This is a genomic window from Marinobacter sp. UBA2688 (assembly GCF_002352785.1).
GTDB lineage: Bacteria > Pseudomonadota > Gammaproteobacteria > Pseudomonadales > Oleiphilaceae > Marinobacter > Marinobacter salarius.
In genome coordinates this window covers 594-45878 of the sequence record NZ_DELU01000023.1, presented here as the reverse complement: position 1 = coordinate 45878, position 45285 = coordinate 594, and the positions used below count along the sequence as shown (strand labels likewise).

The window sequence follows — 45285 nt, the reverse complement described above, 5'->3', positions numbered from 1 at the left end:
CCCGCCACTGGCGGGAGCGTGCCGCAACCGAAGATTGATCATTATCAACCTGCCACAATACCCCCGCCCAGCAACGAGTTCTTCAGTTGCTTACGCCAACTTGGGCACCCTGCGGATGCCCTTACGGATCCCCTGATCAAGAGCGGAGCTGACCAGTTTGCCGGTGAACGGCACGATGTCGTCAAAGGAAATGGTGTACTGGACGCGAGTCCTGCCATTGGCGGCATCGTCGAAGCGGATGCGACCGATATGGTTGCGGATGGGGCTCATGCTGGAAATGGTGTACTCAATAAGCAACCCCGGCTCGAAGGTAATGACGGTCTCTTCAAGGCCGATGGGGCCGATGCCGATCTTGCGGATGGACCCAAGGCCGTTGGGGTCGGCCTGGTCGCTGTCGCGAATGCGCTTCACTGGTGCTCCCAACAGCTTCCCGAAGCGCTCATGATCCGCAAACAGTGCAAACACACGGTTGCGCGGCACATCAAAGGTTTCGTCAATTTCAATCTTGTAGTTCGCCATGTATGAACTCTTCAGAGACGGTTTTCATCAGGGTATCCGGTTATGTGTTACAACAAAAGTGACGTGGTGGCAATGACCGAGCGTTGGCCCAAAAGGGCTGAATGACAGCCGAGCGACAGGTACACTGAGCCTCGTGGTGCATCAGTTATCATACCCCCAATACAGCCCGACAAGGTGCATGGACCCGCATGAACAACGATAACGAACAACCCGCACGCTCAGATCTCGCGACACCACTGAATGGCATCTTTGCGCTCGGGATACTCTATACCCTCTACGTCGCCCACCAGATTGTCCTGCCAATTGTCCTGGCGGTCCTGACCAGCCTTTTGCTGTTTCCCCTTGTCAAAAAAGCCTATGACAAAGCCGGGATTCCAAGGGTGTTGAGCTCTCTGGTATTGATGATCGTGGTGATCGCTGGTCTGGCGGGTGTTGGGGCAGCCGTTGCAACGCCTGCGCTGGAGTGGGCACAGCAGGCACCACAGGGTATCTCTCGACTGCTCATGGGTGAGAGCGGCATAAAAAGCCAGATTGATAAGGTCAACGAATCGGCAAAGAAAGTGGAAGAGTCGATGGACGAACTATCCAAAGACGAGAAGACCACAACCAACACTGTCGTGCTTAAAACCGACTCGTGGCGCAACCAGCTATTAACCAAGGCGCGCAACGGTGCAGCCGGCCTCGCACTTGCGCTGGCCCTGACCTATTTCCTGCTCGTGGGTGGTGACCGCATCATCCTCAACTTTGTGCGACAACTCCCGAAGCGACAGCGCCGCAACGTGCTCCAGATTGCCCGCGATTCCCAGCAACAGATCGCCCAGTATCTGGCGGTACTCAGTCTCAGTAACCTGCTGGTTGGCATCACCACCGGGCTCATCTGCTGGGCAGTGGGTCTTCCGGACCCAGCCGTCTGGGGGCTCGTTGCCGGCTTGGCCAGATTCATCCCGTACCTTGGTGTCATTCTGACCATCATCCTGCTGGCAGTCGTGTCCGCCACCAGCCTCGACACGCTCTGGATGATGGCCATTGCCCCGCTCGGCTATTTGGCTCTTACCTCTACCGTCGGGTTTTTCATAGAGCCCTGGATCCACGGTTTCCGCATGGCGATCAATCCCGTCGTCATCTTCGTGTCCATCTTCTTCTGGGGCTGGTTGTGGGGCCCGGTTGGCGTGTTGCTGGCGGTCCCCCTGATGACCATCATTCAGGTGGTCCTCAAACAAATCCCGAAACTGCGGCCGATTTACAAGGTTATTGCCCGGTAAAAGCGGCCAGGGGGCCCTGACACTGCTGGGAATCTGGCCTATCCTGACCTGATATCCAGCAAAGCAGGAGCAGAACGCCCATGATCCAGAAGACCATGAAAGCCATGCTGCTCACCGGCCACGGTGGCGTCGAGAAACTGGAATACACCGAAGACGTGCCCATCCCCACCCCTGGTGCGGGAGAGGTGCTCGTCCAGGTCACCGCCACCGCCAAGAACAACACCGACCGCAAAGCCCGGGAGGGTCTTTACCCCACCAAGGATAAAGGCGACGTAACCTCCTTCCAGATGGGAGGCTCAGCCACGCTGACGTTCCCAAGAGTTCAAGGCGCGGACGTTGTTGGGCGTATCGTCGCCGTGGGGCAGGGTGTTGAGGATACGCGGATCGGCCAACGAGGCCTGCTGGACTTTAACCTCTACGCGGACGAGCGCCGGGATATCAACCTGACCCCGGACTACTACGGCCACGGCGCCGATGGTGGGTTCGCGGAATATATTGCTGTGCCTTCCGACCAGTTTCACCATGTCGAGAATGCCGGCCTGGCCGATGCCGAACTTGCCGCTATGGGCATGTGCTCCTATCAGACCGCCTTGCACATGCTCACATCCGCACGGGTAAAAGCGGGCGAGCACATCCTTGTGACCGGTGCCAGTGGTGGTGTTGGCACCGCCCTTATCCAGCTTTGCCGCATCATGGGGGCGATTCCCTATGCGCTGAGCCAGCGTGATAAGGCCGACCCTCTGCTCAAGCTGGGCGCCGAAGCCGTGCTGGACCGTTCCGACATGGACAACTTCACGGATCAGGTGCGGTCCGTCACTGGGGGGCGGCCGATAGACGCCGTGATGGACCTGGCCGGTGGCGAGATGACCGATCAGTTTATCGACACCATGATCTTCGACATGAACAGCCGCAATGATTACCCAAGGCTCAGCATCGCTGGCGCCAGCGCCGGAAACGTCAGTGAAATCATGTGGACACGGATTTACCTGTATCAGGTGCAGGTGTTCGGCGTGTCACACGGCACCCGGGAGGAAGCCGAACAACTGGTGGCCTGGATTCGCAGCGGCCAACTGAAGCCGGTGCTGCACGCCGCTTTCAGACTGTCAGAGTTGCACGAAGCCGAACGCTACTTCGTCAACCGCAACAGCAACTACCTGGGCAAAATCGTAATCGTCCCGGATGCCCAATGGGCCGAGCATGGCGCCCCGTTTGCCCTGGAGAAGTCCTAATGCGTCCCGAACTCAAACTGCAACTGATGGACACCCACGCCGGCGGGGATGTGAGCCGGATAGTAACTGGCGGGATCTGCCCGCTTCCGGGGGACACCGTGCGCGCCCAGATGGAATACCTGCGGGACAAGGCAGATGGCCTTCGCACTCTACTACTGGAAGAGCCCTACGGCATCCCGGAAATGTCCGTGGACCTGCTGGTGCCGCCCACAGACCCCGAGGCAGTCGCCGGTTATATCATCATGGAAGTGATGGGATATCCGATTTACTCCGGTTCCAACACCATCTGTACCGCCACGGCCGTTCTGGAGAGTGGCATTGTCGCCAAGCGGGAAGGGTGGCAGAGTTTCGCTCTGGAAGCGCCAGCGGGCCTGGTCCACATTGACGCCCTTGTTCGGGACGGTGTTGTAGAAGCCATTACCTGCGGCGGGCTGCCCAGTTACATCGACACCTACCAGGCCAGCATCCACGTGCCCTCGATCGGTGACGTATCCTACAGCGTGGCCTACAGTGGTGGTTTCTACGCCCTGGTGGACGCGACGAGCCTTGGGTTTTCCCTGACCCTGGATGAAGAACGCAAACTCAGCGAATGCGCCTATCAGATCGTAGAGGCCATCCAGGCAGAACGCGGCTTCTCCCACTACACGCTGGGTGATGTCGGACCCTTGCCCTTCCTCCATTTCATGGGGCCGGTTGAACAATTGTCGGATCATTCGTATCGCTCCCGGTCGGCCACTTATGTGCATCCCGGCGTCATCTGCCGCAGCACCACCGGCACGGGTACTTCAGCACGGCTTGCGTTAATGAACTACGAGGGCAAAATCAGCCCGGGCGACCGCCTGGAAACCGTCTCCCTGCGTGAAACCGGGTTTATCGGTGAGTTCACAGGTGTGCGCCAGGAAGGGAAGCACCAGGTGGTCGAGAATACCATCACCGGCAAGAGCTACGTTCTTAACCGGGCGGATATCATCGTGAACTGCGATGATCCGATGGTTGACTGTGGGGGGCTTACTCACATTCTTTTGTAGCCTGAGGTTTTGCGGGCGGATACGGGGGGTGGGGGTATTTTTTCTTCTGGAAAAAGAACTCGCTTCGCTCAGACATCTTTTTCCTTGCCAGAAAAAATACCCCCACCCCCCTATCGACGTGCAGCTCAGGAATATCCAGGTCGAGAAGGCCTTCGCAAGCCCGCCCCCAAAACCATCAGGCTACGAAAGAGAAAGCAACTCCCAAAGCGTCAGGCAGTCTGAACCCGAACCCCCGAAACCTGACCAAGGGCAACCTCCGCCACTGTATGCAACTTCTCCAATTGCGACTGGAGCATGGCAATCGGCCGGGTTCCCTCCAGGGTCAGGGTGATATCGAAATTCTCCCCGGCGGATTCCACCGCCATTGTTGCAATCCGGAAACCGCGAATACGGACCACCTGGCAAAGACGCTCCAGGGCGGCCGCTTCCTGCGACATGCGGCAGCTGATTTTATAGCTCGGCGTTGAGGACTGGCTTTGCGGTTTCATGCAACGTGTTCCTTTTTGTTGGTGCGTCGGGTTTCGTCGATCATTTCGCGGTTGCTGGCGCCGGGTTTGACGATGGGCCAGACGTTCTCCTCACGGCTGATGGCTACGTGCAAAAGCATCGGGCCGTTGTAGGCCAGGATGGTCTCAATGCCACGACGGATCTGGTCAGTGCGGCTGATGTGCAACGCCGGGATGTCGAAGGCGCGGGCCATGGCGACGAAGTCCGGGTTGTCGTCCAGGTTGATCTGGCTTTCACGATTGCCGTAGAACAGTTCCTGTTGCTGGCGCACCATGCCCAGGCACTGGTTGTCCATGACGATCAGTTTTACCGGCAGGTTATAGCGGCGGATAGTGGCCAGTTCCTGGGCGTTCATCATGAACGAGCCATCGCCCGTCACGTTGATCACCGTACTATTGCGGTCGGAAAACTGGGCACCGATGGCAGCGGGCAGGCCAAAGCCCATGGTGCCCAGGCCGCCACTGGTGAGGTGGTGGCGAGGGTGGTCAAAGTCGTAGTGCTGGGCTACCCACATCTGGTGCTGGCCGACGTCACAGGCGATAACGGTATCATCCGGGGCAATTCGGGAGAGCTGGCGAACAAAGGCCGGGCCGGTGATCGGCGCCAAAGGTTCTTCGTTGTCGGCGGCATGGAAGCCGCCGGTGGTGTACCAGGTTCGGCACTGTTTCTGCCAGTCGCCAATGTCCAGCGGCTTGTCCTGTAAGGCGTTGGTCAGTGTTTCGAGAATGTCATTCAGGTCCCCCCGAATAGCCAGCTCGGTCGGGCGCAGTTTGTTGATCTCGGCGGCGTCGGCGTCAATGTGAATCATCTTTGCATTGGGGGCGAAGCCATCCAGGCTGCCGGTGGCGCGGTCATCCAGGCGGGCACCGATAACCAGCAACAGGTCGCATTCATCCACGGCTTTATTGGCCGCCCGGGAGCCGTGCATGCCCAGCATGCCCAGGTTGTAAGGGTTGTGTTTTCCCGGGTTGCCGATACCTTTGAGCGTTACCACCGCTGGCAGAGCGGCGGATTCAGCAAACGTGCGAAAGCGATCTTCAGCGTGTGCCAGGCTGATGCCACCACCGCTGTAGAGTATGGGTTTGCGGGCCGCCCGCAGCATCGTGAGCGCTTCGGCCAGGTCTGGGAAGCTGATCTCCCGTGGCTCGGACCGGGGGAAGGGAGCATCGCTGACATCAGCCAGCAGCAGGTCCTTGGGTATATCAATCCACACCGGCCCCGGCCGCCCACTTTGAGCCAGTTCCATCGCCTCTTCCATGATCGCGGGCAGGCTGTCTGCGTCGTCAACCAGATAGCTGTGTTTAACGATGCCCAGCGTCATGCCCAATACGTCGGTTTCCTGGAAGGCGTCGGTACCGATCAATCCCGAGGGCACCTGGCCGGTGATGACCAGCATGGGGATGGAGTCCCGGTGAGCGTTGGCAACGCCGGTGATCAGGTTGGTGGCGCCGGGGCCTGAGGTGGCAATACATACACCGAGCTTACCGCTTGCGCGGGCGTAACCGTCGGCGGCCAGGGCGCAGGCCTGTTCGTGGCGGCACAGCACGTGTTCCACACCGACATCGTCCACCAGCGCATCGTATAGCGGCATGATGCAGCCGCCCGGATACCCGAAAACCGTGCTGATGCTGTGGCGGTGGAACGCGTCAAGAATGTGCTGTGCGCCGTTCATGGTTGTTATTCCTTTTTCCTGATGCAAAAAAAAGCCCCCGGGACCTTTCGGTGCCGGGGGCTTTCGTGTGTTTGTCGAGTCTGTTTCTATCTCACCCGCTTGTCCACGCAGAAGCCCCCGGACGGTACCACGACCACCAGGACTAGCTTCACAAGGACAACCACTGCGTTGAGATTCATAAAATCAGTATCTGCTCTGAATCTGAGAGAAGTTTATGTGTAGAATCTACCCCACGAAAACAACCGGATGCAACCGTTTTCTGACAGTTTCTAAAACGACTGCCTGGACTGTAAACCGACATCACCCGAATTTAACTGCGAGCGATCAATGACCAAAGCAAAACTGGGATCTATCGGATTGTCCTTTCTGGTACTGGCTTTATTGGTGGTATGGATGGCAACCGGTGACGTCAAGGAAGCGCGGGACGAGGCGCCAGAGGACACACCTGAGGAGTCGGTCAGCGCGCCCTCCGTCCAGGTGGATGTGTTGCGTACAAGGCTTTACGAGCCCGGGTTAATGCTGCAGGGGCAGTTGGAGCCCTGGCGAACCGTGTCAGTTGGCGCTCGGGTAGCCGGCACGGTAGAAGAGCTGATGGTGGAGCAGGGTGACCAGGTTGAGGCGGGGGATGTCCTGCTTCGACTCTCCGAGGATGGGCGACGTACCTCGGTAGAACAATGGCAGTCGCGCATTCGCAAATTGGAAGCCGATTTATCGGCTGCCCAGAAGCTCCGATCCCGGAATCTCACCTCCGAATCCGAAGTGTTGACCCTGCAAAGTGATCTGTCTGCGGCGGGAGCTGAGCTCACTCAGGCACGTCTTGCTGTTGACAACCTGGAGCCACGAGCGCCTTTTGATGGAACGGTGAATCGACGGGATGTCGACCTTGGTGATCTGGTCCAGGTCGGGTCACCACTGTTGGAGCTGGTGCGCGTTGATCGGCTGAAAGCGACGGGGCAAATCCCGCAGCAGTCAGTGAGCGCCGTCGAAGAAGGGCAGGCCGTAACCATTCGCACGTTGGATGGCGACAGCCTGGAAGGCGTGGTGAATTTCGTGGCCAGTGCCGCAGACCCGGACACCCGTAGCTTCCCGGTGGAGGTGTCCATAGACAACCCGGAACGTAAGCGGGTTGCCGGCGGTAGTGCCACGCTGCGCATTGCGCTGCCGGAAGTGGAGGCGATGTTCATTTCGCCGGCCTATCTCAGTCTTGGGGATGATGGCCGGCCCGGTGTTCGCTATGTGGGCGACAATAACGAAGTGGTGTTTACCACGGTCAAACTCCTGAACGTCACCACGGATGGCGCCTGGGTCACTGGCCTGCCGGATGAAATTCGGTTGATTACCCGGGGCGCGGGTTTTGTATCCATCGGGCAGCAGGTACGCCCGGTTGATCGTGATTCGGACCGGGGCTAACCGATATGCGAACCTTGATTTTCGCCGCTCTCGACCGCAGCCGGACCACACTGCTGACACTGGCTTTCCTGATCCTGGGTGGTGTTGCGGCTTTTCAGACCATCCCCAAAGAAGCGAACCCGGACATCACCATTCCCATGATCTATGTGTCAATGACACTGGAGGGAATCAGCCCGGAAGACGGTGAGCGCTTGCTTATCCGGCCCATGGAGCAGGAATTGCGTTCCCTCGAGGGCGTCAAGGAAATGCGTGGTACGGCTTCCGAGGGTCACGCCTCGGTGATGCTGGAATTCGACGCCGGGTTTGATCCGGACATCGCGCTTCAGGATGTGAGGGAAAAGGTTGATACCGCCCGCAGCAGGCTGCCTCAGGAAGCTGACGAACCAAGGGTCAATGAAATTAACGTGGCGCTGTTTCCGGTCATGTCGGTTGGCCTCTCCGGGCCTCTTTCCGAACGCGAGCTGGTCACTATTGCCCGGCGTTTGCAGGATGCCATCGAAGGCATTCCGGAAGTGCTGGAAGTGGACATTGGTGGTGACAGGGAAGACCTCCTGGAGATCGTTGTCGATCCCCAGGTGCTTGAAAGCTATGGCGTCGACTTTGATCAGTTGGCGACGTTGGTCACTCGCAACAATCAATTGGTTGCTGCCGGAAGCCTGGATACCGGTGCCGGTCGCATGACCATGAAGGTTCCGGGCGTTATTGAATCCGTGGAGGATGTTATGGCCATGCCGGTCAAGGTAGGCGGCGACACCGTAGTGACCTTTGGCGACGTGGCTATGCTTCAGCGAACCTTCAAAGACCCGCGAGGGTTCGCCAGGATCAACGGTGAGCCGGCGCTGGTGCTGGAAATCTCCAAGAGGACCGGTGCCAACATCATCGAAACCGTGGAAAAGGTGAAGGCGCTGATTGAACGTGCCGGGCCGCAACTGCCAGACGAGCTCGAGGTTCGCTACATCATGGACCAGTCTGGTGAAGTCCGGGACATCCTTAGTGATCTGCTCAACAATGTGCTGACGGCCATCGTGCTGGTGATCGTCCTGATCATTGCCGCCATGGGTCCCCGTTCTGCGCTTTTGGTGGGGCTTACCATTCCCGGTGCGTTCCTGACCGGTATCCTGGTGATCTGGGGAATGGGTTTTACCCTTAATATTGTGGTTCTGTTTAGCCTCATACTGGTGGCTGGCATGCTGGTGGATGGGGCCATCGTGGTATCGGAGCTTGCCGACAGGAACCTCTCCGAGGGCCAGAACGTAAAGTCTGCATGGGGCGAGGCGGCCAGCCGCATGGCCTGGCCCATCATCGCGTCAACCGCCACCACGCTGGCGGTATTCATCCCCCTGTTGTTCTGGCCGGGCGTGGTCGGCGAGTTCATGAGCTTTTTGCCCACCACCGTTATCATCTGTCTGACCGCCTCGTTGGCCATGGCTCTCGTATTTTTGCCGGTCCTTGGCAGCATCAGTGGCGGAAAACGCCTTCCCCAGTCAGCAATCAGTGGCCGCATGACGGACGTCTATCGTGGCGTTCTCGGGCGATTGTTGGCAAAGCCCGGTTTTACACTTCTTGGAGTGCTTGGCGTCGTTGTGGTCATCTATGCGGCTTATGGCAAGTTCAACCATGGTGTTGAATTTTTCCCAAGCGTGGAGCCGGATTCAGCGCAGGTACATGTCAGGGCCAGAGGCGATCTGTCTGTGCAGGAGCGCGATGCCATCGTTCGACAGGTCGAGCAACGTTTACAGGGAATGCCGGAGGTGAAAGCCCTCTATGCTCGCTCAATGGTCAGTCCCGGAAACCAGATGGCGCCGGACGTCATCGGTGTGCTGCAGTTTCAGTTCACGGACTGGTTTGAGCGCCGGCCAGCGACACAGATACTGGAAGATTTCCGTTCACTCACTGCGGACATTCCCGGCATTGAACTGGAGTTTCGTAAGCAGGAAGGCGGTCCAGCGGACGGCAAGCCCATTGAACTTATGGTCAGCAGTATGAATAGCGACCAACTGGAGCGGCACGTGGCTCTTATCCGGGAACGGATGTCTGGCATCGATGGCTTTGTGGATGTCGAAGACGACCGCAGCCTTCCGGGCATCGAATGGCGCCTGAACGTCGACCGCTCAGCCGCTGCCCGATTTGGCTCAGACGTGCTCAGTGTGGGCAGTGCGGTGCGACTGATTACCAACGGCCTGGTGCTTGCTACCTATCGGCCTGAGGACGTGCGGGACGAAGTCGATATCGCCGTGAGAGTGCCTAATAATTGGCGGGAGCTGGACCAGTTCCAGCGCCAGACGATTAACACCAGCCGCGGGCAGGTGCCGCTCTCAGAGTTTGTTGAGCTGGCTCCCGGAGACAAGACTGGCAGCATTACCCGTGTTGACGGACAGCGCACCATTACGATCAAGTCCGAGATAGAGCCGGGTCGCCGTGCGGACGAACTGCTGATGGAGTTGCAGCAGCAAATGCCTGAAACGCCCGAGGGTGTTTCCGTCCGATTTGCCGGCGAGAATGAGGACCAGGAACAAGCCTCGAATTTCCTGGCATCGGCGTTTCTGGTCGCGATTGCCCTGATGCTGTTGATCCTGGTGACCCAGTTCAATTCGCTCTACCAGACCATGCTCATTCTATCGGCCATTGTGCTTTCCACAGCGGGCGTATTGCTTGGCCTGCTGCTTAACGGGCAGTCGTTCGGAATCGTAATGGTGGGCATGGGCATCATTGCCCTGGCGGGCATCGTGGTGAACAACAACATCATTCTGATCGACACCTACAACCAGATGCGAAAAAGCGGTATGGCGGCATTCGAGGCCGCATTGGAGACCGGATGCCTGCGCCTGCGACCGGTATTGCTGACGGCCATCACCACCATACTCGGGCTGATGCCAATGGTGCTCGGGGTAAATGTGGATCTCCTGACCCCGTCTTTGGGCATCGGTGCTCCGTCCACGCAGTGGTGGACCCAGCTATCCAGTGCTATTGCCGGCGGGTTGGCGTTTGCAACGGTGCTCACGCTGTTGCTGACCCCGGCGCTGCTGGTTTTGGGTGACAAGACCGGCCAACGGGTACGTGGGTTTGTAAACCGATAGCGGTGTGGTTTACAAACCGCGTTGGCCGGGTGGGCCGGGTGGAGGGAGATTAGCGTCGAATGCGGCTTGATAAGTCCCGTGCCGCCTTCGCCATGCTTTCAAGCTTTGGAACCATGGTGAGGTTTTCCTCCGCAGCGCGGTTCATCGTTTCGGATATCTCTGCAACTTCGGTCACGTTACGATTAATTTCCTCGCTGACGCTGGTTTGCTCTTCGGCTGCCGTTGCCACTTGAGTGGTTGCGTCATTCACGCTGCCCATGCGGCGATTGATCTCGCCCAATGTCTGCCTGACCGCCTCCACCGACTGCCCGCTCTCCTGAGTGACAATCTCGCTTGCCTGCATATATTCAGAGGCGTCTCTGGACCCGGTGGCTATGGTGTCGATGATTCGGTCGATCTCCACGGTGGCTTCCTGGGTCTTGGCTGCCAGATTCCTGACTTCGTCCGCGACTACGGCGAACCCTCGGCCCGCCTCTCCAGCGCGGGCTGCCTCTATGGCGGCGTTTAGTGCCAGCAGGTTGGTCTGGTCCGCGATTTCGCGGATGACTTTCATTACGTCGCCAACCTTCTTGCCGTCGGAAGTGAGCTGATTGACGGTTCGCGACGAGGTCTGAATCTGGTCAGCGAGTCGATTCATGCTGTCCACTGCGGCGTGGATCTGCTTGTCAGCTTCGCCCGTCTGGCCGGATGTTTCCTGCACTTGGTTCGCAACTGCCGCGGCGTGTTGTGCGACATCCTGAGCGGTTGCCGACATCTCGTTCATGGCCGTTGCGATCTGGTCAATCCGTTGATGGGCAAGTTCGGATTGGGATGAGACTTTGCCGGCATTGTCCCGGATCATTGAGCCCGTGAGTTCGAGTTCGCGAGCATTTTCTTCCATCAATTCGCCGGTTTCTGAGAGAAAGCCGTGTAGCTTGCGGGCGCTATCAGCCAGTCGACCCAATTCATCCTGACGGATTAGAGTCGCGGGATCAGACAGGTCACCTTCCCCCAGTTTGTGCATTTGGCCAATCAGTGTTTGCGTCGGTCGGACGACGGAACGAACCAGGACAATGACGCAAGCGATCGTTCCCAGAAACACTGCGAGTAGCATCAGGCCACCGACGCGCCAGGTGCTCGTGGTGACGGAGTCGTTCAGGGCCGCGGCCTCGGCCACACCCTGTTTACGAATGAGTGCGGAAGCTTCTTCAATCAGCCTTGATGGTTCCCGATCGATGCCGCTGACGGCCCGATCGCCTTCGCCGTGCTGGTAGCCTGATGCCACAAAGTCGGCGAACCCGGTCCGGTAAGCTTCACCCATCTTCTGGTGGGAGCGCTGGAACTGACTCATCAGTGCGCGGGCCTGATCATCTTCCAGCCTTGGGATAAGACTATCCAGCTTTTTCTGGATGAGGGCTTCCTGTTCCTGGAACTGGGTCCAGTACTTTTTACGCTGACCGGCATCCGAGCCGCGAATCAATACGTTTTTCCATTCCTGGACCTGGGTCTTGAAATCACTGAGGATGTCCTGCGCCTCCAGTGCCCTGACCATTTGTTGGCTGGCCAGCCGGTGATAGTCGTTCTTAGCCTGGAGGGAGTAGTTGAAGTAGTAGCCGGCAACCAGTATGACGACCAAGTTTGCGGCAATGACAACGCTCAGCACACGATTGAGAATGCTTCGGGAATACCAATTCATAACGTAGGGGGCCTGTTTCTAGCTAGAGCTTTCGTTCAGGCGTAGTAAAGCGTGATTCTTTGTTATATGCACTAGGATACGGCGGGTGTCACAAAAGTTTCATATTATCGATCAGGAACAGCAACTGGTGATTTAGAAGGGAGTGAAATACTGTTCCAACAGAGCTTCAAAGGGCAGAGGCCTGCTGTATCGATAACCCTGCAGGTAATCACAGCCCCGCTGGAAAAGCCATTGTTCATGGGCTTCGGTTTCGACGCCCTCAGCGACGACTGAGAGCCCAAGCCCTCGCGCCAGGCCAATGATCGAGAGGGTAATGGCGCAGTCGTCCTCGTCGTCTGGCAGTTGGCTGATGAAGGAACGGTCAATCTTGATCCGCGAGAAGGGCAGACTCTTGAGGCGGGACAGTGAAGAATAGCCGGTTCCGAAGTCGTCTATGGACAGGCTTGCACCGTCGGCGACCAGCTCTTCCAGAATACTGTTCAGTGAGTTGAAATCCCCTTGAATGGAATCCTCGGTTACCTCGAAATGCAACGCGCTGACCGGCACGCCATATTCATGGCAGGTTTCCCTGATCAGGCTGGGCAGTTCCGGTATCGATACCTGCTCTGCCGCCAGGTTGACGGAAATCTCTGGCAGCGTAATGCCCTGGTTGTGGGCCTGTTGCCAGTGTTCGCATACGCGGCGAAGCACGCACTCCCCCAACGCATACATCAGGCCACCGCTTCTGGCTATCCCCAGAAATTCAATGGGTGACAGCCAACCCCGTTGCGGGTGTTGCCAGCGTACCAGGGCTTCCAGCGACTCCAGTTTCATCCCGGCGGCGCTCATGATGGGTTGATAGAACACCTCCAGGGTGTGGTTGCTGATGGCTGCCCGCAACTCGTTTTCCAGAACGAATCGCGAACGGGCCGTTACCTGGATGCTCGAATCAAAGAAGCACGCCTGGTCCCGGCCCCGCTGCTTGGCGTTGTACATGGCGGCTTCGGCGCCACGCAACAGCTCTTCGGTGGTTTGACAGTCTCCGGGCAAGTGGCAGATGCCCAGGCTTGCGCCAACGGTGATGGAGTGGCCAGTGAGGCGGATGGGCCTGTTGATTTCCTGCCTTATACGCGAGGCGGTCAGTTCCAGAGAGTCCCGCATGGTGTGGTTGCGCACCATGAGGGCGTACTCATCGCCTCCAATCCTGGCCAGTAGATCCTTGCCTGGAACAGAGAGCTTTTTCAGGCGGCGGCCGACTTCGGCAATAACGTTGTCACCCACCTGAGGCCCAAGCCCATCGTTGATGGATTTCAGGCGGTCCACGTCAATCCATATCAGCGCCAGGCTACCAAGCCCTCGTCGTTCTATTTTGTCGGCGAGATGGCCGATACGGTCTCGCAGGGATTCGATGTTTGATAGCCCGGTCAGTGAGTCGTAACGGGTAACGTATTCAAGTGCGCGTTGTGAGTGGAGCCAGGCTTCGTGGGTATTGATCAGGCTGATGGTATCGGCAATAGCGATAACGAAGGATATTTCCGGCAGGGTCCAGTCCCGTTGATGGGTTGATTCCAGGCAAATGACGCCACTGAGCCGGGCACCATCAAATACCGGTGCATCAAGCATCGATAGGATCTTCAAGGGTATAAGGTAGCCCGGCGCGAATGCCCGGGTGCGGGGATCGTTCTGGGCGTCCCGGACAGACAGCACGCGTTCGGTTTCCAAGGCCGAGAAGTACTCCGGGTTGCCGGACTGGTACAGGCTGGATTTGTCACCGGTGGCAGCGTCCGTAGTATGAAGCCACTCGGACTCAATGCGGTCACGTTCCTCCGGAAACTGCCAGACACTGACCCGGTCAACGTTGAGCAGCCTCGCGCAGAGCGCCGTCAGGTCTGCGAGTTTTTGCGGGCGCTTCTTGTCGATAAACGCCGGACTGTGGCTGAGTTCCGTCAGTGCCTTGTGAAAGGTCACGAAGGTGTCCGTATCGTGCATAGTCTCTGGCTGTCAGTTTCGAGGACGATAGTAGGTGTACGACAAGGAGCGGCGTTTGGTCGCTTTGCGCCAGCATTTTTCATTTTTCGACTTTCTCATACTGGCACCCGGCCCCGATACTGTCCACTTTGAAGTCATAAGAGTAGGACATGGGTCGTCACCAGCGTTCGGAAGTACCGCAGTTAGTTAGGCTTTATTGTCTGATTGAGTCATTTTAAAGGCGCCTGCGGCGAAATGCCGGTTTCTGGTTTATGCTGGTAGCGAAAAAACAACAAATTTATTGTCTCTCTTGAACTGGGAATATCTTTGCAAAAGGGTCTGACGCAGATTCTGTTCGCCATTATGCTGTTTGCGCTGCCTGCTCTGGTTTCAGCGGAGCCGGCGGTTTGGGACAGTTATGCCAAGCGGTTGGAGCTTCTCAGGTATGTGGAGTATTGGCAGGAACCCGCCGGCGCCGTTCCCCTGGATTCCGTGAGACAGCTTCCCGAAAGGGAGTGGCAGTCAAACGGAAAAGACAGCGTTAGCCTGGGATACGGTGATAAGGTTTACTGGTTCCGGGTAAATGTTCGCAACCCAGGGGCCGCCACGGCTCCCCTGTTCCTGGAAATCGGGTATCCGGTGTTGGACCATATCGAGGTCTATCTGCTCGAAGATGGCGAGCTTGTAAAACGACAGTTATTGGGTGATAAGCAGCCGTTCTACCAGCGCCCAATCTACCACCGCAATTTTCTTGTCCCGCTCTCCCTTTCACGTGACGACGAGCTCTCCATCTATCTTCGAGTGGACACCACCAGTTCCATGCAGGTGCCCCTGACCCTTTGGGATCAGGATGCTTTCTACGTGGCCGAGCAGGCCCGCAGCCTGTTCGAGGGCATTTACTACGGCATTGTGCTGGTGATGATCCTCTACAACTTGTTTGTGTATATGGCGGTTGGCGAGCGGAGCTTCCTGCATTATGTGGGGTACATTTCGGCCATGCCCCTGTTCCTGGCGAGCCTGCATGGCGTTGCTTTCCAGTATCTCTGGCCGGAGGCTACCTGGTGGAATGACCAGGCGATCACCGTGTTCCTCAATCTGGTCGTGCTGTTTGGCGGCACCTTTAGCCTTCACTTTCTCAATGTGACGTCAGCCAACCACCCGTTTCTCAACAGACTGACGGTGGGGATTGTCGTTATGGCTGGTGTGATGGCAACGGCGGGATTGCTGGTTCCGTATCGACTCTTGATCCTGCCGACCATTCTGCTTGCTTTCCTGGGCTGCACGACCATGCTGGTGCTCAGCATTGTGCGCTGGCTGAAAAAGGACCCCGCAGCGAGGTACTACGCGTTGGCCTGGGTGTTTATGCTTTTCGGAGGGATTGTCCTGGCGCTGAGCAAGTTCACCGTGTTGCCACGCAACCTGCTGACGGAGAACGCAACCCAGGTGGGCTCCGCCATGGGCGTCATTCTGTTATCGATGGCGCTGTCAGACCGGCTCAACAGGGAAAAGAAGCGTGCTTTCGAGGCCCAGCAGCGCCTGTTGCTTGAAGAACGCAAAGCCAGGATGGCTCAGGAAAAGTCCCTTCGTATTCAACAGGAAGCCAATACGTTACTTGAACAGAGAGTACAGGAGCGCACCCGGGACCTCGAGTCGCTCAACGATCAGTTGCGCGAACTCAGTGCCACCGACGCGCTCACCGGGCTCAAGAACCGTGGTCACTTTGACCGTACCTTCAGCTCGGCGGTGGTGAAGGCGTATCGATTTAGTCAGCCATTGTCACTGCTGCTTCTGGATATCGATCATTTCAAGAAGTTCAACGACACACATGGTCATCTGGTCGGCGACGATTGCCTGCAGATGGTGGCCAACTGTATCCGCGACTATGTCACGCGCCCACAGGATTTGGCTGCCCGCTACGGCGGCGAAGAGTTTGTGGTTCTGTTGCCGGATACCCCGAAAGAGGGGGCGCTGAGAGTGGCCGAGAAAATCCGGAGCCGGATTGAGGAAACCGGGTTCCGGGTGTCGGATGAAGTCTTGCACCTGACGGTGAGTATTGGTTTGTGTGCCGTCTGTCCCAGCCAGGCGGATGCCACCAAAGACATCTTCAGTTGGGCCGATGGGGCCCTCTACGAGGCCAAGGGGCGTGGGCGGAATCAGGTCGTCGTCTGCGAGCCCCCCTCCGTTCAGGGAGCGGAACCTGTCATGACCTGATGGGCTGGCTGTCTATCCTGGGCCAGTTCATCGTCTCCTCCAGCAAAAACGCCAGTTCCAGCAGTGTCTGCTCACCCCCGTGCTTACCCATCAGCTGAATAGAAACCGGCAGACCCTGCTCAGTGAGGCTGGCTGGCAGCGAAATGGCGGGTGCGCCGGTGGCGTTGGCCAGTGGCGTAAAGCTGACGTATTGGGTCAGGCGGTCGAACAGGGTATCAAAGTCGACCGTGGGGCTCAGGTAGCCGATTTCGGGCGTGGTGTGACCCAGTACCGGAGTGAGAATGGCATCGTAACTGGCCATGGTGCGAGCGTAGTCCTGATACGACCGGTGCAGGCGCCAGAGTGCCGCCGGTAATTTGTAGAACTGCCTCCGGAAGGCTTTGTCCAGCCCAAGGGTTAGCCCGTCCAGCTGTGACTTGTCAAAACTAGGGTGAATCAACCGCTTGCCATTTGCGCGCACACCAAAGGCCAGCATTCCCCAATAGAGCGCAAAATCATCAGGGAAAGATGAGGCAACGGGAACTCCTACCGGTTCCACCTTGTGGCCAAGCTTTTCGAGTAGTTGTGCTGTATTTTCAACGGCTGCGCGGGTCTGACTGTCGGTGGCGTGACCGTTGATGGAGTCGGTCACCAGGCCAATACGGAGTGAGCGTGTGGCGGGGCGCTCTACCTTTCCTATGGCCGGGAGTTTCGGGTTTCGGAAAAAGCGTTCCGCTCCGTGATAGAAGTTGGCGGTATCCCTGACCGTGCGCGTTACCACACCATCACTGACGATATTGATGGGGAGTGTTTTAGCCGCATCGTTGTCGATCAGCCGTCCCCGGGTAGGTTTCAACCCCACCAGCCCACAACAGGCGGCTGGAATGCGGATGGAGCCACCGCCATCGTTGGCGTGTGCGATGGGGATGACACCTGCGGCAACCAGCGCCGCGGAACCTCCTGATGAAGCACCGGTGGAATATTGAAGGTGCCAGGGGTTGCGGCTTGGGGTGTCATGGGCGGGTTCGGTGGTTGCATTGAAGCCGAACTCAGGCAGGGTGCTTTTGCCAAAACACACCAGGCCCTGGGCCAGCAACTGACGGGCGAAAGGGCTGGTTTCGTCGGCCGGGTGGGAATGGATGGCCGCAGTGCCATGGGAGGTGGGGAATCCCTTCACCTCGGTGTTGTCTTTGATCACCGTGGGAACGCCCGCAAAGATGCCAGGCACCGTTTTTGCAGCCGGAGTTTTATTTGCGATCATGCCGGCACCGTCGTCCGGAATGGGGGTAACCAGGCCATGGATAAAGGGTTCGGCTATTCGCGCCCGGGCCAGGGTAGCCTGGAGGACTTCGCCGGCTGATACGTCGCCGTTGTGAATCAGTTCGGCCAGCCCGGTGGCGTCGTGCCGGCCCAGCAGATCGTCACTGAACGTGTGCATTGATTGCGGGTGGGGTTGCAACGGATGTTGGGCGGTCAAAGCAGATACTCCGTGTTGTTTTCGGGACTGTATCCACTGTATATAAAACCTAAACGTGACGATATGTCATATCAGGAAATTGCATCGCGGCGCACGACAAGTAGAGGGGATGTAAGTAAAGGCCCTCGCCGGGCCTTTCGTTAGTTGCGGGCGTCCTTTATTACGTCGTAGGCGTGGCTGATCTCACGGGTGCGCTCTTCTGCCATTTCCCGCATGCTTTCCGGCAGGCCGCGCCCAGCCAGTTTGTCCGGATGATTCTCGCTCATCAGTTTGCGGTAGGCTTTCTTGATCTCGGCGTCGCTGGCGGAGGGCGACACCCCGAGAACCTTATAGGCATCGTCGATCTGGCTGGCGGACGATGGTTGGCCAGACGCACCTGCCTGGCCGGCGTGAGCGCCCCTCAACATGGCTTCCAACTGGTCTACCTGGGCCTCGGGCAGTCCCAGCCCCCGGGCAATACGCACCAGCATCTCATGTTCGGCCGGGTGGACCACACCATCGGCGGCAACGGCAGACACCTGTACCTGAAGGAACATCTGCAGTAATGCGGGCTGGCGGCCACTCACCCGCAGGAAGTGTTGCAGTTCCGCATCCAGGTCGAAGTCATTGGCCTTGCCACGGTTGAAGGCAGCCTTGGCGCGCTCCCGGTGTTCGCCGGAGAGACGAAACCGATCGAACAGGCGTTCCGCCACCTGGATCTCATCGCGAGTGACAACGCCATCGGCTTTACACAGGGCGCCCATCACCGCAAACACGGATTCCAGGAAGTCCGTCTGCACATTGCGCAGTTTTTGCCACAGACGGCTCTTGATGTATCGGGTCAACAGTACGCCTGCCACAGCGCCAATCAGAAGGCCGGGAAAGCGGCCAAACAGGTAGCCGATCAAACCGCCGATAAACAGGCCGAACATGTCAGTGTCCTTTTCAAGTGTTTAAAACTGCGCAAAGTATACGGGTTTCGGCGAAGAATTCGAAAATAACCCGTCGCGATGGAGGAATGTTCATGTCAGAAAGCGTTCTTCATTCACGGCGTCGATTTGTTCCGGACGCAGGTGTTGCTCTGCGTATCGGCGGTAGATACCTGTCTGGACGAACAACTGGAACACCGCCCGGTCGATGTGTCCGTCATTCACCATTCTCTGCATGATGGTCAGGGATTCGGTCAGTGTCTTGCCCTCCTTGTAGGGGCGGTCCACGGCGGTCAGCGCCTCGAAAATATCCGCCACCGCCATGATCCGCTCGGGAATGCCCATGTCGTCTGCGTTCAGCCGGCAGGGGTAACCTTGTCCATCCATGCGTTCATGGTGGGTGCCTGCCAGGTGGGGCACGTTCGCAAGTCTGTCAGGTAGGGGCAGGGCGTCCAGCATGCAGATGGTCTGTACGATGTGGTCGTTGATCCGGAAGCGTTCCTCGGGGGTCAGGGTTCCTTTTGCCACGGTCAGGTTGTGGAGCTCACCCTGATTAACGGCATGTTCTGGAAGTGTCATGTCGAATCCCCACCGGTTCCGTGGGTCGTCTTTGGTGACGGGCGGTTTGTGCGCACCCCAGGGACGAAGGTGGCCGGGTTTGTCTGCCAGCAGAGGTTCTGTAGCAGGTGGCGTCTGCTCCGGTGTGCCAGTCAAAACCTGCTTTTCGTCGCCGGACAATCCCAGCCTGTCACTGAAATGACGCACCCAGGTGCGTTGGCCGATCTGTCGGATGTGCTCTATGTCGTCCTCCGACATGAATTCGCCACCAGTGTTGGCGTTGGCGACTGCGCGAAAGGCTTCCTGCAGCTCTTCCTGTTCCCGATCCCGGTCGGTTTCCGCCTGCTGAGAACTCTCGCCAGCCAGTTGCCTTTTCAGGCACCGAATCTCCGCATCCCGATGCAGAACTTCAAAGCGGGTGCGAATCTCATGGATGCGGTTGTAGATCGTTTCCAGTTTGACGGCCTTGTCCACCACATGCTCGGGGCTGGTGATCTTTCCACAGTCGTGAAGCCACGCTGCCAGGTGGAACTCGTAGCGCTCGTCGTCGTTCATGGTGAAGTTGGCAAAGGGTTCTGCGGGGCTCTGGATAGCTTCATCGACCATCATCTGGGCGAGTTTTGGTACGCGGTCGCAGTGGCCACCCGTATACGGTGACTTGGCATCAATGGCGTTGGCAACCAGGCGAATGATGCCCTCAAGCAACGCCTGCTGGCTTTCAATCAGTTCACGGGTTTCGATCGCAACGGCGGCGGAGCCGGCGATCTCATCGACGAATACGATCAGGTCGTCGCTAAGGTGGGTGTGCTCACCATGCTCCATTTCGATAACGAGGGCCCCAATCAACTGTTTGCGCCGGTTTCTGAGAATGGCGAATACCGGATGGCCGGAAAGGGCGTTACGGAGCGCCCTTATCACGTCGTTGTCGTCGTCCTTGGCGTTGACGCCGGTGATGGTCTCCGGCGGGTGTATGCCACAGTCCACGGCTAGCGAGAGCTCGCTGTTTTGGCGGCTCATCAGGTAGATGGCGCCCCGGGTCTGTCCGAGAATGTGCACGATCTGTTGGAGGATATCCTGCAAAAGACTATCCAGGTCCTGGCCCCGATTGAGTGCGGTGGCAATACTTTGGAAGCTGCGGATCGTACTGGCCATATCGTCCAGGGCGACGCTGAGTTGACGCGCTTCGCGAATATGGGAATCAACGGAAATGGGCGTATCGAAACGAAAACGGGAGAGTGCCCCCACCCGGCGTGTCAGTAATTCCAGCGGCCTGCCCACACGACGGCCCAGGAACCAGCCGATGATCAGCAATAAAAGTGCAATGGCACTTGCAAGGATAGTCTGACGGGTCAGGGCCGCCCAGACATCGGCCAATAGTTCGTCGGCGGGAATGGCCACGGCAATTTTCAGATTCTCCTGATTCAGGGAATCAAGGGGCTCGGTCATGCCGTACCAGTCGCGGTTTTCGGTGGTAAAGCGGTTTACCAATTCACTCGTGGCTTGCATGCCATCGCGTTCCAGGACGGCGTTGATGGCTCCGTCACTCAGCCCCTGTGGCTTTGCTGTGGTGGATGTTGTCCCGCTGTTGGTGGTATCAGGCCCTGTGTAGGCCAGGGGGGAACCCTCGGCATTGACGATGGCAATGCGGGTGCCGGGCGTCTGCCGCAGTTCGGCTAGCTGCGTGCTCAGGTCGGTGACAGTTACGTCGATGCCAAACACGGTGTTGCTGTCCATGCCCTTCGCAATGGCTTGCCGCCGGGAAAGGGTCAAACCGGTTTCACCCGTGGTAAAGAAAACATAGGGCGCGGTCAGTTCCGTCGTACCGGAGGCATTAGCGAGCTCGTACCAGCCACGATCTCTGGGATCAAAGCGGTAGTCGGATGGTGTGCGGCGCTCAAGAAGGGTGCGGTTGGCATCGTAGAAGTGCCACATGGGTTGCGGCCTTCCATCCTCGGCCCTGGTGATGGACTGGAGCAGGTATTGCGCATTGGTGGGTGCGTCAGGAAACTGCATGGCACCGGAGCTGCGTATCTTGCGTAGCAGGAAAAAATCGCCGTTGTCATAGCCAGCGTAAACGGCACTGACGATGTCGCTGCTATCTAGAATGTCGGCGATAACCGGCAGCCTGACCAGGCGTTGTTGCAATGTATCGGCGACGGCCAAAGGGTCATGGCTGAGGACCGCGAGGGCGGTTGACGGCGGGCCAGTGATGGTGCGGATACGGTCATCCACACTGACGGCAAGCTGGCGGGCCGTGGCACTGGCGGCGGTTATCTTGGCACTTTCCATGCCGCGAAAGCTTTGCCCGACCAGTACAATGGTGAGTGCCAGCATGCCGAGGGTGATTGTAGAGGCAATCAGAAAGGCAAGCGATACCTGTGCTGTCTGGCGGTTCCGACGCATGGTTCATCCTTAAACGGTGGTCTGGCGTAGCGAAGAGCATGGGACTGCACTGCCCTAAGGGTAGACGTTAAACTCCCGGTTTTCCTGATCATACGGTGAATGCGTAATGACCATGGATTTGTTCGAGTCATCTTCATCAGAGCCTTGGGTTGAGCCGCTCTGCGACGGGGCAGTTGTCCTTCGCCGTTTTGCCCGGGCCGAGGCCAGCGGATTGCTGGAAGCGATTTCAGGCGTGGCGGAACAGGCTCAGTTTCGGCAAATGCAGACACCCGGTGGCCACACCATGTCGGTGGCGATGACTTGTTGCGGAGACTGGGGCTGGGTGACGGATGCGCAGGGCTACCGGTATCAGCGAACCGATCCGCTTTCGGGGGAACCCTGGCCGTTGATGCCGGCCGTGTTTCGGTCCCTGGCGGTGAAGGCAGCAAGCGCGGGGGGCTACTCGGGGTTCGAACCGGACGCCTGCCTGGTGAACCGCTATGCACCTGGCGCCAAAATGGGGCTCCACCAGGACAAAGACGAGGACGACTTCGGTCAGCCGATCGTTTCTGTGTCCCTGGGCACGCCGGCGATGTTTCAGTTCGGAGGCGCCCGGCGCAGTGACCGGCCACAGCGAGTGCCCCTTGAGCATGGTGATGTTGTGGTCTGGGGCGGCCCGGCGAGGCTCCGCTACCATGGTGTGCTAACGCTCAAGCAGGCACAGCATTCGCTGACGGGCGCCTGCCGTTACAACCTGACGTTTCGCCGTGCGCGGTAATGGTGGGTGATGGCACCCTCAAGCGTGGTGGTTAAACGCTGTAGCAACTCCCCGCTGTGTCGCCAGAAGTGCCAGTAGAGTGGCACTTTCAGCTCATGACCCGGTGCAAGGTTGACCAGGCCCCCATTGTCCAGCCAATGACTGGCCTGGATTTGCGGAATCATGCCGTAGCCCATGCCGGCCCTGGCAAGCTGGACGAAACCTTCGGAGGAGGGGCACAAATGGTAGGGGAAACGGCCGTGGTAGCCACAGCCGGCCATGAATCGGTGCTGTAGCTGGTCGTTGGGGCCAAATACAATAGCCGGAGAGGTGGCGAAAGCTTCTGGTGTGATGCCATCCGGAAAAAACTGGCGAACATACTGTGGGGTCGCCAGCGGCATGTAGGTCATTTCCCCCAGTGCCACGCAACGCCCGCCAGCAATGGGCTGGCTGCTGCTGCACAGACAGGCGGCTACATCGCCATCGCGCATTCGCTTCAGGCCTACGTCCTGGTCCTCAATCACCAGATCGAGCAATAAACCCTCCCGGCTGCAGAACTCCCCAACCACAGCGGCCCACCAGGTGGCCAGGCTGTCGGCGTTGATAGCGATACGCAGGCGGGTGGTGTCCTCGGCAAGGGCGGGGATGGTTTTGCGCAGGTCCCTTTCCAGAAGCTGTACCTGCTGGAAGTGGTTCAGCAGCTTGTTTCCGGCCGGCGTTGCCTGCAGTTCCGGGTGCCGGACCAGAACCGGCTGGCCCAGGCGTACTTCAAGTGACTTGATGCGTTGTGATACGGCGGATTGCGTAAGCCCGAGGTTCTCCCCGGCACGCTCAAACCCACCGTTCTCGATCACCGCGGCAAGTGCCTGCAGAAGCTTGTAATCCAACATAAGAAATATTCATGGGATATAAGGTTTATGATTTTTAAGTATAGCCCTTACCCCTTAAGCTTCCAGCAAATTCGGAGGGAAATATGCTGACAAGTTATCTGACAGGGCTGCTGGTGTGCGGCGGCATCATCATTGCGATTGGCGCTCAAAACGCCTACATCCTGGGGCAGGCGATTCGCCGGGAACATCACTGGTATTGCGCCGGCATTTGCATGACGGCGGATATCTTGCTGTTCACGGCAGGCATGTTCGGCGTTAACGCCGCGTTGATGGCCGTGCCTGAAGCGCTGGACGTGATGCGCTGGTTGGGTGTGGCGTTCCTCAGCTGGCTGGCGTTGCTGGCCTTCGCTCGTGCTGCGAAAGGACGTGATGCCCTGGATGCCAGGAAAGCGGATGTTTCGAGCCTGCGGACCGTGGTGTTGACCACCCTGGCGGTAACGCTGCTGAATCCCCAGGTGTATCTGGATACCTTGTTGCTGATCCCTGCCATCGGCGCGCAACAGGCCAGCCCGCTGGTGTTTGTGGCCGGCGCCAGCAGTGCGTCTGTCATGTGGTTCTGCCTGCTGGCGTTCGGCGGGGCGGCGCTTTCCCCCTGGTTGTCGAGCCCTATGTCCTGGCGGTTCATTGATGGCGCCATTGGTTCCATGATGGCGATCATTGCCTTTCACCTCGCCAGCAACGGCCTGTCCGGACCGGTGGCGTAAACAGGGCCCGGTCTCCGGGCCCGCCGGTTACTTTTCCAGCACCGTTCTGGTATGCTTCGCCGCCTTTAATTCGCAGCTTATGAACGTACCTTAATGAACGTCCCCACGACAGTTACGACGATCACTCCGCCCTAGCGTCCTGTGCTCCCAGGTTTACGTCCTGATTGAACTCCGGTAGTCACATCATGAGGACTACAACCGGTTTTTACGTCCCGAATTTGTCCTCTCTGACTGGATACCAACGATATGGTGAACAAGCTTAAGGCCGACTGGCTTTCCAATATACGCGGCGATTTGCTTGCCGGCATTGTGGTGGCGCTGGCGTTGATTCCCGAAGCCATCGCTTTTTCCATTATCGCCGGTGTGGACCCGAAAGTGGGTCTGTATGCCTCGTTCTGTATTGCTGTGGTGATTGCCTTCGTCGGTGGCCGCCCCGGTATGATCTCCGCCGCGACAGGCGCTATGGCGCTGTTGATGGTGACTCTTGTAAAGGAGCACGGCCTGGAGTATCTGCTTGCAGCTACGCTGCTGACCGGGTTGCTGCAGATCGGCGCTGGCTATCTGAAACTCGGCGGCCTGATGCGCTTTGTGTCCCGTTCCGTGGTGACCGGGTTTGTGAACGCGCTGGCTATCCTGATCTTTATGGCGCAGTTGCCAGAACTGACTAATGTCACCTGGCACGTTTATGCGATGACCGCTGCCGGACTGGGTATCATTTACCTGTTTCCACTGGTGCCGGTCGTCGGCCGCATACTGCCATCGCCGTTGATCTGTATTGTCTCGCTGACCATCGTCGCGATGGTCTACAACATCGATATCCGCACGGTCGGTGATATGGGGCAACTGCCGGATACGCTTCCGATTTTCCTGTGGCCAGACGTGCCGCTGAACCTTGAAACCCTGATGATCATCCTGCCTTACTCCGTCGGTCTGGCCATTGTTGGCCTTCTGGAATCCATGATGACCGCCACCATTGTGGACGACCTCACGGACACAACCAGTGACCGTAACCGGGAGTGCAAAGGGCAGGGCGTTGCCAATATTGGCTCTGGCCTGCTGGGTGGCATGGCTGGTTGCGCGATGATTGGCCAGTCCATTATCAACATCAAATCCGGCGGCCGAACCCGGCTTTCCACGCTGACAGCGGGTGTATTCCTGCTGGTTCTCGTGCTGGTGCTGGACCAGTGGCTGGTACAGATTCCAATGGCGGCCCTCGTAGCCGTGATGATCATGGTGTCCATCGGTACCTTCAGTTGGGCGTCGATCAAGAACCTGAAAGAGCATCCCCTGTCCACCAACATTGTGATGGTGGTGACCGTTATTGTCGTCGTCGCCACGCACAACCTGGCCTTCGGCGTGCTGGCAGGCGTGCTTCTGGCGGCCCTGTTCTTCGCCAACAAGGTGGGCCATTACATGCTGGTGACGTCCGACTTTGACGAAGCGACTGACACCCGCACCTACAACGTTGTCGGACAGGTGTTCTTCAGTTCCTCGGAAAAATTCACGGAATCCTTTGATTTCAAGGAAGCAGTGGATAATGTGGTGATTGACCTGACCCGGGCGCACTTCTGGGACATTACGGCAGTGGGCGCTCTGGACAAGGCCGTTATCAAGTTCCGTCGCGAAGGTGCGGAGGTGGAGATCATCGGCCTGAATGAAGCCAGTGCCACCATTGTTGACCGCTTTGGAGTGCACGATAAACCCGACGCCGTTGACCAGTTGATGGCGCACTGATATGACACAAGCCAAGGAATTCAACGACGTAACCGGTCAGAATAACAACCACAAGGATCACCAAGGCGAGGTTGAAATGCTACGAGTAGTTGCCTGTATCGACGGCTCCCGGGCTGCACCGGCGGTGTGTGATTACGCTGCCTGGGCCAGCAAGCACATGGAAACCCCGATGACTCTGCTGCACGTCCTCGATGAGGAACGCTATCCAACAGAGCCGGACCTGGCTGGCAGCATCGGCTTGGGAAGCCGTGAACAGCTGATGGATGAGCTTGCCGAGCTTGACCGCAAGCGTTCCAAGCTGGCCCTGGAACACGGCCATCACATGCTCGATGAGGCTGAACACCGGGTGAAGGAACAGGGCATTGACGACGTGATCAAGCGCCAGCGCCATGGGGATCTGACGGAATCCCTGCTGGCCCTGGAAAACCAGACCCGTCTGCTGGTCATGGGGCTGCACGGTGAGAGCAGTTCAGACCGTGACGTACATGTGGGCAGCCAACTGGAAACGGTGATTCGTAGTGTCCACCGCCCGATTCTTCTGGTTCCGGACGAGTACGAGCAGCCAAAGAGCGCCATGCTGGCTTTTGACGGCAGCGCCACGGCGTTCAAGGGCGTGGAACTTCTGGCGGGTAGCCCGGTACTGAAAAGCATGCCGATTCATCTGGTGATGATTGGAGCGGACACCAATGACCGCTGGGAACAGCTCAAGAAAGCAGAGAAGATGCTGGGTGACCTTGGCTCCGACATCACCATCGCGATCCGTGGCGGGGATGTAGAGCCAACCCTTCACGCCTACCAGGAAGAACACGACATCGACATCCTGGTAATGGGTGCCTATGGTCATTCACGAATTCGGCAGTTCCTGGTGGGAAGCACCACAACCACCATGCTGAAAACCGCGAAAAAGCCGCTGGTGATCCTGCGCTAATGCTGAACCAGCGGCGCTCTGTTGCCGGGCTGATGTCGGCACGCTACTCTCTGTCAGGGCTGCTAGTGCTGCTAGTGCTGCTAGTGTTGCTGACAGGCTGTGCCGGCAGTTTACCGCCGGCCACTCATTCCGGAGCCGAAACCGCCGTGCTGACTGACGACAGTTTCCTTTCCAGCCAGTCCCGGCAACGGCTGGCTGATGCGAACGGTCAATCCGGTTATTACCTGCTGGATTCTGGTCAGGACGCCTTCCTGTACCGAGCCGCTATGATTGAGGCGGCTGAACACCGTATTGATGCCCAGTACTACATCTGGAATCGTGATGACTCCGGACTGCACCTGGCCGGCCGGCTGTTACTCGCAGCGGACCGTGGTGTTCAGGTCCGGCTGCTGCTGGATGACTTTAACGCCGAGGGGATCGGCGAATTGTTTGCTTCCCTGGATACCCACCCGAATATTCATATTCGCATCTTCAACCCAGCCAGAAACCGCAGTGGCTGGGGCCGATGGGTATCGTTCCTGATGGATTTCCAGCGAATAAACCGCCGAATGCACAACAAGACATTTGTGGTGGACGGGACTGCGGGCATTGTCGGTGGTCGCAACATTGGTGATGAATATTTCGGCTTCGATGAGAGCCGCTATTTCAGGGATCGCGATGTCCTTGCCCTGGGGCCGGTGGTTGAGGGTATGGCGGATAATTTCCAGGCGTACTGGAGCAGCCCCTGGGCTTACCCCGCATCCGATCTATACACATCCATGCCTACTGGCGCGGAGTTGGCCGAGACGCTGGAGGGGCTTCGGCAGCAGGCCATCGCACAACCCCGACTTCCCATCTCTGCCCCCACCGGGGCGGAACAGGGCAGGTCTGAACTGACCAGCGTGTTCAGCCGAATGACGATTGCTCAGGGGGAACTGGTGTTTGACCCTCCCCCTGAACATATGGACGCGCCATCCGAGACACCCAAACGCAGCGCACTGGCGTTGCAACGCCTGGCGCAGACAGCCACCCGGGAAATCCTGATCGAGTCCGCCTACCTCATTCTTGCCAGGGAACAGTTGCAGGCCCTGGGGGCCAGCGAGCGCCCGCAACTGGAGGTTGCCGCGCTGACCAACTCACTGGCTTCCAATGATCTGGTCACCAACCATGCCGGTTATGCCCGCTGGCGTCCCTACATGCTGGAGCAGGGCATAGACATCTACGAACTCAAGCCCGATGCCGAGGCCTGCCGGCAATGGCTGAGTGACGACGCCTTCTGCGCCACGGGCGAGGTCAGCCTGCACTCCAAATCAGTGGTTTTTGATCGCAGCACCCTGGTGGTGGGGTCCTTCAACGTTAACCTCCGCTCCATCTACCTCAACGGTGAAACCGTATTGATTATCCACAGTGCCGACCTGGCAGAGCGTGTGGCGGAGGATGTACGGCTGACCATGGCGCCCGGCAATAGCTGGGAGGTGGCTCTGGACGAGGACGGAGATCTCCAGTGGCGCAGCGGTGAGGCGGTATATGGCAGTGAGCCGACCGTCCATTGGTGGCGCCGGGCGAAGTCCGGGTTCTTGTCGTGGTTGCCTATCGAGAAGTACCTTTAGTCTGGGCTTTGCCCGGGGTGTCAGGCAGCGCTCCCTGCTGCCACGCCCGACGCCCAGGCCCATTGAAAATTATGCCCACCAAGATGGCCCGTCACATCCACCACTTCGCCAATAAAATACAGGTCTGGTCTGTCCATTACCGCCATGGTTTTTGATGACAGCTGGCGGGTATCCACGCCACCCAGGGTTACTTCGGCCGTTCGATAGCCTTCGGTGCCGGCAGGTTTGATGGTCCATTGATCCAGGGCGCGGGCCACCTGTTCTATGTCGCTGTTCTTATAGCCCTGCAGTGGGCCGGCCCAGCCGTGAACGTCGTTCAGGGCCTGGGCGAAGCGTTTGGGCAGGTGTTGCGCAAGGTACTGGGCCACCGTGGATTGCGGTTTTGATTTCCGTAGGTCGTGCAGGTCCTGTTCTACGTTGGTGGCGGGCAGCATGTTGACGCTCAGGCTGTCGCCGGGGTGCCAGAAGCTGGAAATCTGCAGCATCGAAGGGCCACTGAGCCCGCGGTGGGTGACCAGCATCGGTTCGCGGAAATGTTCGTTGTTGCAATGCACATCCACAGGGCAACTGACGCCGGATAGGGGCGCCAACTGTTCCTTCAGCTCCGGGTGCAGGGTGAAGGGCACCAACCCTGCCCGGGTGGGCAGTACGGCAAGCCCGAACTGTTTCGCAATATCGTAGCCAAAGCCGGTTGCGCCCATGGTGGGGATGGACAGCCCACCGCAGGCGATGACCAGGGATTCGCAGGTCAGGGTACCGCTGCTGGTTTGTAGCTGATAGCCGTGATCGACACCGCTGATTGTTTTAACGCTTGTCTTGAGCCGCACTTCCGCGCCAGCCCATTCGCATTCGGTGAGCAGCATATTGAGTATTTCCTTGCTGCTGTCCTTGCAGAATAGCTGCCCGGCGGCCTTCTCCTCGTGCTCGATGCCGTGGCGTTCCACCAGATCCAGGAAATGCTGGGGGGTGTAGCGTTTCAGGGCGGAGATGCAGTAGTGGGGATTGTCCGAGAGGAAGTTCGCCGGCGTGCTGTTGAGGTTGGTGAAGTTGCAACGGCCACCGCCGGACATAAGGATCTTCTTGCCGGGTTTGTTGGCGTGGTCGATCACCAGCACGCTACGGCCGCGGTAGCCTGCAGTTAGAGCGCACATCAGGCCTGCGGCGCCGGCGCCTATGATGATGACGTCGTAGCTCGCCGTGTTCATCTGATGTTGTCCCGCTGCAGGCCTACGGAGTTCCGGCACGGGTTGAGGGCGGTCAGGGATACGCGGTGAATGCGTCCCTGTACGCTCGACAAAAACATCCCTGTTTTTGACGATCCCTGACAGCTCTCAACCCGCGCCTTGCCAAACATCTGTGCTTGTACCGCCCCGCATGTATTAGTTGGGCGCAGTATACATTTTTGCGGAGACGTTAGGGCAGTTGCACGGAACCTTCCATATAAAACGCCGCCTGGCCCGCAATGGCGACGCGGTCGCCCTTCAGTTCACATCGCAGAACGCCGCCCCTTGCAGACACCTGGTGTGCCAACAGATGATTCTTGCCGAGTTTTTCGGCCCAATAGGGCACCAGAATACTGTGGATTGAGCCGGTGACCGGGTCTTCATCAATGCCGCCGCCGGGGGCGAAGTAACGGCTGACGAAGTCGCAGTCATTGCCAGGCGCAGTGATGATGACGCCCAGATTACCAAGTTCCTTGAGCTTGCGGATGTCCGGCTGCGCAGTTTTTACTGCCGCTTCGTCTCCGAGGACGATGAGGTAATTGGTGTCTTTGGGGACAAAGAACGAAGTGTTCGGGCAGCCTTCCAGGGCTTCCAGAATCAGGCTGGGTGTCGGGCGTTCCTCAAAGCCCAGATTGGGGAAATCCAGCTCCAGCCAGCCGTCGTCGGTCTGTTTCACTCCCAGGGGCCCGCTTTTGGACTGGAATCGGATTTGCCCCTTTTTCCAGTCGAGCTTGTTGAATAGGACCCAGGCGCTGGCGAGGGTGGCGTGACCGCATAGCGGCACTTCAATGCCTGGGGTGAACCAGCGTATGTGGAAGTCTTCGTCCGCTTCCTTGGGTAAGGGCACCAGAAAGGCTGTTTCCGAGAGGTTATTTTCCAGTGCCAGTTTCTGCATGGCGTCGTCCGGCAGCCACTCTTCAAGCGGCATGACGGCCGCGGGATTGCCGCTAAAAACCTGACTGGCGAAGGCGTCGACCTGATATATCGGTAGTGTTTTCATTCCCTTTCCTTTCGCGAGATTCGATGGATGATAGCCAGAGTCACCATTCTCCGTTTATGCAGACAACCATAACAGATTCAGATATTGTGATTTTGGACCGGTACAGGCCTTTCTATGTGACATCTGTACTGGTGAGAATCTGTTCGATCTGTACTGCAGCCATTCTGGATTGATCTGGCAGGATGAAGCGATGGGCATTCTCTATAATCAGGTAGCAGACCAGTTACACGCATTGATTCGTGATGGGGTTTATCGCGAAGGTGAGCGGTTGCCTGGTGTTCGGGCGCTCAGTCGCCAGTTTGGCGTGAGCGTGTCAACGGTGCTTCAAGCACACCAGACGCTGGAGGCCCGAGGCTACCTCGAAGCGCGAGAGCGCAGCGGCTATTTTGTGCATCTGCCCAGGCGGGATACACCAGAACCGGTGATGCAGAAGCACAAAGCCAAGCCGGTGCCGGTGAGTGCCCGTGACATGGCGCTTGATCTTTGTGCTGACGAAGAGAAGCGCATGGTGCCTCTGGCCGCTGCTGTGCCACATCCCGATTTTTTGCCCGTGCGGCAGATCCAGCATGCCACCCTCTGGGCTGCGCGGCGTGGGCTGGAAACATTAGACTATGCCTTTCCCGGCAAGATCGAGTATCGCCGTCAGGTGGCCCAGCGAATGGCCGCGTTGGGGATTATTACCACGCCCGACGACATTCTTGCCACCAACGGCGCCCAGGAAGCCATTATTCTTGCCCTGCAGGCGGTCACTTCGCCTGGGGATATCGTGGTTGTCGAGTCACCATCGTTCCCGGGCATCCTCCAGGCGCTGGACGTGGTTGGGCTCCGGGTCATTGAAGTGCCGACGCATCCTTCGGAAGGGCTGAGCCTGGAGGGATTGGAGCTGGCGCTGGAACAGTGGCCGGTGAAGGCATGCGTGGTGGTCCCCAATCACAGCAATCCCATGGGCGCGACGATGTCTGATCTTCGCAAGCAGCAGATGGTAAGGATGCTGGAAGCGGTGGGCGTTCCTTTGATTGAGGACGACATCTACGGCGATCTCTATTACGGCATGAATCGACCCAGACCGGCAAAGGTCTTTGATCGCACCGGCAATGTTATCTATTGCAACTCCTTCTCCAAGACCATTTCTCCGGGTTTACGGCTGGGATGGATGATGCCGGGAAAATACCTCGCCGAAGCACGGCAGCAGAAGTATTTCAGTAATCTGGGTACGGCGAGTGTGCCCCAGATTGCCGTAGCGCATTTCCTGGAGCAGGGCGGTTACGACCGATACCTGCGTTCAGCCCGGCAGCGTTACCGCGAGGCAACGGACCGTATGCGTGCGGCAGTAGGACGCTCCTTCCCGGAAGGTACGGCTGTCAGCCGTCCCCAGGGCGGTTTCGTGCTGTGGGTTCAGCTTCCGGGCACAGTGTCCGGTACAGAGGTGTTTCGCCGGGCGCGGGAGGAGAATATCAACGTGGCTCCGGGCCTGATGTTCTCCACCACCGACAAGTACGAAAACTGCCTGCGATTGAATGGTGCCAATCCCTGGAGTGAGCGGGTTGAGCAGGCCATTGCGCGCCTCGGTGCCATCGTAACGGCTGTGGCGGCTGAGTCCCGGGCCTGACTCGGGCCTATTTTTTCCGCAGGCTCATCGGATCCAGCAGGCCGATGGCAACCGCAATGCCCGTAACATCCGGCACGCGCTCCACACCTAGCCGTTTCATTACGCGCGCCCTGTACAAGTCAATTGTCTTCACGCCGATGCCCAGTTGCTCCGCTATTTCCCTGCTGGTGTATCCTTGTGCCAATGGCATGAATACATCCCGTTCCCGCCGTGTGAGAGAAGCGACAAGCGTGTCAGTGTGCTGGTCTCCACGTTGTTGACTATTGGTTTTCTGATGTTCCTGAAGGGCCTGCTGGACGCTATCCAGAAGAAGTTGTTCGTTGAATGGCTTCTCGATGAAATCAAAAGCCCCGGATTTGAAGGCGCGGACCACGATGGGCACATCCGCGTGTCCAGAGAGAAAGATGATGGGAAGTTGCGAGCCCCGTTTTTGAAGCTCTTCCTGAACGTTCAGGCCGCCGAGGCCAGGCATCCGTATGTCGAGGACCACGCAGCCGGTATGCTCCGGATTAACGGCGTTCAGAAATTGCCGGCCATCTGCATAAGGCTGCACGTGTAGGCCAACGGACTCCAGCAGCCACTGGGTGGACTCCAGCATGCCGGCATCATCGTCTACAACATAAACGGTATGGGCTGAATCACTCATCCTGGTCTGTCTCCCTAGGGTTGCCGGATTCATTCTTTTTGCAGTGGGGAGGAGGGAAGCGGCATATCAGTGTCAGGCCGCCACCGTCGGCTGGTTGTGCGTCCAGAAAGCCGCCATATCCCTCAATAATGGAGCGGCTCATGGAAAGTCCAAGGCCAAGTCCTTGAGGTTTGCTGGTATAGAAGGGCGTGAACATGTGTCGCAGGCCTTCCTCGTCAAGGCCCGTTCCGTGGTCAGTCACCTTGATCAGGGTCTCCTGCGCCGGTGTTATGCAGGTTTCAATCTTAATGTGAGATGGGGCGTTGTTATCCTGCCGGGCTTCGGTATTGGCGTCGATACCGTTGCGAATCAGGTTGATCAACACCTGCTCGAGTAAGACCGGGTCGGCAGTGAGTACGGGGTTGAGCGGCGTTAGGTTCTCCTGGATGACAACATTATGTTTGTCTGCATCCCATTGGCATAGTCGCTTGACGTTGGTTACCGCGTCATTGATGTTAACCGGCGCTGTGCGTTGCTGCCCCTTACGTAGAAAGGCCCGCAGTCGCTTGATGACTTCCGAGGCGCGGTTGGCGTGATGAGTGATTCGCTGCAGACCATCGTCCACCCGCTCGAGGTTCTCCGGGTACTCCAGGGCCAGTTTCAGATAACGCTGGCTTGCACTGGCAAAGTTAACGATCGACGCCAGTGGCTGGTTCATCTCGTGGGCGATACTGGATGCCAGTTCGCCCAGTGTCGCCAAGCGGGCAGTGTGGGCGAGTTCTTCGGCCAGTCGGCGGTTGTTTTCTTCCGACTTTACCCTTGCGGTAATGTCTCGTGAGACGCTGACGGCCTCGATCACTGCTCCGGTGTAGGTTTCCCTGATCGCCCGGCTGGCGATTTCAAACCATCGCTTGCTGCCGTCCCGGTGGGTGATCTCTATGGTCATGGTGGCGTAGCCTTCGTCCCGAAGCCGGTTACGGGCTTCCTCCATTTCGGCGCTGAAGGCATTGCTTCGGAATACCTCTTCAAGAGGTTTGCCCCTAAGTTCCTCAGGCCAGTACCCCAGCAGCCTCCAGGATGCCGGCGTGGCATCAATGAACCTGCCATCCGGTGCATGCCGGGAAATAAGGTCTGTAGTGTTTTCGGTAATCAATCGGTAAAGCCGGCTGGATCGGGTTGCCTCGTCCAGTTTCCGAATGTTGTCTGTGACATCCCGTCCCCGTGCCAGAATCTGGCGAGAGTCCTGGTCGGGAATGAACGTCCACGACAGGGTGGCCGAATGCAGACGACTCTCCACGCCTTCAATAGCGCGCCCCTGGGTAAGGCAGGCATTGATCAGAGCTGAGAAATTGACTGGTAGCAGTCTGATCGGGTTGTCGGTTCCGGTCTCCGCACACAGATCTTTCGCTGCCTGATTCAAGCCTAGCAGCTGGCCGTCGGAATCGAGTATAAGCCCTGCTTCAGGGTCGGAACTTGGCAGCTGGAAGGTTGTGATAGTGCTTCCTTGGTTATTTTTCATTTTAATATAGTAAATACACTATAATACATTGGTGTAATTTCTAGTAGTGTTGCTATAAAATAGTATCTCTATACCAGATATTGTAGCCCTTTTGGTAGACTTCTTTAATGCACCATAAGAATAATGACGCTTACAGGACCATACAATGACATCAATTTTTGATCAGGGCCTCGAGCCAGTCAGCGCCAATCACTCTGTCCTTTCCCCCATCGACTTTATTGAGCGTACCGCCAGTGTCTACCCGGACTATCCGGCAGTCATACACGGAGCCATTCGCTATACCTGGGGACAGACCTATGAACGGTGTCGCCGACTGGCCTCTGCGCTTTCCAGCAGGGGCATCGGTCGTGGCGACACGGTGGCGGCGATACTGCCCAATATTCCGGCGATGGTGGAATGTCACTTTGGCGTTCCGATGATTGGGGCTGTGCTCAACACTCTTAACGTGCGACTGGATGCTGAGGCCATTGCTTTTATGCTTGAGCACGCTGAAGCCAAAGTGGTGGTGGCCGATCGGGAGTTCGGTAGTGTGGTTCGCGATGCAATCAGTCGTCTGGACTCAAAGCCATTGGTCATTGACATTGACGATCCCGAATACGGTGAGGGTATCCAGGTGAGCGATCTGGATTACGAAGCGTTCCTTCAGGAAGGCGACCCGGAGTTCCAGTGGAACCTGCCTGAAAACGAATGGGATGCAATTTCACTGAACTATACATCAGGTACCACCGGGAACCCGAAAGGTGTGGTTTACCACCATCGTGGCGCTTATCTGAACAGTCTTGGCAATCAGGCCGTGTGGTCAATGGGCCAGCACCCCGTCTACCTGTGGACGCTTCCCATGTTCCACTGCAACGGCTGGTGTTTCCCCTGGACCGTCACGGCGATGGCAGGCACCCATGTGTGTCTACGGCGGGTGGACCCGGAGAAAATCCTCCAGCTGATTCGCGATCATCAGGTGACTCACATGTGCGGTGCGCCAATTGTGCTCAACGCTCTGTTGAATGTGCCAGAGTCTGCAAAAGCCGGAATTGATCACGAGGTGAAGGCGATGACAGCCGGTGCAGCCCCTCCTGCACAGGTTATCGGTGCCATTGAGGAAATGGGGATTGCGATTACCCATGTATATGGTCTCACCGAGGTATACGGCCCAGTGACAGTGTGTGCGTGGAAATCCGAGTGGGATGAGAAAACGCTGGATGAACGGGCCACGATCAAAGCACGTCAGGGCGTTCGTTATCAGACGCTGGCAGGCACGATGGTGGGCGAGCCAAGCACCATGGAGCCAGTACCTAAAGACGGTAAAACCATTGGCGAGATATTCCTGCGCGGTAACACCGTAATGAAGGGCTATCTGAAAAACCCCAAGGCCACTGAGGAAGCCTTTCGCGGCGGTTGGTTCCACACCGGCGATCTGGCTGTGTGGCACGAGGACGGTTATATGGAGATCAAGGATCGTCTGAAGGACATCATCATTTCGGGGGGCGAAAATATTTCTACCATTGAGGTGGAAGACGCTCTGTATCGCCATCCGTCGGTATTGGAGGCAGCGGTGGTTGCGCGTCCAGACGCCAAATGGGGCGAGACCCCTTGTGCGTTTATCACCTTGAAGCCGGAAGCCAGCGAAGTGAGCGAGGAGGATCTGATCGACTTCTGCCGTGAACGATTGGCTCGCTTCAAGGTGCCCAAGACGATCGTATTTAGTGACCTGCCAAAAACCTCAACCGGCAAGATCCAGAAATTCGTGCTGCGAGACCAGGCAAAAGAACTGGATTGATCTGGTGGTGTTATAGCCCGGCGACCGGGTTTGGAAACCGTTAACACAAAAACAACATGAGGTGCGGATGATTCCGCACCAGGAGACTTTTTATGCAAGTTTACCACCGTAAAAATGGGGAAGAGCAGCCATATTGGCCGGCTGGTCCATTCAAGATTCGACTGCCGTTTGTTCACTACCGTTGGGAGTTTGCCGAAATGGTGCAGGCGCTGATCATGTTCGTGGTCAGCCTTGCGATGATTCCGCTTCTGGAGAAGTACCTCGGTGTGCCCTACGACGTTGCGCTTGCCTACGTGGTGATTTGCGGCATCGGTTTCATGTTGCCAGCGTTACTCGGTGTTCCACTGATACCGGGCTGGATCACGCCGGGCATCCCTGTGGTGCTTCTCTTCCTGGGTGACTACGAGCCGGGTCCGGAGGCAATTAAAGCGTTGTTTGCGCTACAGTTCCTGGTGTTCATTATTTTCCTGGTGCTGGGGGTTACCCGCTTGGGGAGCAAGCTGGTGGAGCTGATTCCCCGTTCCATGAAGGGCGGCATTATTATTGGTGCCGGTATTGCCGCATTGATGGGCGAAATCGAAGCAGGTGGACGACTGGCTGAAACCCCCATTTCCCTGATTGTGGGCGGTCTGGTCTGTCTGTATCTGATGTTTTCGGTATCTTTCAAAGGGTTCGTCGACACCAGCAACATTGCCCGCAAGATTGCGAACTACGGAATGGTCCCGGGAATGGTCGTCGCCATCCTGGTGGGTTTTGCCACTGGTGAGTATGCCGTTCCAGACGTGGAGTGGGGCATTACCAAGCCGGCGTTTGACGAGCTGTGGAACTATCTGCCGTTTGCTGTCGGGTTTCCCGATGCCGAAGTGTTCATGTACGCCATTCCGACAGCGGTGATCGCCTATGTCATTGCCTTTGGTGACATCGTAGTTGGGCAGTCGTTGATGAACCGGGTGGATCACCTGCGAAAGGATGAGGAGATTGATAACAGCATTGATCGTGTACATCTCGTGACGGCTATCCGCAACGGTGGGCACGCTTTCTTTGCGCCATACCCCGGTCTTGCCGGCCCTATCTGGACGGCGGTTACCGCTACCATGGCTGAGCGTTATAAATATGGCCGTAACGCCATGGATTCCATCTACAGCGGTGGTGGTACGTTCTGGGTTACTGGTTTCATTGCCTTGTTTGTGTTGCCGTTGGTGAGCTTCTTCCAGCCAGTATTGCCGATTGCCTTGTCGTTGACTCTGCTTCTGACTGGCTACATCTGCCTAATGGTGGGGCTTGAGCAATTGGAGAACAACACTGAACGTGGTATCGCCGGTACCATGGGGGTGGTTCTGGCAGTCTATGGAGCGGGTTGGGGACTGGCCACCGGTGCCGTGCTGTATTTTCTTATCGAGCGCACCAAGCTGCTTGGATTTACCGCCGACCCGGAAGCGCCGGGTGTTAAGGCAACTGAAGAACATTAAGCCAGCAGCGTCTGATCTGCTTGAACGCACTTTACCCTTATGTGTCCTTGGAGGCATCGGCTTGGCCATGCCTCCTTTTTTGTTTGACAAGTTGTCATATAGTGACAACTTGTCGCTTTTTTGTAGTTGTCGCCTTCCTTCCGTGTTGAATTCGGGTTTAAACTGAAGTTTCTGATCAATTTTCGTACGCGACGTTGCCGCTGTACGGTGAATGCCGCTTCATAATCACAATAACCCGGAGGCAGTCATGACCATCAGCTCCACGCCCGAAGGCGTTTCGGTTGCACCCCGACACATGCACTTCGATATTGCCGACGACCTCAAAACCCTGTGGCACGGCAATGACACCTTCCGCACGGCGTTCTTCAATGCGCTTTCGCTCCAGTTCCCCGATGGCGAGCAGCAGTTTATCAATGCGGTTCGGCTCTACCGGGACAAGGTGGACGATCCCAAGCTTAAGGAAGAGATTCGCGGGTTTATTGGCCAGGAGGCGCTGCATAGCCGGGAGCACAAGCACTACAACGAAGCGTTGAAGGCTCGTGGGTACAACATCGATGCCATTGATGAGCGATTCCGCAGGCATATGGCGTGGGTAGGCAACCTGCCGCCCAGTCGCCAACTGGCCGGAACCTGCGGCGCCGAGCATTATACCGCGGTGCTGGCGAATGCCATTCTCCGTCACCCGGAATGGATGGAAGGGGCCACACCGGACATGGAAAAGCTGTGGCGCTGGCACGCCATCGAGGAAACTGAGCACAAATCGGTGGCTTTCGACGTCTATCGACACTGCGTTGGCAATGAGCGTCTTCGCCGGATTGTATTCCTGTTTGTGACCTGGAATTTCTTCAAGTACACCTTCCTGAACACCTGCAGTCTGTTGAAAACCGACGGCAAGTTGTGGAGCCTCGGCACGTGGATCGGTGGTATTAACTTTCTATGGGGTAAACCGGGGGTGTTGCGCAAGTGCATGCCGGACTTCCTGGCCTATTTCCGCAAGGGGTTTCATCCGTGGCAACAGGATAACCGTGAACTGATCGAGAAAAACCTCAATGAACTTGAACTGAAGCCATCCGCTCGCTAGCAGGGTGCTGAAATATTGACCGCTTTGTGTAAGACTGGGCCTGCCAAAAACAATGACAATAAAGGGAAGCAACCGGCTGGAATAGCTTCCCATAGCTGGAGGCCCCATGCGCGTTGGTCTTATCGTTGATTCCGCCTGCGATCTGCCCTATGAGTTCAGTCGCAAGCACGATCTGTTTGTTCTGCCGGTCACGGCCGTTATTGATGGCCAGACCTACATCGACGAGCACGACCCGGTCAGGACCCAGGAATTCTACCAGAGCGGCCTATTACAGAAGGGCCACCACGCCGAAACGCACGCCTTCTCCGCCGAACAGATCCACGACCTGTTCATGGAAAAAATTGTCACGGAATTTGACGTTGCCATCTGCGAAACGGTCACCCGGTCTCGCAGCCTGATTTTCCAGAATGCCACGGAAGCCATGAACAGTGTGATGGGGCACTATCATGAGGCCCGCCACGCCGCCGGGCGGGAGGGCAAATTCTCCATGCGGGTGATCGACAGCAAACAGATCTTTGCCGGCCAGGGGCTGCTGGCGGCTCACACCCTTCGCCTGATTGAGCAGAAGCTTTCGAAAAACGCCTTACGCAATGAAGTCGACACGTTCACCGACAGAATCTACACCTGCGTGATTCCCCGGGATTTGCACTATATCCGCGAACGGGCCCGTCGGCGTGGAGACAAGAGCGTGTCGGCACTGGTGGCGTTTCTCGGCAAGGCACTGAACATCACCCCGGTCATTTTTGGTCAGGGCGCTGAAGGACAACCGGTTGCCAAAACCCGGAGTTTCGACGTGGCAGTGGAAAAAGTGATGAACTATGCCACCGCGAGGGTCGAGGCAGGACTGTTGACGCCCTATGTCAGCCTTTCCTGCGGCCTGACCTGGACTGAAATCGAGGACCTTCCAGGATTGAATCGCCTGCGTGACGCCTGTGAGAAAAACGGTGTTGAGCTGTTGCTCTCCCAGATGGGCATTACCAGCAGCATCTACATCGGCCCCGGCAGCCTGTGCCTGGCGCTTGCCGCAGAACCCCACGAATTCAGCGATTTCCAGTAGCCGGGACTATCGGGCGCCCAGGCACCACCTCCCGTTTCTTGGCTCACTCGCACACCAAAGGCTGTATCTTCGGCAAACGCAGCCGGTCGGGCTTCGTGTTAGCCTCATATCGTTCTCAATTCAGAAGCCCACTTCCAGACAGCACCGGACCCCGATTATGACCAAAGGTAAAACGGATCTCGCCAATGCGTTGCTCGAGCAACACGTAAAACACGAACTGGCTTCCCTGAAAGGGGCCAAGTTGCGGCGCTTTCTCGAAACCGAAGTGGATGAACTGTTTGACTACGCCGGGGCCATCACCCTGAACCGGCTGACCTCGGCGGAACAGGTTATGGGCGTGATCCAGCGCATTGTGATCAACATGGAACTGGATGCCGGTATCCCGGAACTGGCGGCCGAAATGGCTACGGAGGTATTGAACGCGCCGGTCCAGCGCACGTCCCGGTTACGGGATATTATCACCCGAGAGCAGGCCACCGGGTTCCTCGAAGAGGCCCTTGAACTACGTCAGCAGCGTGAGCGGGTGATCAGCGAGATCATGGCTCACCCGGTCTATCAGGAGCTGGTTTCAAACGTGGTGTATCAGGGCGTGGTGAACTACCTCTATGAGGACAACCTGATTACCAAGAGTGTTCCTGGTGTCGGTTCGATGATGAAGTTTGGCAAGCGCATGGCCAACAGGGCGGTTCCGGGCCTGGACGAGACCTTTGAGCGCCGTTTCAAGGCCTGGTTGTCCGACAGCCTGCCGGGGTTGATCAGCCGGAGTGAACAGTTCCTGAACAAGGCGCTGAGCGACGAGGAGCTGCGCGACAGCGTGATGGCCGTATGGGTGTCACTGGAAGACCGCACCATCGAAGAGTTGCACGAGGGGCTTGGAGACATACAGCTCCAGGAGTTTGTGGTTCTGGGGTATGAGTTCTGGCTGCAGTTCCGACAGACGGCCTATTTTGAGGGGTGTGCCAGGGCCGTGGTGGAGCACCTGTTTACCCTGTATGGCGACAAGCCGGTAATTGAGCTGTTGGCTGCCGTTGGGGTCGATCGCGATGTAGTCATGGCGGAGGTGGATGCCTACGCACTTCCTGTGATAGACGTGCTGCGGGAGGAGGGGTATCTTGAGGCCCTGACCCGTCGTCGTCTTGCGCCATTCTATAAGTCGGCCGCGGCGAAAAAACTTCTGCAGCAGGAGAGCTGAGCACTCCTGCGTTCGCGTGGGATGTTTGGCAATGCTGGTACCAACGGAGCTGTTCTGGGCCTATCTGGTGGCCATCTCGCTACTGACTGTCACGCCAGGGGTGGACACCCTGCTGGTGATGCGGAACGCCGGGCGCGGTGGATTGAAACATGGTTTGCGGGATGGCTGTGTCACCAGCGTGGGCATCTGCTGTGGGTTGTTTATTCACGCCACCCTGTCCGCTCTGGGTATTTCGGTGCTGCTGGTAGAGACGGCCTGGGCGTTTACCGCGGTCAAATGGGCAGGTGCCTGCTACCTGATCTGGCTGGGGCTGAGTTCGTTGCGTCAGGCCATGGCCCGGGGCCCCGCAAACGCCGATGAATCCTCGATATCGAGCGCCGAACCGCCATTGATGAAACCGGTATCAATCTGGGTGGCGTTTCGAGAAGGCCTGCTGTCCAACGTGCTGAATCCGAAAACGGCGCTGTTCTATATGGCGTTGCTTCCTCAGTTTATCGATCCCGCCGGGAATGCATTCCAGCAATCGCTGTTCCTTGCGGCGGTTCACTTTGTGCTGGCGATGGCCTGGCAATGTGGGCTGGCGTTGGTGGTGGTCAAATCAAGAAGGCTTGGCGTGGGGCAGGGCGTAAAGCGCATGCTGAACGCGCTGACTGGTGGCTTCTTCGTCGCTATCGGGGCAAAACTGGCGACGCAGTGAAGTGGTGATGTATGAAAAAGGGGAGCCGAGGCTCCCCTTTTTGATGGTAATACGCTGAACGCAGCTATTACTTTTCGAGGTACTGCAGCTTGTCCGGCTTGCCGTCCCACTCTTCGGCTTCTGGCAGCGGGTCTTTCTTTTCGGTGATGTTGGGCCACTTGCCTGCCAGGTCGGCGTTGAGCTCCACAAACTGGACCTGATCCGCCGGCAGCTCGTCTTCCGAGAAAATGGCCTCAGCGGGGCACTCCGGCTCACACAGGGCGCAATCGATGCATTCGTCCGGATCGATTACCAGAAAGTTCGGGCCTTCGTAGAAGCAGTCAACCGGGCATACTTCCACGCAGTCCGTGTATTTGCACTTGATGCAGTTATCAGTAACGACAAACGTCATAGTCAGTTTCCTGGTCCAGTAGTCAATCTCATCAGTGTAATAATAATTGCGCGATATTGTATTGAGCGGCCTGCCCTGTCGCAAGCGCTGAGGCGCACTATCGTTATTACACAGATCAATTCTGCCGCTGAGTTCCGCTATTTCCCCAGCAGTTCTTTCAATTCGTACAGTCGGTTAAGGGCATCCCGCGGAGTCAGTCCGTCCACGTCCAGGTCGGCCAGGCATTCTTCCACTTTGCTGGGCTCCAGGCTGGCGAACATGTCTGCCTGCATAACCGGCTCGCTAACGCGGGCGGTGCGTGGCTGTTTTTCAGGTTCAGCCGGCGCCACGGCGGTATGATCGGCTGCCGGCCTGGCTGGTGCCGCACCGCCTTCAAGGTGGGACAACTGCTCCTTGGCATTGCGAATCACGTCCTGGGGCACGCCAGCCAGCTTCGCCACCTGCAAACCATAGCTCTGGCTCGCCGGGCCGTCATGAACGTTGTGCAGGAACACGATGGTGTCGTCGTGCTCGGTGGCTGTCAGGTGAACATTAACGGCGTGCTCAAGATCGTCGGCCAGTTGCGTGAGCTCGAAATAGTGAGTGGCAAACAGGGTGTAGCAGCGAATGTGTTTGGCCAGGTGTTCCGCTGTCGCCCACGCCAGGGACAGGCCGTCGAAGGTGCTGGTGCCGCGCCCAACCTCGTCCATCAGCACCAGGCTGTATTCCGTGGCGTTGTGAAGGATATTGGCGGTCTCAGTCATTTCCACCATAAAGGTTGAGCGGCCGCCGGCGATGTCGTCTGACGACCCCATGCGGGTGAAAATACGATCCAGTGGCCCGATGACCACGCGGTTGGCGGGCACATAGCTGCCGGTGTAAGCCAGCAGGGCAATCAGTGCTGCCTGGCGCATGTAGGTGGACTTACCGCCCATGTTGGGGCCGGTGATCACCAGCATGCGCCGTTGCTGGTCCATCAGCAGATCATTGGGCACGTAGGGATCGCTCAGCAGTTGTTCCACCACCGGGTGGCGGCCTTCTTCGATATCGAAGCCGGGCGTGTCACTGAATTCCGGGGCATTGAAGCGAAGGCTGGTGGCCCGCTCGGCAAAGTTGCTGAGCACATCCAGCTCCGCCAGGGCCTGAGCCGCGTCCTGCAGGGGCGCGAGTTCGGCGGCGACAGTTTCCAGCACCTCGTCGTACAGGGCTTTCTCCCGTGCCAGCGAGCGGCTCTTGGCGCTAAGGGCCTTGTCTTCGAATTCTTTCAGTTCCGGGGTGATAAAGCGTTCGGCGTTTTTCAGGGTCTGGCGGCGGATGTAATCCACTGGCGCCTGCCCGGACTGGGCGCGGGTAATTTCGATGTAGTAGCCGTGTACCCGGTTATAACCCACTTTCAGCGTGCTGATCCCGGTACGCTCGCGCTCACGAGTCTCAACGTCCAGGAGGAACTGGCCTGCGTTCTCGCTGATGTTACGCAGCTCGTCGAGCTCTTCGTCAAAGCCTTCGCGGATAACACCACCATCCCGGATGACCACCGGCGGGTTGTCGATGATGGCTCGTTCCAGCAGGTCCGATAGTTCGGGGTACTCGCTGATCGTTGTGGCGAGTCTGACGACGTGGTGGGAATTGACCGGTGTCAGTGCGTTCTGTAAATCCGGCAGGCTTAGAAAAGCATCCCGCAGCCGTGCCAGATCCCTTGGGCGCGCTGAACGCAGCGCCACGCGGGCCAAAATCCGCTCGATATCACCGATGCTTTTCAACAGGTCATGAACCGGCTCATAGTGAAAGCCGTCCAGAAGTGCTGAAACCGCCTGCTGGCGTTGTTCCACCACGGTAATGTCCCGTAAGGGCCGGTTAAGCCATCGTCTTAGCTGGCGCCCACCCATGGCGGTCGCCGTCCGGTCCATCACCCAGGCCAGGGTGTGCTGGGTGCCGCCCATGAGGTTAGTGTCGATTTCCAGGTTACGGCGGCTGGTGGCGTCCAGGATTACCGCTTCCTCGCGCCGTTCACGGCTGAGTTTGCGAATGTGGGGCAGGGCGGTGCGCTGGGTTTCTTTGGCGTACTGCAGCAGGCATCCGGCGGCACAGATGGCCAGCGTGAGGTCTTCGCAGCCAAAACCGGTCAGGTCGCGGACCTGCAGTTGCTGGGTAATCACGCGGCGGGCGGTGTCGGACTCAAACAGCCATGGGCCCTGGCGACGGATACCGGTATAGCCGTCCAGTACGTCCTGATAAGGAAAGTCCTCACTGATCAGGATCTCCGCTGGGCGCAGGCGCTGGAGCTCCCCTTGCAGGCCCTCGAGATCGTCCAGTTCAGACACGGTAAACCGTCCGCTGGAGATGTCGAGGGAGGCAAAACCAAACTGCTCCCGGTGGCTGTAGATGGCGACCAGAAGGTTATCCCGGCGGTCCTCAAGGAACGCATCGTCGCTCAGCGTGCCCGGCGTCACAATGCGAACCACCTTGCGCTCTACCGGCCCCTTGCTGGTCGCCGGGTCGCCAATCTGCTCGCAAATGGCGATGGATTGACCAGCACGAACCAGACGTGCAATGTAGCCTTCAGCGGAATGGTAAGGAATGCCCGCCATGGGAATCGGGCTGCCCCCCGACTGCCCCCGGGCTGTCAGGGTGATATCCATCAGCTCGGCAGCTTTCTTGGCATCCTCGTAGAACAGCTCGTAAAAGTCCCCCATGCGGTAGAACACCAGTTCATTGGGGTGTTCACCCTTGATCTTGAGGTATTGCCTCATCATCGGGGTGTGGTGGGACAGATCGGTCTGGGCTGCTGACATGAACGGTTCCGGATCCATTGGCTTTATGTGAAGGCAGGGATTGTAAGAAAATAACCGCCATGATGAAACGAAGGAGATCATTATGCCACTGACTGACGAGGCATTGGCGGAAGCCGGCACGCAATTGGCTGACGTATTAATGCAACGCGAGCTTACGATAGCCACTGCCGAAAGTTGCACTGGCGGCTGGGTTGCCAAGGTGCTGACCGACCGCGCGGGCTCTTCTTCCTACGTTCTGGCGGGACTGGTGACCTACAGCAACGATGCAAAAAGGGGCTTGCTGGGTGTGACTGAACCGTCGCTGGGGGAGCACGGCGCAGTTAGCGAACCGGTGGTACGGGAAATGGTTGCTGGTGCCCTGGCGGCCACGGGTGCGGATGTGGCTGTTGCGATCAGTGGCGTGGCGGGCCCTGGTGGCGGCAGTGACGACAAGC

At 57.8% G+C, this 45285-nt stretch carries 34 protein-coding genes; 19 read left to right on the top strand and 15 right to left on the bottom strand.

The window, feature by feature from the left end:
* Positions 1-90: 90 nt before the first annotated feature.
* Positions 91-519 (bottom strand): SRPBCC family protein, encoded by a 429-nt coding sequence (locus B3M52_RS11685; RefSeq protein WP_075195858.1) that lies wholly within the window; start codon positions 517-519, stop codon positions 91-93.
* A 188-nt stretch (positions 520-707) separates the two neighbouring features.
* Here B3M52_RS11685 and B3M52_RS11680 point away from each other — a divergent pair, with 188 nt between their 5' ends.
* From B3M52_RS11680 to B3M52_RS11670, 3 genes are all read left to right on the top strand, one after another.
* On the top strand, positions 708-1781 hold the full coding sequence (locus tag B3M52_RS11680) for an AI-2E family transporter (RefSeq protein WP_075195857.1): 1074 nt from the start codon (positions 708-710) through the stop codon (positions 1779-1781).
* 80 nt (positions 1782-1861) lie between these two features.
* Complete coding sequence (locus tag B3M52_RS11675; RefSeq protein WP_075195856.1) at positions 1862-3010, top strand: zinc-binding dehydrogenase; 1149 nt, start codon at positions 1862-1864, stop codon at positions 3008-3010.
* Entirely contained in the window at positions 3010-4038 is a 1029-nt protein-coding gene (locus tag B3M52_RS11670; RefSeq protein WP_075195855.1) for a proline racemase family protein, read from the top strand. Before B3M52_RS11675 ends, B3M52_RS11670 begins: the two co-directional genes overlap by 1 nt.
* A gap of 209 nt (positions 4039-4247) precedes the next feature.
* Here the strand turns inward: B3M52_RS11670 and B3M52_RS11665 are convergent, their stop codons facing one another.
* Together B3M52_RS11665 and ilvG are read right to left on the bottom strand one after the other, a co-directional pair.
* Complete coding sequence (locus tag B3M52_RS11665; RefSeq protein ID WP_075195854.1) at positions 4248-4526, bottom strand: ACT domain-containing protein; 279 nt, start codon at positions 4524-4526, stop codon at positions 4248-4250.
* Positions 4523-6217 (bottom strand): acetolactate synthase 2 catalytic subunit, encoded by a 1695-nt coding sequence (gene ilvG, locus B3M52_RS11660; protein ID WP_041334682.1) that lies wholly within the window; start codon positions 6215-6217, stop codon positions 4523-4525. The genes B3M52_RS11665 and ilvG overlap by 4 nt, the downstream gene beginning before the upstream one ends.
* A gap of 327 nt (positions 6218-6544) precedes the next feature.
* Here ilvG and B3M52_RS11655 point away from each other — a divergent pair, with 327 nt between their 5' ends.
* Positions 6545-7627: an efflux RND transporter periplasmic adaptor subunit gene (locus B3M52_RS11655; RefSeq protein ID WP_075195853.1), complete on the top strand. Its 1083-nt coding sequence runs from the start codon at positions 6545-6547 to the stop codon at positions 7625-7627.
* A gap of 5 nt (positions 7628-7632) precedes the next feature.
* Positions 7633-10704, top strand: coding sequence for an efflux RND transporter permease subunit (locus tag B3M52_RS11650; protein WP_075195852.1), 3072 nt, complete (start codon positions 7633-7635; stop codon positions 10702-10704).
* 49 nt (positions 10705-10753) lie between these two features.
* Here B3M52_RS11650 and B3M52_RS11645 read toward each other — a convergent pair whose 3' ends face one another.
* Together B3M52_RS11645 and B3M52_RS11640 are read right to left on the bottom strand one after the other, a co-directional pair.
* Positions 10754-12379: a methyl-accepting chemotaxis protein gene (locus B3M52_RS11645; protein ID WP_075195851.1), complete on the bottom strand. Its 1626-nt coding sequence runs from the start codon at positions 12377-12379 to the stop codon at positions 10754-10756.
* Between the two features lie 132 nt (positions 12380-12511).
* Entirely contained in the window at positions 12512-14347 is a 1836-nt protein-coding gene (locus B3M52_RS11640) for a putative bifunctional diguanylate cyclase/phosphodiesterase (protein WP_075195850.1), read from the bottom strand.
* A 306-nt stretch (positions 14348-14653) separates the two neighbouring features.
* On the opposite strand from B3M52_RS11640, the gene B3M52_RS11635 reads away from it, so the two are divergent.
* The gene (locus tag B3M52_RS11635) at positions 14654-16537 is read left to right on the top strand and encodes a sensor domain-containing diguanylate cyclase (RefSeq protein ID WP_226909902.1); all 1884 of its coding nucleotides are present in this window, start codon (positions 14654-14656) and stop codon (positions 16535-16537) included.
* On the opposite strand, the gene B3M52_RS11630 is transcribed toward B3M52_RS11635, so the two are convergent.
* From B3M52_RS11630 to B3M52_RS11620, 3 genes are all read right to left on the bottom strand, one after another.
* Positions 16527-17993, bottom strand: a complete 1467-nt coding sequence (locus B3M52_RS11630; RefSeq protein ID WP_227662311.1) for an amidase — start codon at positions 17991-17993, stop codon at positions 16527-16529. The genes B3M52_RS11635 and B3M52_RS11630 overlap by 11 nt on opposite strands.
* A 140-nt stretch (positions 17994-18133) precedes the next feature.
* Positions 18134-18904, bottom strand: coding sequence for a co-chaperone DjlA (gene djlA / locus B3M52_RS11625; protein ID WP_036204533.1), 771 nt, complete (start codon positions 18902-18904; stop codon positions 18134-18136).
* Between the two features lie 90 nt (positions 18905-18994).
* Positions 18995-21862 (bottom strand): HD domain-containing phosphohydrolase, encoded by a 2868-nt coding sequence (locus tag B3M52_RS11620; protein WP_075195848.1) that lies wholly within the window; start codon positions 21860-21862, stop codon positions 18995-18997.
* Between the two features lie 106 nt (positions 21863-21968).
* Between B3M52_RS11620 and alkB the strand changes: the two genes are divergently transcribed.
* On the top strand, positions 21969-22619 hold the full coding sequence (alkB, locus tag B3M52_RS11615) for a DNA oxidative demethylase AlkB (RefSeq protein WP_075195847.1): 651 nt from the start codon (positions 21969-21971) through the stop codon (positions 22617-22619).
* Here alkB and B3M52_RS11610 read toward each other — a convergent pair.
* Complete coding sequence (locus B3M52_RS11610) at positions 22589-23488, bottom strand: LysR family transcriptional regulator ArgP (protein ID WP_075195846.1); 900 nt, start codon at positions 23486-23488, stop codon at positions 22589-22591. The two genes, alkB and B3M52_RS11610, sit on opposite strands and share 31 nt — an antisense overlap.
* A gap of 83 nt (positions 23489-23571) precedes the next feature.
* Here B3M52_RS11610 and B3M52_RS11605 point away from each other — a divergent pair, with 83 nt between their 5' ends.
* The 4 genes from B3M52_RS11605 to B3M52_RS11590 all read left to right on the top strand — a co-directional run bounded on the left by B3M52_RS11605 (position 23572) and on the right by B3M52_RS11590 (position 28443).
* Entirely contained in the window at positions 23572-24192 is a 621-nt protein-coding gene (locus tag B3M52_RS11605) for a LysE/ArgO family amino acid transporter (protein ID WP_007151886.1), read from the top strand.
* A gap of 246 nt (positions 24193-24438) precedes the next feature.
* Complete coding sequence (locus B3M52_RS11600) at positions 24439-25926, top strand: SulP family inorganic anion transporter (RefSeq protein ID WP_036204539.1); 1488 nt, start codon at positions 24439-24441, stop codon at positions 25924-25926.
* Between the two features lies 1 nt (position 25927).
* Positions 25928-26854: a universal stress protein gene (locus B3M52_RS11595; RefSeq protein ID WP_075195845.1), complete on the top strand. Its 927-nt coding sequence runs from the start codon at positions 25928-25930 to the stop codon at positions 26852-26854.
* Positions 26854-28443 (top strand): phospholipase D family protein, encoded by a 1590-nt coding sequence (locus tag B3M52_RS11590; RefSeq protein ID WP_226909901.1) that lies wholly within the window; start codon positions 26854-26856, stop codon positions 28441-28443. The genes B3M52_RS11595 and B3M52_RS11590 overlap by 1 nt, the downstream gene beginning before the upstream one ends.
* 20 nt (positions 28444-28463) lie before the next feature.
* Here the strand turns inward: B3M52_RS11590 and B3M52_RS11585 are convergent, their stop codons facing one another.
* Both B3M52_RS11585 and B3M52_RS11580 read right to left on the bottom strand, forming a co-directional pair.
* The gene (locus tag B3M52_RS11585; RefSeq protein WP_075195844.1) at positions 28464-29648 is read right to left on the bottom strand and encodes an NAD(P)/FAD-dependent oxidoreductase; all 1185 of its coding nucleotides are present in this window, start codon (positions 29646-29648) and stop codon (positions 28464-28466) included.
* Between the two features lie 208 nt (positions 29649-29856).
* Entirely contained in the window at positions 29857-30666 is an 810-nt protein-coding gene (locus B3M52_RS11580) for a PhzF family phenazine biosynthesis protein (RefSeq protein ID WP_075195843.1), read from the bottom strand.
* Between the two features lie 190 nt (positions 30667-30856).
* Between B3M52_RS11580 and B3M52_RS11575 the strand changes: the two genes are divergently transcribed.
* Positions 30857-32275 (top strand): PLP-dependent aminotransferase family protein, encoded by a 1419-nt coding sequence (locus B3M52_RS11575; RefSeq protein ID WP_075195842.1) that lies wholly within the window; start codon positions 30857-30859, stop codon positions 32273-32275.
* 7 nt (positions 32276-32282) lie between these two features.
* On the opposite strand, the gene B3M52_RS11570 is transcribed toward B3M52_RS11575, so the two are convergent.
* Positions 32283-32921 carry a response regulator transcription factor gene (locus B3M52_RS11570; protein ID WP_075195841.1) on the bottom strand — a complete coding sequence of 213 codons (639 nt, stop codon included), beginning with the start codon at positions 32919-32921 and terminating at the stop codon, positions 32283-32285.
* Positions 32914-34419, bottom strand: coding sequence for a sensor histidine kinase (locus B3M52_RS11565; protein WP_036204553.1), 1506 nt, complete (start codon positions 34417-34419; stop codon positions 32914-32916). The genes B3M52_RS11570 and B3M52_RS11565 overlap by 8 nt, the downstream gene beginning before the upstream one ends.
* A gap of 145 nt (positions 34420-34564) precedes the next feature.
* Here B3M52_RS11565 and B3M52_RS11560 point away from each other — a divergent pair, with 145 nt between their 5' ends.
* The 6 genes from B3M52_RS11560 (at position 34565) to B3M52_RS11535 (ending at position 41689) form a co-directional block, all read left to right on the top strand.
* A complete protein-coding gene (locus B3M52_RS11560; protein ID WP_041334713.1) occupies positions 34565-36193 on the top strand; it encodes an acyl-CoA synthetase in 1629 nt (542 codons plus the stop codon).
* Between the two features lie 92 nt (positions 36194-36285).
* The gene (locus tag B3M52_RS11555; RefSeq protein WP_041334715.1) at positions 36286-37662 is read left to right on the top strand and encodes a solute carrier family 23 protein; all 1377 of its coding nucleotides are present in this window, start codon (positions 36286-36288) and stop codon (positions 37660-37662) included.
* A gap of 247 nt (positions 37663-37909) precedes the next feature.
* Positions 37910-38743, top strand: coding sequence for a metal-dependent hydrolase (locus B3M52_RS11550; protein ID WP_075195840.1), 834 nt, complete (start codon positions 37910-37912; stop codon positions 38741-38743).
* A 106-nt stretch (positions 38744-38849) separates the two neighbouring features.
* The gene (locus B3M52_RS11545; RefSeq protein WP_036204559.1) at positions 38850-39800 is read left to right on the top strand and encodes a DegV family protein; all 951 of its coding nucleotides are present in this window, start codon (positions 38850-38852) and stop codon (positions 39798-39800) included.
* Positions 39801-39957: 157 nt separating this feature from the next.
* A complete protein-coding gene (locus B3M52_RS11540; protein ID WP_036204560.1) occupies positions 39958-40992 on the top strand; it encodes a hypothetical protein in 1035 nt (344 codons plus the stop codon).
* 31 nt (positions 40993-41023) lie between these two features.
* Positions 41024-41689, top strand: coding sequence for a LysE family translocator (locus B3M52_RS11535; RefSeq protein ID WP_036204562.1), 666 nt, complete (start codon positions 41024-41026; stop codon positions 41687-41689).
* Between the two features lie 67 nt (positions 41690-41756).
* Here B3M52_RS11535 and fdxA read toward each other — a convergent pair whose 3' ends face one another.
* Positions 41757-42080 (bottom strand): ferredoxin FdxA, encoded by a 324-nt coding sequence (gene fdxA, locus B3M52_RS11530; RefSeq protein WP_007151871.1) that lies wholly within the window; start codon positions 42078-42080, stop codon positions 41757-41759.
* A gap of 137 nt (positions 42081-42217) precedes the next feature.
* Positions 42218-44851, bottom strand: a complete 2634-nt coding sequence (gene mutS / locus B3M52_RS11525) for a DNA mismatch repair protein MutS (protein WP_075195839.1) — start codon at positions 44849-44851, stop codon at positions 42218-42220.
* A gap of 82 nt (positions 44852-44933) precedes the next feature.
* Between mutS and B3M52_RS11520 the strand changes: the two genes are divergently transcribed.
* Positions 44934-45285 (top strand): CinA family protein (locus tag B3M52_RS11520; RefSeq protein WP_286749615.1); only part of this gene is annotated, 352 nt, incomplete at its 3' end.

What these genes read in the sequence shown, in the direction of transcription:
- B3M52_RS11685 (WP_075195858.1), bottom strand. Translation starts at nt 519, where the DNA reads ATGGCGAACTACAAGATTGAAATTGACGAAACCTTTGATGTGCCGCGC.
- B3M52_RS11680 (WP_075195857.1), top strand. Translation starts at nt 708, where the DNA reads ATGAACAACGATAACGAACAACCCGCACGCTCAGATCTCGCGACACCA.
- B3M52_RS11675 (WP_075195856.1), top strand. Translation starts at nt 1,862, where the DNA reads ATGATCCAGAAGACCATGAAAGCCATGCTGCTCACCGGCCACGGTGGC.
- B3M52_RS11670 (WP_075195855.1), top strand. Translation starts at nt 3,010, where the DNA reads ATGCGTCCCGAACTCAAACTGCAACTGATGGACACCCACGCCGGCGGG.
- B3M52_RS11665 (WP_075195854.1), bottom strand. Translation starts at nt 4,526, where the DNA reads ATGAAACCGCAAAGCCAGTCCTCAACGCCGAGCTATAAAATCAGCTGC.
- ilvG (WP_041334682.1), bottom strand. Translation starts at nt 6,217, where the DNA reads ATGAACGGCGCACAGCACATTCTTGACGCGTTCCACCGCCACAGCATC.
- B3M52_RS11655 (WP_075195853.1), top strand. Translation starts at nt 6,545, where the DNA reads ATGACCAAAGCAAAACTGGGATCTATCGGATTGTCCTTTCTGGTACTG.
- B3M52_RS11650 (WP_075195852.1), top strand. Translation starts at nt 7,633, where the DNA reads ATGCGAACCTTGATTTTCGCCGCTCTCGACCGCAGCCGGACCACACTG.
- B3M52_RS11645 (WP_075195851.1), bottom strand. Translation starts at nt 12,379, where the DNA reads ATGAATTGGTATTCCCGAAGCATTCTCAATCGTGTGCTGAGCGTTGTC.
- B3M52_RS11640 (WP_075195850.1), bottom strand. Translation starts at nt 14,347, where the DNA reads ATGCACGATACGGACACCTTCGTGACCTTTCACAAGGCACTGACGGAA.
- djlA (WP_036204533.1), bottom strand. Translation starts at nt 18,904, where the DNA reads ATGTTCGGCCTGTTTATCGGCGGTTTGATCGGCTACCTGTTTGGCCGC.
- B3M52_RS11620 (WP_075195848.1), bottom strand. Translation starts at nt 21,862, where the DNA reads ATGCGTCGGAACCGCCAGACAGCACAGGTATCGCTTGCCTTTCTGATT.
- alkB (WP_075195847.1), top strand. Translation starts at nt 21,969, where the DNA reads ATGACCATGGATTTGTTCGAGTCATCTTCATCAGAGCCTTGGGTTGAG.
- B3M52_RS11610 (WP_075195846.1), bottom strand. Translation starts at nt 23,488, where the DNA reads ATGTTGGATTACAAGCTTCTGCAGGCACTTGCCGCGGTGATCGAGAAC.
- B3M52_RS11605 (WP_007151886.1), top strand. Translation starts at nt 23,572, where the DNA reads ATGCTGACAAGTTATCTGACAGGGCTGCTGGTGTGCGGCGGCATCATC.
- B3M52_RS11600 (WP_036204539.1), top strand. Translation starts at nt 24,439, where the DNA reads ATGGTGAACAAGCTTAAGGCCGACTGGCTTTCCAATATACGCGGCGAT.
- B3M52_RS11595 (WP_075195845.1), top strand. Translation starts at nt 25,928, where the DNA reads ATGACACAAGCCAAGGAATTCAACGACGTAACCGGTCAGAATAACAAC.
- B3M52_RS11590 (WP_226909901.1), top strand. Translation starts at nt 26,854, where the DNA reads ATGCTGAACCAGCGGCGCTCTGTTGCCGGGCTGATGTCGGCACGCTAC.
- B3M52_RS11585 (WP_075195844.1), bottom strand. Translation starts at nt 29,648, where the DNA reads ATGAACACGGCGAGCTACGACGTCATCATCATAGGCGCCGGCGCCGCA.
- B3M52_RS11580 (WP_075195843.1), bottom strand. Translation starts at nt 30,666, where the DNA reads ATGAAAACACTACCGATATATCAGGTCGACGCCTTCGCCAGTCAGGTT.
- B3M52_RS11575 (WP_075195842.1), top strand. Translation starts at nt 30,857, where the DNA reads ATGGGCATTCTCTATAATCAGGTAGCAGACCAGTTACACGCATTGATT.
- B3M52_RS11570 (WP_075195841.1), bottom strand. Translation starts at nt 32,921, where the DNA reads ATGAGTGATTCAGCCCATACCGTTTATGTTGTAGACGATGATGCCGGC.
- B3M52_RS11565 (WP_036204553.1), bottom strand. Translation starts at nt 34,419, where the DNA reads ATGAAAAATAACCAAGGAAGCACTATCACAACCTTCCAGCTGCCAAGT.
- B3M52_RS11560 (WP_041334713.1), top strand. Translation starts at nt 34,565, where the DNA reads ATGACATCAATTTTTGATCAGGGCCTCGAGCCAGTCAGCGCCAATCAC.
- B3M52_RS11555 (WP_041334715.1), top strand. Translation starts at nt 36,286, where the DNA reads ATGCAAGTTTACCACCGTAAAAATGGGGAAGAGCAGCCATATTGGCCG.
- B3M52_RS11550 (WP_075195840.1), top strand. Translation starts at nt 37,910, where the DNA reads ATGACCATCAGCTCCACGCCCGAAGGCGTTTCGGTTGCACCCCGACAC.
- B3M52_RS11545 (WP_036204559.1), top strand. Translation starts at nt 38,850, where the DNA reads ATGCGCGTTGGTCTTATCGTTGATTCCGCCTGCGATCTGCCCTATGAG.
- B3M52_RS11540 (WP_036204560.1), top strand. Translation starts at nt 39,958, where the DNA reads ATGACCAAAGGTAAAACGGATCTCGCCAATGCGTTGCTCGAGCAACAC.
- B3M52_RS11535 (WP_036204562.1), top strand. Translation starts at nt 41,024, where the DNA reads ATGCTGGTACCAACGGAGCTGTTCTGGGCCTATCTGGTGGCCATCTCG.
- fdxA (WP_007151871.1), bottom strand. Translation starts at nt 42,080, where the DNA reads ATGACGTTTGTCGTTACTGATAACTGCATCAAGTGCAAATACACGGAC.
- mutS (WP_075195839.1), bottom strand. Translation starts at nt 44,851, where the DNA reads ATGTCAGCAGCCCAGACCGATCTGTCCCACCACACCCCGATGATGAGG.